The organism is Pseudomonas sp. IT-P176 (assembly GCF_949767245.1).
Classification (GTDB): Bacteria; Pseudomonadota; Gammaproteobacteria; order Pseudomonadales; family Pseudomonadaceae; genus Aquipseudomonas.
In genome coordinates this window covers 1-57061 of the sequence record NZ_CATKPN010000030.1, presented here as the reverse complement: position 1 = coordinate 57061, position 57061 = coordinate 1, and the positions used below count along the sequence as shown (strand labels likewise).

Here is a 57061-nt window from a genome sequence, read left to right as displayed (position 1 = left end):
GTCTCCGTGAATGGCGTGGTCACGCCGACTGTTGCCACCGTCACCCTGCCAACGGTTTCCACCGGCACATTGACCGTCGCAGGGGAAACCGCCGGCAGCACGGCCTTTAACATTCGCCTGAGTAACTGTGTCGGCGCCGCGAATGCCGTGGCGGCCTTCTTTGAATCGGGCAGCGGTGTTGATCCATTTAGTGGCCACCTGAATAACATTGCGGGCGTCGGCTCGGCCACCAACGTTCAGTTGCAACTGGTTGACTCCCTTTCTAACAACGTGATCTCGGCTGGTAACTCCAACCAAATTTTCTCGAACGCCTTGACTGCTCTTGTCAACGGCGAAGCCGACATGCCTTACGCCGTACGCTACTACGCCACTGGCGCAACTACTGCAGGTACTGTAGTGGGCTCCGTGACCTACTCGATCAACTACCAGTAAGTCTGTCTCCCCTTGCACGCTCGGCCCGCCGGGCCGGCGTGCACTACTGGCGAGGTGAATCATGTTTTGTATCAAAACAGTTCGACGCACCGTGGTGCTGACGCTTGCCGCGTTGGTGTGTTCCCAGGCAATGGCCGGAGTGGTGATCACCGGGACTCGACTGGTTTATCCAGCGAATCAGAAAGAAATCACCGTCAAATTGGACAACAACGGCACGCGTCCGGCCCTGGTGCAATCCTGGGTCGATACAGGTGATGTGAAATCGAGCCCCACCAGTTCGAAAGCACCTTTTGTGCTCTCGCCGCCGGTGGCCCGTATCGACCCCAGCAAAGGCCAGAGCCTGCGCCTGATGTTTACCGGTGCACAGTTGCCGGCAGACAAGGAGTCGGTGTTCTGGCTCAACGTTCTGGAGATCCCGCCCAAGGCAGAAGGGCCGGTGGATCTCAACGTCTTGCAGATGGCTTTCCGTTCGCGGATCAAGATTTTCTACCGTCCCGTCGACTTGCCGGGCACACCCTCCGATGCGCCTTCGCAAGTGAAGTGGAAGGTAGTCAAGGAAGGTCAAGGTTATGCCTTGCAGGCATCCAACCCGAGTGCATTTCATGTGTCTCAGGTTGAGCTGGCCCTGGTGGTGGGTAACCAACGTTACGAAAGTGAAAACGGCATGGTAATGCCGGGCGAGACCAGGCTATTTGCCCTGCCCACGCTCAAGTCGATGCCAGGTAACGGTGCCCAGGTCGAGTTCAACGCCATTAACGATTACGGTGCATTGGTGCCGACCAAGTATCCGCTGACTCCCTGACTTTTTCGCGAACGCTTTAACGGCCGAGTAACTTCTCATGTCGACTTACTTACACCGCAGGGTTCACTCTGCGGTACGCCCTCGCTTTGCCCGGAATGTGGCATTGGGGATTTGCCAAGTCGCTGTAATTGCCCCGTTACTGTCTGTGGCCCAGCCAACGTTTGCTGAAGATATTCAATTCAACGACGCTTTTTTGCCTGAAGATTCGCGCACCCTCGACCTGAGTCAGTATCAGCAGGGTAACCCGGTGTTGCCGGGTCAATACCGCGCTGACGTTGCAGTAAATGGCAGGTTGGTCAATCGCCAGGACATCCGTATTGATGCCGCTGCCGATGGCAGTCATCCAACCGTCTGTTTCAGCCGCGGCATGCTGGAACTGATCGGGGTCGACATGCACAAGTTGACGCCTGAAGCGACCCTGACTGTCGAGAGCAACCCGCCATGCCTGGACATCGCGAAGCTGATCGAGGCTTCCAGTGCGACGTTTTTACCTTCCACTCAGCAACTGGACATCAGCATTCCGCAGATCGCCCTGCGGCGTGACGCCCGTGGCACTGTCAGCCCTGAGTTGTGGGACCGCGGCGTGAGCGCCGGGATCCTCAGCTACTCGTTCAACAGCAACCACAACAGGACCGACAGCGGTAACGACGATACGGCGTACCTGGGGTTGAACGCCGGGTTGAACGTGGGTGACTGGCGTTTGCGGCATAACGGTTCGGCGTCCTGGCAGAAAGAAACCGGGCAGCAATACCAGGTGCTGAACACTTACGCTCAGCGGGACGTGACGTCGCTCAAAAGCCAACTGACCGTGGGCGAGGCCAATACCTCTGGCGAGATCTTCGACACATTGGCCTATAAAGGCGTGCAACTGGGTACCGATGACCGCATGTTGCCCCAGTCACAGCGCGGTTATGCCCCGGTGATCCGTGGCATCGCGCGTACCAGTGCGCGGGTGTCGGTGAGTCAGGCGGGGAATCTGTTGTACGAGACGACCGTAGCGCCGGGCGCCTTTGTGATCGACGACCTGTACTCCACCGGTTACGGCGGCGACTTGAGCGTTACCGTTCACGAAGCCGATGGTAGCGAGCAGAGTTTTGTCGTGCCGTACTCATCCACGGCTGAGTTGCTGCGTCCCGGTACGTCTCGTTTCAGCGTGACGTTGGGTGAAACCCGGGACAACTTCGTCGATCAACAATCCAAGCTGCTGCAAGGCACTTATCAGCGTGGCTTGAGTAACCTGTTCACCGGTTACGCCGGCACCCAGGCCAGTGACGATTACTTCTCTGCCCTGGCTGGGATGGCATTCAGTACGCCCGTCGGTGCGGTGGGTGTGGATATCACGCAAGCCCAGACCAACCTGAAAAGCGCTACCGCCAGCGGTCAGAGTGCGCGGATTACCTACAGTAAAAACATTGTCAGCACCGGCAGTAACTTCTCCGTCGCCGCCATGCGCTTTTCCACGGAAAACTACCTGAGCTTCAGCGACGCCATGCAGATTCTCGACGCCGAGCGCAGCGGGCTGGACACCAGTGAGTACGCCCGTGCCCGTAGTCGTCTGACCTTGACTGCCGACCAGAGCCTGGGCGAATGGGGGCAAGTGGCGTTCAGCGGTTACTTGCAAAACTATTGGAATCAGTCGGGCAGTGACCTGCAGTACCAGCTCAGCTACAACAAGCAGGTGCGTTCGGTGACCTATGGTCTGAGTGCCAACCGCAGTCGCATTGGCCAAGGTGATATGGACAGCAGTTTGCTCTTCACCCTCAGCATGCCGATAGAGTTTGGCTCCACGGTCAATCGTCCCCAACTGTCCGCACGGGTCATACGTGACACCAATAACCAATACAGCGAGCAGGCGACGTTGAGCGGTACTGCCGGTGAAGACCGCCAATACAGCTATGGCGTAACCGCCGGGCACGATGGCGGCAGTCGTTCCAACAGCACTTCGGTCACTGGTCAGTACACCAGTCCCAAGGCTTTGGTTGGCGGGTCTGTGAGTCGTGGCGAGGATTACGACAGTCTGTCGCTCAACGCCAGTGGCAGCGTAGTCGCCCATTCCAATGGCGTGACCCTGACCCCCTATCGTGGAGAAACGATGGCGGTGGTGACTGCTGAAGGCGCCGAAGGCGCGAAAGTGGTGGGTTTTCCCGGATTGAAATTGGATGGCTCCGGCAACGCGGTGGTGCCGTACCTGCGTCCTTATGAATTGAACGAAGTTGCCATTGATCCCATCGGCACTTCGATGGACATCGAGTTGACCGAGACCAGCCAACAGGTTGCCCCGCGCGCGGGTGCCGTCGTTGCGCTGAAGTACGGCACCAATAATGGCCAGGCGTTGTTGCTCAACGTCTCGCTCGCCGATGGCCAGCCGCTGCCGTTCGGAGCCAGTGTGGTCGATGACCGAGGCGTGTCGGTGGGCATGGTCGGGCAGGGCGGGCAGCTCTACGCCCGGGTCAAGGAAGGCGCACGCCGGTTGTTGATCAGTTGGGGCAACAAGGCCGAGCAGCAATGCACCTTATCGTTGCCGGCGGGTAAGAGCGACAAGCAACAACTGCTGCAGGTGGATGTGGTGTGTTCGCAGGCCCAATCAGCCAATAGCGTGGCTGCTGTAAGCAGTGCCGAGAGGATTCAGTGATGACGATGATGCGAATATTCAGGTTGGGTGCGGCGCTGATCGGGCTTGCGCTGGTGACTGGCGTGGCGATGGCTGACTGTAACTTCATCAACGGCTATGGGCCGGCGTTGGCAACGATGCCATTGCAGGCAGGCAACATTACCGTAGGGCGTGATGTGCCATTGGGTGCGGAAATCTATCGTCAGACTTTTAGCAACGCCAAAGCCGCCTATAGCGTCACCTGTGGGACTAATACGGGGGCGGTGAACGCCCAGTATGAGTTGGTCAGCAAACCCCTGCCGCTCTCTGCCTGGATGGGGGCGCCGTGGGGCGGCAATGTCTACCAGACGGGGGTCGCGGGCATTGGCGTGGTGGTCTTGACCTCAGGCGTAGGCACCTACCCGATGCCGTACACCGCTCAAGTGTTGAATTGCCCATTGGGTAACAACTGCACATGGAGCCCGGCGGCTTCCGGGGCCTTCATCCTCTCGTTCATCAAGATTGGGCCTGTCTCGGCAGGCACCATACAGGGCTCCCAATTGCCCACCATGAGCATGAACTGGAACTCTTCCAACGCCTTGTTTGTGCAGCGAGTCAACTTCAGCGGTAGCATCAACATTGTCTCGCGCACCTGCACGACCCCAAACGTGGTAGTGGAAATGGGCTCCCACAAAGTCGGTGAGTTCTCTGTCCCCGGCAGCGTAACGGGGTGGAAAGATTTTTCGATCAATTTGTACAACTGTCCGGCATTCCATGGCTTCTACAAAGCCAGCGGTCCCGGTTGGGGCACTGACGGTGTCGTCACCAACCTTAACAAGCGCCAGGCGAACGTCCTGCAGGTGCGTATCGACCCGACGCTGGGTGCATACAATCCGGCCCAGGGCATCCTCAGTCTCAATCCCAGTGCCCCGGGCGACAGTCCGGCGGCGACGGGAGTCGGTCTGCAAATCGGCACCGGCTCGGGTACGCCGTTCCCGCTGTCGGTCTTGCGTCCCAGCGGCATAACCCCTTCCGGGATTGAAGGAGGGTTCTATAGCATCCCGTTAAAGGCGCGGTACTTCCAGTTCGGGGGCAGTGTGACACCGGGGCCGGCCAATGCGACCGCCACGTTCACGCTGGATTATCAATAAGCAGTGGGGGGAGGCGCCGGTGCAGTGGTTGCACTGCGACTGAACCATTAACCCCCTTTAGCTTATTGATCATTGTGCTCAAATGAATTGGCGAGAATGCTGATCAGTTAAGCAATTTGCGCAGTCCTTGTAGCAGCTGCCGAGCCTGCGAGGCTGCGTTCGAGGACGCAGTCCTCGCCGGGTTGGTGTGAATTCCTTGGCGTCTGCTTCGCAGCCGAACGCAGCCTCGCAAGCTCGGCAGCTGCTACAGGTTCCTGTTGTCGCTTAACTGATCTGTATTAGCCCTAGTGGCGCCTTTTTTTGCAGTCAATTTGCCGCTTTCACCGGGCGAATCTTGAACCAGATTGAGTACATCGCTGGCAGGAACACCAGGGTCATGACGGTCCCCACGAGGGTGCCGCCAATCAAGGTGTAAGCCAGCGTGCCCCAGAACACTGAGTGCGTGAGCGGGATGAATGCCAGGATCGCCGCAACTGCTGTGAGCAATACCGGGCGAGCGCGCTGTACAGTCGCTTCGACCACCGCATTGAACGGCTCAAGCCCGTCCTTGACGTTGTGATCGATTTGCCCGATCAGGATCAACGTGTTGCGCATCAGGATCCCGGAAAGTGCGATCAGCCCGACAAGGGCGTTGATCCCGAATGGCTGGTTGAACAGCAGCAGGGTTGGCACTACTCCAATCAATCCCAGCGGTGCGGTGAAAAACACCATCACCATCGCCGACATCGAACGTACCTGAAGGATGATGATCAGCAAGGTGATTGCGATCATGATCGGAAACAGTGGTGCCAATGCCACAGTGGCCTTAGCCGACTCTTCAATAGATCCGGCCTGCTCGATGCGATAGCCATCTGGAAGGCTGGCGATGATCGGCAGCAGTTCTTTCATTATCTTGTTGGAAACATCCGGTGGTTGCAGATCCTCGGCAATGTCACCGCGTACGGTGATGGTCGGTGCCCGGTCTCGACGGCGCAGAATCGGGTCCTCCATACGTACCCTGACCTCACCTATCTGTGAAAGGGGAATGCGCTGGCCGGCGGCGCCCACCAGTGTGAAACCCTCGATCTTCGCAGGATCCAACCGAATATCACCCGCTGCTCGCCCCACCACCTGCACTGAACGAATGTCTTCGCGCACAGAAGTGATCGGGATACCTGAGAGCAGGAACTGTAATTGCTGGGCAACTGCGCTCGACGTCAGCCCGAACGCCTGCAATCGATCCTGATCCACAGAGAAATGCAGCGTGGGCGTTCGTGGCCCCCAATCGCTGTTGACGGTGCGCATCAGCGGACTCGCCTGCATGACGGTTTCAATTCGCCCAGCGATCTCTCGCAACGTGTCGGCATTCGGCCCCGTCACCCGATACGCAACCGGAAACGGTGAGTAAGGACCGAACACAAGTTGCGTAACTCGAACCCGAGCCTCAGGTGCGAGCCCTTGAGCAACAGCCTCACGAATCCGTAGCTTGAGAGACTCGCGTGCCTCCTGGCTTTGCGTCAGTACAACGATCTTGGCGAACGATGGGTCCGGTAGCTCTGGTGCCATTGCCAGATAAAAACGCGGCGAACCCTGGCCGATATAAGACGTGACGATCTTTGCTGCATCCTGCTGTTGCAGCCATGCCTCGATTTTAGCTGTCGTGGCGCTGGTCACCGCAATGGCGGTGCCATAGGGCATTTGCACTTCGATCAGTACTTCGGGACGATCCGATGTCGGGAAAAATTGTTTCTTAACCAATCCCATCCCGAGAATCGCCACCACAAACGCAGCGATCACCGCACCTGCCACCCACCATTTGCGGGCAATCACCTGAGCCAGCAGTCCTCGAAAACGGTTGTAGTGGGTGGTGTCATAAATAGCGGCATGTCCCCCTGCAACGGGCTTGATTGCAGGCAACAGCTTCACCCCCAGATAAGGCGTGAAGACCACTGCAACTACCCAGGAGGCAATCAACGCGATGCCGACAATCCAGAACATGTTGCTGGTGTACTCGCCAGCAGTCGACTGCGCAAAACCGTTGGGCATGAAGCCGACAGCGGTCACTAATGTACCGGCAAGCATCGGCGCTGCGGTGTGGCTCCAGGCGTAAGCGGATGCCTTGAAGCGGTCGTAACCTTCTTCCATCTTCACCACCATCATTTCGATGGCAATGATCGCGTCATCCACTAACAGGCCCAGCGCGAGGATTAATGACCCCAGGGTAATTCGGTCAAAGTTCTTGCCTGTGGCCGCCATCACCACGAAGACAATCGCCAGTGTCAGCGGCACGGCCGCGGCGACGACCACACCCACTCGCCAGCCCATACTGAGGAAGCAGACCAGCATCACCACCAGCAGCGCGACGAAGAATTTGATCATGAACTCATCAACGGCCGAACTGATGTTCACCGATTGATCAGTGACCTTCGCAAGCGTCATTCCCAACGGCATGCCTTGATTGATTTTGGCCGTTTCGGCATCCAGCGCTTTACCCAGGTCCAGGCCGTTCCAGCCGTCGCGCATCACGACGCCCAACAACAGGGCCGGTTCACCTTGGTTGCGCACCAGAAAAGTCGCGGGGTCTTCGTACCCACGCTCGACTGTCGCGACGTCTGATAGCTTCAGGGTTTTGCCCCGCGCCACAATGGGCGTGTTGCGGATTTTCCCCAGCGTGTCGAGGGCCCCATCCAGACGGAGAAACACCTGGGCCCCGCTGGTTTCGATCGAGCCGGCAGGGGTCAAAACGTTCTGGTTATTGAGTGCTGAAAAAATCTCCTGCACAGAGATACCCAGGGTGGCCAACCGCTCATGGGAGAACGATACGAAGATCCGCTCGGCTTGTTCACCGATGATATTGATCTTTTTCACACCCGGGACATGAAGCAAACGCTGGCGCAGCGATTCAGCATCGCGCACGAGTAAGCGTTGAGGTTCACCTTTAGCCTTTAGCGCAAAAAGGGCGAAGGTCACGTCCGAGAATTCATCATTGACCAGCGGGCCGATGACGCCCGCAGGTAAGCTTTTCGATGCATCATTGAGTTTTTTACGCGCTTGATAAAACTCCTCCTGCACTTGCGAAGGTGGGGTTTTATCCAAGAGTGAGACCATGGTGAAAGCCAGGCCTGGTCGGGTGTAGGTCTCGCTACGGTCATACCATTTCAATTCCTGCAGGCGCTTCTCAAGTGGTTCAGCGACCTGGTCCTGCATCTCTTGCGCGGTCGCACCTGGCCATACGGAAATCACGGTCATCTGTTTGACGGTGAATGGCGGGTCTTCTGCACGGCCCAGTTTGAAGAATGCAAGCGTTCCCGCCACGCCGATCAAAAAAATCAGGAACAGCGTGATGGACCGTTCGCGAACGGCCAGTGCAGAAAGGTTGAAACGGCCCCCGCTCATGGTCGCTCCCCTTTGATAGCGTGATCCGGTTGCTGGACCAGCACCTCCTCACCCTCGTGGAGCAGATGCGCTCCCAAGGCAACGATCTGTTGACCGGGCTTGAGGTCGCCACTGACCGCCGCCGACTCGTCGCTCAACCCCAGCAGTTGCACAGCGCGCCATGAGACGATTGCTGGCGTGCCCGTTACGATCCATACGCCCGGCCCCTTACCGGCGTCGTAGATGGCGGCCATTGGAACCGCAAGCGCAAGCTGGGCAGGCGTGTCGTCAGCGATGCGCAGCGTGACGGTAGATCCCAGCGGCGGGTTGGCGTTTGCGTCATCGAGCACATAGCGCGCTTCGAACGTACGCGTGAGCGGATCAGCTGCGTCGGACAGCAACCTCAGCTTCGCAGGGAGTGTCGTCGTACCATTGCCGTACAATTTGGCCTGAGCCTGGGCGCCAACAGCGGGGCGCAACGTTTCGGGCAAATGGACGATAGCCTCGCGTGGCCCGGCCTTCGCTAACCTGACAACGGGTTGACCTGCACTGACGACCTGCCCAGGCTCGGCCAACGTGTCAATCACTACACCATCGGCATCGGCGAGCAAAAGGGCGTACCCAGTGGCGTTGCGAGCGACATTGGCCTGGGCTTGCGCCGCGTTGAATTCTGCCTTTGCGGTGTCAGCCATGGATTTGATCCGGTCGTACGCCGAGGCAGAGATTGCACCGGCGGCGACCAGTTCGCGGTTACGCGCTTCGTCATCGGCTGTTTGTTTGGCCCGGGCAGCCGCGGCCGCAACGGCTTGCACCTGGGCTTGAGCCTGGAGACCAAGGTCAATGGGATCCAGGCGCATCAGGGGCTGGCCCCGTTTGACTGCCTGCCCGGTGTCAACCAAGCGCTCCAGCACCTTCCCCGATACACGAAAGCCCAAATCGCTTTGCACGCGAGCGACCACCACACCGGTAAACGAACGCGATGCGCCATCAGCGCTCACGACAGTAGCGGCTCTTACCAGGGGCGGTTGAGTTCGCGGATCACGCGCGCTCGACGATTCACCGCAGGCAGTCAAAACGAAAGGCAATAAGCAAACGGCAATGGTTGCAGATCTGGACCGAAGCATGGGATCCCTGACTCATATCAAGTGAACAGGGAATCGATTCTCTATTTAGTGACCAATATAGTCAATAGTCACAACCTCAAGGCGCCAGGCTACGCAGTATCAGGGCCGACAGGTGCACCGGGGCCGTCGTGACGATGTCCAGGTTGTACTGCAACTGCACTGGGCTGATGTAGGGGCGCATGACCAGATGAATCGCCTGGACGGCCTCATCCAGGGGAGTCTTGCGCTCGAACTCGCCCAACTGCCGCCCTTCGAGAACAATCTCCTGGACCAGCAGGCGCAGGCGCTCGTCGTGTGCCTTGGCAGAGGGCCACTGGTCTCGACCCGCGACAGCGGCGATGTCATAGAGCTTGCGGTCGTGAAAAAACAGGTCGCTGCCTGCCTCGACGAGCGCGCGGAACAAGCGCCGCAGCTTCTCGGAGGCCGTTGGCGCATCCGCGATCGCCGCCTCCACGATGGCCATGATCATTGCGAGTCTGTTGGCGCAAATCACCTCACCGATAGCCTGTTTGGAGTCAAAGAATTTGTAGATATAGGCTTTGGAGAAGCCAATGGCCTTGGCCAGATCGGAGACCGTGGTCTTCTCGTATCCGTAGTGTCCGAAGTGCTGGGTGGCCGCTTCCACGACCTGGTCACGCACGCTGTGGTCCGATGGACCGCGTGCCGGGGTCGTCTTCGATTGATTAGTCATATTTGCAGCTTAGCTCCACGAGCCCTGATTGACAACGAGTGACCATATTGTAATATCGTCACAACTTAAATCTGCTCAGGGGAAGTTCAATGCGCCCGCTCTCTACGTACGCACTGGTCATAAGTACCGGCCTACTGGCGAGTTGCGCCGTAGGTCCGGATTATCAGCGTCCAGATGCTCCAATCAATGATCGTTTTCTGACGCAACCGGGTAAAGAACCGAATATTACCGTGCGCTCAGCAAGCAATGTCGTTTGGTGGGAAGGTTTCGCAGATCCCATGCTCAGCGACTTTGTCTCACAGGCCCTGATCAAGAATCTCAACCTGGCCCAGGCCAATGCGCAACTCACCCAGGCACGGGCAGCACTGGGCATTGCAACGGCGGCACTTCTACCCTCGGGCAGCACCAGCGCCCAAGCGGCACGTGCCTATCAATCAGTTGAAACGCCACTCGGCCAAGTCCTTGACTCGACGCCCGGCTATGATCGCTACGGCAACGCCTACGAAGCTGACCTCAGCGCAAGCTGGGAATTGGATGTGTTCGGCGGTCTGCGCCGCGGCAGACAGGCTGCATTGGCTGAGTACGAGGCCTCTGAAGCAAGTGTCGTTGCAGCAAGGCTTGCAGTCGCCGCTCTGACGGCTGATACCTACATCACCATCCGGGGCCTGCAAACCCGATTGGCCATTGCCCAGCAACAGGTCAAAACGCAGGAGGATCTGCTGGACAAGGTTCAGCTGCTTTACGGCAAGGGGCTGGCTGCGCAATACCAGCTGCGTCAGACCGAGGGCGAGCTTGCGCAGGCCCAGGCGAGCGTACCGGTCTTGCGCACGGGACTTGATGCGGCCATGAATGCGCTGGACATAATGCTGGGCGTCCCCCCCGGCACCCATCGTCAAACCTTGGCGACAGTCAAAGGTATTCCGCAACCTGCGCAGCTGACGTCGACCGGTACACCTGCGGATCTGCTGCGCCGCAGGCCTGACCTCATCGTGGCTGAGCGTCGCCTCGCCGCCTCAAGCGCGCGCATTGGAATGGCGATGAGCGAGTATTACCCGAAGCTCTCCCTTAGTGCGTTGCTGGGCAGTGCGACAGCCGTTTCAAGCGCTAATCTGTTCAGCAGCGGAGCGAGCCAATCGGCAGCCGTACTAGGGCTGCGATGGAGGCTTTTCGATTTCGGCCGAGTAAACGCTCAGATCGAGCAGGCCAAGGGCAGCGAAGCGCAAGCCCTGGCCGCTTACCGCCAGTCAGTCCTGCAAGCCACTGCAGATGTTGAGAACGCCTTCTCCTCCTTGGCCAATCGCCAAGCCCAGGCTGCCACGCTGGGCAGAGGTGAAACCGCTCTTGCCTTAGCGAGACAATCCTCATTCATGGGATATCAAAAAGGCGCGATCAGCTTGATTGAGGTGCTACGTGCCGATGAAAAGCTCCTGCAGACATCCGACGCCCGGGCCCAGGCACAAACGGAATCGGCGCGCTCGGCGGTTGCTGCATTCAAAGCACTCGGTGGCGGATGGTAACCTCAAAACAACAGTAATCACCGATACTATCGTGGCTCGGTGACAGGCAGTTGCAGTAACTCATGGTTTGTTCCAGCTCATGTTCGTGCCGGCGGCGCGTGCGAAAGGTTTTCCAATCTGTCGAGAAACACTGTGCTCAGAAACGTTACGGACATGGATTTGCGGCTGCTGCGTATTTTTTCCATCGTGGTGAAATGCGGTGGGTTCACGGCTGCCCAGGCCGAATTGAACATGAGCCAGTCGAACATCAGTACGCACATTTCCGGCCTGGAAAAACGCCTGGGCTACCGGATTTGCGAGCGGGGAAAGGGCGGCTTTCGGTTGACCGAAAAAGGCCAGAGGATTCTCAAGGCGTCAGCGGCATTGTTCGGGGCGGTGGATGCGTTTCGCAACGAAGCCCAGGATCTTTCCGGGCGCCTGGTGGGGGACCTTTACCTGGGCCTGGCAGACAATATCGCGACCTTGCCGACAGCGCGGATTGATGCGGCCATCGCCCGGTTTTATCAGCGTGAGCACGACATGCACCTGCACATCTTCGTGAACTCGCCCACCGAACTCGAACGGGCGGTGATAGATGGGCAACTGGACGTCGCCATTTCCTATTTCAGCCGTCCATTACCGACCTTGAACTACCAGCCGCTGTACACGGAGGAAATCGGCATTTTCTGCGGTCAGGCTCACCCGCTGTTCGGTGTCGAGGCGCCAAGCCTGGAACAGCTCAAGGCCAGCGACTGGATCCGCCATGGCTTCCTGCCCACCGACCAGGTGTTGCCCATTGCACCTGATCGCGCTTCAGCCACGGCGCACCACATGGAAGCGGTCGCCCATGGCGTGTTGGCTGGGACCCACCTGGGTTATCTCCCGGCGCACTACGCCCGGCCCTGGCTGCTAGGCGGGCAAATGCGCGCCCTGCATCCAGCGACGCTGCGCTATGAGGTACAGCACAGTATGATCACGCATGTGGGGCACCCGCAAAGCGAAGCCGTTCGGGCCTTCATCGCCGACCTGTTGGCCGAGCATGGTTTGTGAACCAGGTATCAGCCAAGGCATCTGGTGACATGCTTGACCGATTGATAGGCTGACAGCCCCCATGGACCGAGTTCGCGACCGATGCCGCTGCCCTTGGTTCCCCCCCAGGACGTCTCCACGAATACCGCCTGGATCGAGTTGATCCAGACGTGGCCGACTTCCAATGCAAGGGCCACGCGTTCAGCGCGAACCAGGTCCGCGCTGATCACCGTGGCCACCAGTCCGAAACGGCTGTCGTTGGCCAGCGCCAGTGCCTGTTGCTCCGAACTGAAGCGATGAGTGCACAGCACCGGTGCAAAAATTTCCTCGGTCCACAGGCGGCTGGTCGTGGGCACATCGGCGTAGAGGGTCGGGCTGACGAACCATCCAGGATCGCGCAACGCCTCGCCACCGGCCACGCATTGCAGACCTTCGGCGCGGGCAATGGTGAAGTACTCGCACGCCTTGTCCCATTGCGCCTGACTGGCTAGGGGGCCCATATCGACTTCACCGTCAAGCGGGTTGCCCACTCGCAGCGTTTCGAAGGCCGTTTTCAAGCGCAGCATCAGGGCATCGGCAATGCTCTCCTGCACCAGCAGGCGCGAGGTGGCCGAGCACATCTGCCCCGCATTCCAACAAATTCCGGCGACGATCCATTCGACCGCCTGGTCGAGGTCGCAATCGTCGAATACCACAATGGCCGATTTGCCACCCAGCTCCAGGGTGACCGGTCGGCAATAGGCCGCGGCGCTGCGCATCACTTGAGTGCCCACGGCGTTGCTACCGGTGAATGACAACTTGTCGATACCGGCATGATTGCTCAACGCCGCACCAGTTTGGGCCTTGCCGCAGATGATGTTCAACACGCCTGCCGGCAAACCTAGAGCATCGGCGATCTCGCCATAGGTTTGTTCGATCAGTGGCGTGATTTCCGAAGGCTTGAGTACCACCGTACAGCCAGCAGCAAGGGCCGGGGCCAGTTTCCAGGCACTGGTGACCAAGGGGAAATTCCACGGCACGATCAGGCCGACAACCCCAAGGGGTTCCAGGTGCGTATGGGCGGTAAAGCCAGGGACAGCCAACGGCACCTCAGTGCTGGGCCGAGCCGCCAGCCCTTCGGCCAGGCCTGCATAATAGGTAAAGGTGGCCACGGCATCGTCGATATCCACGACCGCCTCATGACGGGGCTTGCCGTTGTTCTGCATCTGTAGGGTGATCAATGTTTCACGACGCTGTTCGATTTGCTCAGCGAAGCCTCTCAAGTAGCCCGCACGGATCGATGCGCTGGTGTTTCGCCAGGCTGGCAGGGCCTGGCGTGCCGCGGCGATGGCCTGGTCCACCTGGGCAGAGCTGGCGACCTTGAGTTCGGCGAACGGCTGGCCGAGGGACGGATCGTAGACAGTGATCTGCTCGGCGCCATCGCCCGTCAGCCAGGCTCCGTTGATGTACTGAGCCTTGCTCATGCTGACACTCCCGGCAGGACACCCTGCACGGCGTTGCGAAAAATCTGGCTGTATTCGGCCGCACTGAGGACACAGGCATTAGTGTCCGAAGAGGAGATATCGGCGAGCGCCTGCTCCCCGACCCATGCCGCAGCCTCTGCATCGAGGCCGATTTCACTCAGTGAATGAGCAATCCCCAGGCGTTGACGCAGTTGTAGCACCCAGTCGAGGAAACCGTCGAAATCGGCTTGTTTCAATTCCAGATAGCGCGCCAGCCGCGCGATGTCTTCACTGATCGCGTGCCGATTGGCGACCAGCACGTAGGGCAGGAGGATTGCATTCAACAGCCCGTGATGTTTGTGATAACGCGCGCCTAATGGATGGGCCAGGGCGTGCACGCCGCCCAGGCCTTTCTGAAACGCCACGGCGGCCATGGCGGACGCCACCAGCATGCCTTCGCGCGCAATCATGTCCTGGCCATCGCGATGGGCGTCGCACAGATGCTGCTGGATCAGGCGAATGCCTTCTACCGCGACACCGGAGGACATCGGGTGATACAGAGGAGAGCAAAAGGCTTCAATGTGATGGGTCAGCGCATCCATGCCGGTGGCGGCGGTCAGCGCGGGTGGCAGGCCACGGGTCAGGACCGGATCAAGGATCACGCATGCCGGCAGCAACTGCGGGTGGCTGATCACACGCTTTATGTTCTGTTCGCTGAGGGTCAGCACCGCTTCACGACCCAGCTCCGAACCCGTGCCCGCGGTGGTGGGCAAGGCGATCAGGCGGGGTAGGTCCAGGTGTGGAAAGTCCGCCAGGGTTGGGTAGTTTGCAATGACATTCGACCATTGGTATTGGTCGAGGCCTTGCTCGTCGACGGCGGCCAGGCTGATGCCTTTGGCGGCGTCCATCGCACTACCGCCACCCAGGGCGATCAGCGCATCGTGCTTGCCTGCCTTGAACGCGGCTACGCCCCTGGCGACATCCTCAAGGCTTGGGTTGCTGGCTATGTCGCTGAACACGGCGAACCTAATGTCGGCTTGCAGCAAATGTTCCTGGATCAGCGTCATCGGTTCCAGTGCCAGCATCCCAGGGTCGGTGACCAGCAAGGGGTTGCGCATGCCCAGCAATTTGCAGCGCTCAGCCAATACATCCAGCGCACCGGGCCCACAGAAGATCTCTGTGGGGTAGTTCCAATAGTGAAGTGAGGACATCAGAAACTCCAGATCGGCAAGGCCCATGATTCATGGACCTCACGCGACAATTTGATGGGGGTTAATCGGTACGCAGTTGAGGGTTGGCACGCAGGTAAGGCTTGGCTCGCAACATGTAGATCAGGCCCAGCACCGCGAGGGTCGAGAACACCAGGATGACTGCCCAGACCTGGAACCACGGCGCTCCGGGTGGTGCGAGGGACTCCCTTGGCCAAGCGACGTTGATGCTTTCGAACACCAGCCAGAAGAACGCGGCGATATTGACCGGCATGCCCCAGCGACCGAGACTGAAAGTCCCTGGTTCGGCTTTCCATTTGCCTTTGAGTCGAGCGAGCAGGGCACAAGTGATGACAATCAGAAACACCACGAAGAAGCCGCCGCTGCCAAAGGCGATCAGCGTGCCGACGGCCGTTGCATTCAACCCCAGCGCCAGGCCGAAGCTGGCGAACAGAGTGCAGAAGACCATCGCTGCGAAAGGAACTTTGCGTTTATCCACCCGGCGCAGCACCGCTGAGGCGGGCAGCATCGAATCGCGCGCCATGCCGAACACCGCGCGACCGATGTAGGTCTGTACAGAGACGACGCACGCAATAAACGCAATCAGAACAATGCCGACGAACGGACGCTCAGACCAAGCGCCAAATGCATCGACGACGGCAGGTGTAACCGGGTCGATGATTTGGCCCGAGACCATGCCGGCGGTATTGGTGTAGGACAGGGTCACGGCGAATGCGGTGAGCATTACGGTCAGGCCGACCAGAATCATCGAGCGCAAGATCGCGCGGGGTGTCGACGTCCGTGCATCGGCGGTTTCTTCGGAAACCTGCGAGCAAGCATCGAAACCGAGGAACGCCCAGCCACCGACTGCCATGGCCGTCAGGAACCCGCAAAGATAGGAACCCTCTGTACCTTGGGTGGACGCCAGTCCTTCGAACACCAGTGACAACGAATGGTTACGGAAGAACAGCAGCAGCAACACGCCAATACCGATCGAGGCAATCGCCTCGGCAATGATGCCCGCATTCACGAAGTACTTGAGCGGGTTGATGCCGAACAGGTTCACACCCAGGCCGAGCATCAACAGCACAGCGCCACTGAACACCTGCGCGTTTGCCGTCGGGGGCTCGCCGGTGAAAAACAGCCACAGCCAGAATCCGCCCAGATAGGACACTGTGGTCAGCGAGGCCAGCGCGGAGGCCAGGTACATGAACCCGGTGAACCAGGCCCAGCGGTCGCCTGCCAGGCGTTTGACCCATTGGTAACAGCCGCCGGCGAGCGGGTACTGTGAAGCCAGTTCGGCGTATACCAGCGCCACCAGCAGTTGCAGCGCGAGGCACAGCGGTACGATCCAGACCCAGGACGGACCGGCACTCATCGCGCCCAGCGACATCACCGAGTAAATACCCACCACTGGCGAGACGGTGGCGAAACCGACGGAAAACGAAGACCAGAGCGACAGGCCGCGATGCAGTTCCTGGGCATAGCCTTGACTGTGCAACAGCGATTCATCGGCGTTTTGCCGGGAAAGCGGGGAGGTCATTGCCGACCTCCAACACCAGTGCAAGCGCTGATCGGAGCGCAATGGCCGGCACGGCGGCGTGCGAGGGTAGGTGACATAGAAAATCCTTGGTCGGCAGACAGATTATTTTTAGGATCGCCTGGCGCAGGCGTACCGACGAAACGGTCTCCTGCAAGAGGAGTGCACGCAGCTTAAGGCAGCCAAACATCGATAAGAATTCATATGTTTGTAGGCTGACTTCTGGATTTTTATATGTTTGTGAATCGGCGGGTGGCGCTGCGATGGCGAGGATTGGTGTAATCGCCATGCAATAGCTACTTGGCTAGAAAGTATCGGCGAGCGTTGTACAAGGAGGTTTTAATGAAAAGCCTTCGCGTACCGCCTGGCACTGACTGGACACTGGGCATGACCCGATATTTCTGCGAAAGAACACGGTTGACGCTGTCATTAAGCGGCGGCCGTAGATAAAGCCGCCGCTCATTGCCTGCTTAACTAGTTTCCGGCGGGCATCGGCAAGTGAATGCCTTCTTTTTGCAGTTCCTCTCGAACCGACTGGAACTTTTGATATTTCGACAGCTCGATCGGTCCGTCGTAAGTCATGCTTTGCATCTTGCGAGGCGGGTATTGCACGTAGGTCTTCATCAAGTTGCTGATGGCAATGCTGATAGGAACCATCGACCAAGTGCGTTCGGTAAAGTTGTTCATGAAGATGTCATAGCGCTCCTGCGGGTCCTGCAGCAAGTCGAAGACCTGCGGTACGGTTGCCACGTACTTGCTGGCGCCTTTCCAGCCCTGATTGGAGTCGACCGCCAGGCCACCGGTCTGGGCGCCGTCATCGCCGCGCAGGTTGAAAACGGCCTTGAAGTTGCCGACACGGGCGGCACCGGGCGACAGTTCGTTTTCCGTGAAATAGAACCACTCCTTGCGGGGTGAGGGGCCGGTCCCCAGCAATACCGGGGTCATGTCGTAGCTGTCGAACATGATCGGCTGACCTTCGCGGTCTTTCTCCGGCAGTTTAATGCCGGCCACCGACGCGAATGTCGCCATCAGATCCAGGCCTCCGATGATGTCGTGGTTTTTCATCGCAGGTTTGATTTTTTCCGGCCATACCATGATTGCCGGTACTCGGTTGCCACCTTCGCGTACCGTGCCTTTGGTGCCGCGGAAGGGCGTATAGCCGGCATCCGGATAAACGTCCTGCCAAGCGCCGTTGTCGGTGGTGTAAACCACCAGGGTGTTCTTATCCATGCCCAGCGCTTTGAGCTTGTCCATGATGCGGCCAATGCGGGTGTCGAGTTCCACCACCGAGTCGGCGTACTTGGATTTGGAAATCGACTTATGTACGAATTCCGGTGCCGGCAAATTCGGCTGATGCACTTTCATGAAGTTGACGTTGATGAAAAACGGCTTGTCGGACTTGGCGGCGGTATCGAGAAACTCCATGGCGGCTTTCTCGACATATCCGTCAAAGTAGGGAATCCCGACCACACCGGGTTTTCCATCGATAACCGGCGTATCGACATACTCGCCGTTGATCTTGAATTCCTCGACCGGTTTTTCACCTGCCTTGCCGGACAGCGCGCCCTTGGTGACATTGGCGAACATGGCGCGGGTCTCGGGGTCCATGTCCGGGAACCATTCTGGATCGGCATAGGTGTAAGCGTTGAGGTGATAAAGGCCGACGTACTTCATGACGTCGTAGCCCTGGGCATTGGGCATGGCGTAATCGGCTTCGCCCAGGTGCCACTTGCCGGTGAAGTAAGTGTCGTAGCCACCGGTCTTGAGAACGGAGGCAAGGGTCCATTCGGCTGCCGGCAAACCGCCACCCTGGCCCTGAAATGCCACAGTGGTCATGCCGCTGCGGTTGGGAATGCGCCCGGTCTGCATGGCTGCCCGGCCGGGAGTGCAGCTGGGTTGGGCGTAGAACGAAAAGAAAGTGGTGCCTTGCGCCGCCAGTTCGTCGATGCTCGGTGTCGGCATGCCGCGACCTACACCGCCGCCATAAGGGCCGAGGTCACCGTAGCCGGTATCGTCGGAGACTATGAACAGGATATTGGGTTTTTCGGTCTGGGCTGCATGGGCAACGTTGAGGGCGATGAGCAATGAGCACGCAAGGTAGAACTTGGTACGATGTGAGAGCCGTTTCATAAGCGGTACCCTATCGAAGGTTGACCCTTTCAGTTGTTACGCACACATCAAGTACGCAACGATCAGGATCTCGGTGAGTAAATCCCCCTACGCCGTGCCAAAAGACAGTTCAAGGGGGCCAACCGACCCATCGAAAGAACTCCCGTTTAATTCAAAGCACCCAAAGAGCCTAGTAGGTTAATGGCATCTTGCGCGAAATCGGATTCACTGTTGAGGTCGTTCACCTTTACCGCCTCAATACCAAGCAGCTTCGAAGAGCATGGTTTGTGTTTTCTTGACTAGTATCTATTCGACTTGAGCGTGCGCGGTCGCACCAACTGTTACGCCCTGGAGTCGGGTGCGTGCGCTACGTTATTCGCACAATGGATAGTTGTGAGGTTAATCATGCCAACCAGAAGTAGTGTCATGCCCGCCTGCACACTCCTGGCACTGTGCTGCCAGCAAGCCTGGGCCGGCGGCATTCTGCTCTACGAAGTTGGCACCGATAATGCCGGCCTGGCCAACGCCGGTGCCGCTGCGCGCGCCCAGGGCCCATCGACCATCGCCAGTAACCCCGCGGGCATGAGTTACCTGTCAGGCACACAAATTACCGCTGGCCTGCAAGTGCTGTATGGCGACCTGAGCTTCGATCGCGACGCCGGTAGCAATGTCGCAGGAACCGGCAGCGGTAACGCTCTCGACCCGATTCCCGGTGGCAGTTTCTTTATCAGCCATGAACTCGACGACCACTGGAGCGTCGGCTTCGGCCAGTACGGTGACTTCGGCCTGGCGGTCAACTACGACAATGACTGGTACGGTCGCTACTTCGCGCAGAACTCCAGTCTGCTGGGTCTGTCCCTGGTACCCAGCGTTGCGTACCGATTTAATGAGCAATGGTCGGTGGGTGTTGGCGTCAAGGCCATGTACGGCATGATGCAGGCGCAAACCGCCATCGACCGCGCTCCCTTCGGCTTCACCGATCGTGCTGACGGTCAGTACAAATACAAGGACGGGGCCTGGGGTTATGGCGCCAATGTCGGGGTAATCTACGCCCCGCAATCCGGCACGCGTATTGGCCTGACCTACACCAGTAAAGTCGATCTGGACTTCGAAGACCGGCTGGATGTGAAAGGCGACGGGCGTCTGCTGGAGCGCATCAACGACACCGCCACCAAACTCGACACCAGCGTGCCGCAGACCGTGACCCTCAGCCTGTTCCAGCAATTGGACCGGCAATGGGCTTTGCTGGCCTCGGCTAATTGGCAGGATTGGTCGCAGTTCGGTGAGATCGGTGTACAGGTCGACACAACGGCGTTGGGCGCACAGTCGAAATCAGTCGATGCCGGGTTCAAGGACACTTGGCACCTGTCCCTAGGCGCGCAGTACCAGGCTACCGAGCAATGGCTGTGGAATGTTGGTATGGCCTACGACAGCAGCGCCGTCTCCGACAGCAAACGCAGCGTGATTGTACCCATGGGCGAATCCTGGCGCATCGCCACAGGCGCAACCTATGCGCTTAATCAAGACACCGACATCAACGTCAGTTGGGCCATGGTCTGGCTAGGCGATATGCCTGTGGACCAGACCAAGTCGATCTCGGGTCATCAAGTCTCCGGGGAGTACGGCGACGCCTGGATTCAAGCCCTCAGCGGCAACATGACCTGGCGATTCTGAGGTGTGAGCGTTTTCGCAAGTGGACGGAACCGATTGCGCTAACCATTACACCACCGACCCAAACCTAATGGAGTTTGGGTCGTCGTGACTCCTTTGCCGCCGATCTGCGAATTCCAACTAAAGGTCTATAGTTGTAATCGCCCTGCAATAACTACCTGGCTAGAAAGTACGCCTCCCACCGCCGCCAATGCGGTGTTCGCCAACGTGCTCGGGCACCCCTCAATCAGCAAATAGCCCGTCGTTGAGCTACGCTGCGATACGTACCCCTGACCTGAATTATGTCAAGTAAGGAACTGACGCATGCGGAGCAGGTTTCTCGCGCAATTGACTGCTGTTTTCTTGTTGTTTTGCTCAGTTTTCGCGTTCGCGCAGGACTCTCGCGCAACGGTAGAACCTGCTTCCGCGGAACTGAAAATCTACAACCGCAGCGTCATGGTTTTCCGCGCCGCGTTATACGGTGAAATACCGGAAATACGGGTCAAGCGTGCGAAAGCGGCGATCAGTGAGGCAATGGATGAGTCAGACGATCTGAATGTCACCCTCGACTCCATTCAGAACAGTTACATGGTGCTGCTGGGCTCCAGGCGCGCGTTTATTGTTTCTCCCCAGGATGTCGATGCCAGCCAATTTGAATCAGTGCGCCAGGCCGCAGAAAGCGCCGCCGACAAACTGCGCCAGGTGGTTAGCGAAACCCAGGAAGCCCGCAGCCTGCATTTCATTTTCAGGTCACTGGCAGCTGCAGCCCTTGCCACCGGTATTCTGATTGCCGCGCTCTGGGGCATGGCGTATCTGCGCCGCAGATTGCTGAGGAAACTGCCGGACTTGATGGATCGGCATACACAGGCGCTGAAAGTCGGACGTGTACAGGTAATAGATGCCAATTACCTGTACCCGCTGGTCAGTCGTTTACTCGGGTTACTGCGCTGGCTCGTCGTGCTGTTGCTCACGTATGAATGGCTTGGCTTTATTTTGTCGCGGTTTCCCTATACCCGGCCCTGGGGCGAAAGCCTCAACAACTATCTGTTGGACGTCGCGGGATATCTACTCCAAGGGATCGTCGGTGCAATTCCTGGTTTCGGCGTCGCAGTCGCAATCTTTTTCATTGCCCGTGGTATCTCAGCTTTCAGTCGCCGGATCTTGCGTCGCATGGCCGTCCCCGGCACCTTCAGTTGGCTGAATCAAGAAACCCTGCACCCGACCCAGCGCTTGACCTCCCTGGCTATCTGGCTGTTTGCCTTGGCCATGGCTTATCCCTATTTGCCCGGCGCCGGTACAGATGCCTTTAAAGGCTTGTCGGTACTGATCGGTTTGATGATTTCCCTCGGTGCCACCAGTGTGGTCGGGCAGGCGGCGGCCGGATTGATCCTCACGTACACCCGAACCTTGCGTCCCGGGGAGTTCGTGCGCATTGGCGACTATGAAGGCACCGTCACAGAGCTGGGCATGTTCACGACTAGCATCCGAACAGGTCTGGGGGAGGTGTTGACGCTGCCCAATTCGATGATTACCGCCACCGTTACCAAGAACTACTCCCGTACCGTGCAAGGTCCTGGGTATGTGGTCGACACGGTCGTGACCATCGGTTACGACACGCCGTGGCGGCAGGTCGAGGCGATGTTGCTGGAGGCCGCCAGGCGCACGCCCGGTGTTCTCGAAGACCCTCCGGCGCAGGTGTTCCAGACAGCGTTGTCGGACTTCTATCCCGAGTATCGACTGGTGGCCCAGGCAATTCCGAGTCAACCTCGACCGCGGGCGGTATTGCTCAGCCTGTTGCACGCCAATATTCAGGACGTATTCAACGAGTACTCAGTGCAAATTATGTCGCCGCACTATCTCGGTGACCCCAGCGAAGAGAAGCGTGTACCCAAGGACAAATGGTTTACCGCACCCGCGCAACAATCGAAGGAACTGTGAGCGCTATTGAAGGGCGCTCACAAATTGGCCCGGGTTAGCAGGGCTGGGCCGCCAGGCTATTGGTGATGTTCCGCCCCAGCACCAGCACCGTGACAAAACCGCAACCTACCAGCGCCGTGGCAAGACTCAGCAGCACCGAGCTGCCCAGGTGGTCGACGATCTGCCCGCCGAAAAACGAACCCAGCGCAATAATCACCTGGAACAAGGCGACAAACAGCGGCATCCCGCGTTCGACATCCTTGGGCGCTACGACAAACATCCAGATACTGGCGCAGGCCGGGAAGGCGCCAAAGGCGAAACCCCAGAGCGCGATCAGCATCGCCGCGCCGGTCATGCCGGTGGCGAAGTGGGGGAATAGGGCGGTGCTGGTGCCGATCATCAGCGCGACCAGCAATAGGGTATGGCGTACGCTGCGGTTGGCGGCGAAGCCGGCAAAAATATTACCCATGACCCCGGCCACGCCAAAGAGCAGCAGCAACGAGCCAATAGTCGGCCCATCGAAGCCGGCACTGTGTTTAAAGAAGGGGGCGACGTAGGTGTAGGCGGCAAAGTGCGCCAGGCCAATCAGCAATACCGCAATCAAGCCAACGCGCGCTTGTGGATTGACGAACAGGGCTGGCAGGTCACTGATGCGGATGGCCTTTTCCGGGGTCAGGCGGGGCAGGAGAAAGACCTGCGCCAGGAGCACCGGAATACCCATCAACGCGGTGATCAGGAACGTCATGCGCCAGCCCATCAGGCCGCTGAGCCAGGTGCCTACGGGCACGCCAAGGACGGTGGCCAAGGTCACGCCGACCATGATTATCGAGGTCGCCTGGGCGACGCCAACGCCCTTGGGTGCCAGCCTGCCGCTCAGCGCGATGGCCGTCGCCCAGAAGCCGCCGATACTGATGCCCAGCAGTACGCGCCCGAACAGCAGCAGGTTGAAGTCGCTGGCGAAGGCCACGACCGAGTTGGCGATGATCATGATCAACGTCAGGCCGATCAGTAGATAGCGACGGTCCATGGCGCCAATCCCGACAGACAGCAAGGGGGCGGCCAGGGCGGCCATGATGCCGGGCAGGGTCACCATCAGGCCGGCGTGGCCGGCACTGATGCCAAGGTCGCTGGCGACATCGTTGAGTACGCCCACCGGAAGAAACTCACTGGTGACCAGGGCGAATGCACCTACGGCGACGGAGAGAATCGCCAACCACTGCTGTTTGACACTTTGCTGGCTATGTTCGGGGATGTCGCGAGGGGCCTGGCTGGCGCTTGGCATGGTGTTGATTCCAGAGGGACAGGTCGCCTGCAGGCAGGCGGGGGGAAAAGGGAGGCGATTATAGGAATCAGTCCTGGATATTCAACAGGCGTGCCGCTCGATAGTAATCATCAGCGCAATCAATGCGAGGTTCTTGGCGGGGGGGAGGCCATACACGGCGGTGCCGGCGATGGCCTCTGTTGATTGCGCTCGCTGGGAGCGCGTTCAAGCTAGCGCAGGAAACCCAGGTCCAAGGGGTAGTCCAGGATGATCCGGGTTTGATCCAGGTCGTTGGCAATCGCGCCGTAATCGCCACCGGTCCGCATCGAGGCGAGCATCAAGCGCAGCGACAGGTTCTTCGCCGGTCCTGACTGCACCACGTATTTGACCCACAGGTCCCGCTCCCACTGCGAACCATCGCGCACCGCCTGGTAGCGGGAGTAGGCACCGCCGGCATCCCTGCCGTCGATGTCAGTGCCACGAATGTAGCGCGCGGTGAAGGTCAGGCCCGGCACGCCGAGCACGGCGGCATCCAGGTCATAGCGGGCACTCCAGGCCTTTTCGTTGGGGCTGTTGAAGTCACTGCCCTGGGAGGCCGCATCCAGTTCGATATCAAAACTGTTCCAGACATAGTCGAATGGCTGGTCGCCATCGATCTGCGTATAGGCCAGTTCAAACTTGTGGCCACCCAGCGCATACCCCGCACGCGCACTCCAGGCATCGTTGCGGATATCGCCCAGCAATGCCGCGCCGGTATTGCGGGTACGGTAATAGTTGACGCCGGTATTCACCACGCCGCCGACGGTCAATGGCAGGCGGTAGTCAAGCGAGGCGAACTGCTGATTCCAGATGTCATCGAGTTCGGAGCCAAATAGCTTGATCTTGAGGTTGTTGACTCCCGTGTAAATACCGCCGTAATAACTGACGAACTCGCTGTCGGCCTGGCGCCCGCTGTAGGCCGTGCCCAGATGCCCACCATGATTGGGTTGCGCGCGGTCGCTACTGGAGACAAAACGCCCGGCATTCAGGGTCAGGCCGTCGAGCGAGCGATCCGTGGCGTTGAAGCCCCTTAATGTTTGCGGCAACAGACGAATGTCGCCGTATTTGAGCACTGGCGAATCGGGAAACAGATCGCCGTAGGCCAACTCGGTATGGCCGACCCGCATCTTCACCGCGCCACCGGCCTTGGAGTAGCCACTTTTAGGCTCTCCTTGATTGTCCCGTGCAACGATGCCGCCATTGCCGATGCCATCCCCGACGCGTCCGTTGCCGCCGTCGAGTTTGAGCGCCCCCATGTAATGCAGATCCATGCCGAAGCCAATCAGCCCCTGGGTATAACCTGAGTTGAACTTGGCCAGAACCCCTTGCGCCCACTCCTGACGATAACTTTGGCGTTCGCCTTCGGGGTTGCGGTAGCTGCCGCTACGGTTGTCGGCATTCCAGTAAAAGTTACGCAAACCTACCGACGTCGTGCTGTCTTCAATAAAGCCGCTGGCCGACTCTGCCGCGCCCACTACGGTACTGCTCAGGCAGACGCTGGCGCCGGCCATCCCCAGGGTGAAAAGTTTGAACCACATGGTGCACTTCCTTTTTGCCAACGTTTAAGAGTGGCAGCGTGAATTTTTATTGTTCTGGACCAGGTGTGTTTGCTGCGGGCAAGGTCAAGCCCGACCGCTAACTTGCGCCGAGGCGTAAGTTGCACCCTTGTTGTTTTAGGTATTGCTCGGTAAGCCCAGGCTGCAACCCTTGGTGGGTTAACCAGCCCGGGCGATTGAGGCTCAGCGCGAGGCGGTCAAGCCGTCGAAGAACCGCGCAGCGTTTTCGTCGAGGGTGGCGATGTCGTAACCGCCTTCCTGCACCACCACGCATGGCAGGCCCAGCGCCTTGATTCGCTGGCCCAGCACCCGGAAACCTTCATGGGTTACGGCAACCTTGGACTGCGGGTCGTTTTCGTAGATATCAAAACCCAGTGACAGCACCAGTACGTCTGGGGCGAAGGCGCGCAAGGCGGCCTCGGCCTGGTCCATGCACGCGAAGAAATCCGCCTCGCTGGAGCCGTGGGCCATCGGCAGGTTCAGGTTAAAACCTTCACCGCGGCCAGTGCCGGTTTCGTCGTCGAAGCCGGCCACCACCGGGTAGAAGTTGGTGGGGTCGCCATGGATCGACACGTAGAGCACGTCGTCGCGGTCGTAGAAAATCTCCTGGATGCCCTGGCCGTGGTGCATGTCGGTATCCAGCACCGCGACCTTGGCGAACGTGCCCCGCAACGCCTGGGCAGCAATTGCGGCGTTATTCAGAAAGCAGAAGCCGCCAGCGCCTTCGGCACGGGCATGGTGTCCTGGTGGACGGCACAGGGCGTAGGCCGCCTCATCGCCCTGGATAATCGCCTGGGCGGCGGCCACCGCACTTTGCGCTGACCAGTAAGCGGCCTGCCAGGTGTGTTGGCCAATCGGGCAACTGCCGTCGGCCAGGTAGCGGGCGGTCTTGCCCAGGATCCCGCGCAGCGGATTGCCTTCGCGGATAAAAATGTTCGACATCACCTCATCGCCCCAGTCTTCCGGCACCTCGTGCCATTGCTGGTACGCGCTGCTCAGGTATTCCAGGTAGGCCGGGCTGTGCACCGCGGCGAGTGGCGCCTGACCGTAGTCGAGCGGTTCCTGCAGCGGGTAGCCGAGCTTCTTGACCACCGCCAGCAGTGGGTCGATACGCGCGGGCACCTCTTGCGGCTCGCGCATCTGCCCGCGCGACAGGTAGGAACGTGGATGGTGTAGACGCTGTGCCGGGTGGAAAAATGTTTTCATGGATGACCTCATGCCAAGACAATTCGGGTTGCATGTGCGTTGGCCGATAACGCGGCACACAACGCGCAGTGATTAATTCGTGGTCCGCTCAATATCCCTGTTCGGGATCGACCAGATTGTTCAATGCCAGTCCCGCGGCGAGCCGTGAAACGTTGTCGGCGACCTGCTGGGCGATGCATTGGTCCGAGGCGGCGGACGCCATGTGCGGCGTCACCCAGACCCCAGGGGTGCGCCACAGCGGCGAGTCCACAGGCAACGGTTCCTGCTCGAACACATCCAGCAAGGCGCCACGCAATTGCCCGCTCGCCAGGGCTTGTTGCAAGTCCGGATGATTGAGGTGCTGGCCACGCCCGCAATTGATCAAGGCACTGCCTCGCGCCATGTACTGGAACACCTCGCGGCCCAACACACCTTGAGTGGCGGCGGTCAGCGGCAGCAAGTTGACCAGTACATCCAACTCCGAAAGAAACCCCTGCAGTGCGCACGCTCCGCTGAAGGTGCTCACGCCATCGATTGCTCGCGGCGTGCGCGCCCAACCGCGCACGTCGTAGCCGGCCTCGGCCAGCCGCATGGCCACCGGTGCCCCGATCGCTCCCAGGCCCATCACCCCGACCCGGAACCCTTGCGCACGGCGCTGCAGCGGACGCTGCCAGCGTTGTGCAGCGTTGTCGGTTATCACCTGGTCGAAGCCGCGGTGAAAATGCAACACCCCCCAGTGCACGTACTCGCTCATACCCTGGGTGTGATCCGGGTCGACCACCCGGCATACCGGCAGCGCCGGATCACGCGAAGGATCCTGGGCCAGATGGTCGACCCCCGAGCCAATCGAGTACACCAGGCGCAAGTTCGGCAAGGCGCCGAGGCTGCCCGCTGGTGGGAACCAGCACACTGCAACCTGGGCCTGCTGTGCGCCTGAATCTTCAGGGCGCAGCACCTGCAAGTGCGGTGCATGGCTGGCAAACAGCGCGGCCAGCCAATCGGTCAGCGCAGGGTTCTGGCACAACAACACGAGACTGGCCATGGTCAACGGCACCAATCGGCGCGCTGCTCGTCGATCAGACTGAGCGCGGCCTGCCAGGCCAGATCAATGATCCCCTCGATACCCTCACGGCCAAACTGCGCGGCGGTGTGCCGGCACACGGCTTCGTCGGGGATGTTCAGCGCTACCCCGGCGGACATCGCCTGGATCTGCGCCTGGCAGGCGCGCTCCAGGAAGTAGATTTCGTGGAACGCCGCCGCCACGCTGTCACCGGCCGCAAGCAGGCCGTGGTTACGCAGGATCATCGCTTTGTGCGAGCCCAGGTCAGCCACCAGCCGCTCGCGCTCGTGCATCGACAACGCGATGCCTTCGTAGGTGTGATACGCCAGGTTGCCGTAGAACTTCAGCGCGTGCTGGGTCAGCGGCAACAACCCGTCGCGCTGGGCAGCCACCGCCATACCGGCAGCGGTGTGGGTGTGGATGATGCAGTGCAGATCCGGGCGAGCCTCATGAATTGCCGAATGGATGACGAACCCGGCCGCATTCACGTGCCCACCGTGCTGACCGTCGACCACGTTGCCCTCGAGGTCGATCAGGACCAGGTCACTGGCGCGCATTTTCTCGAACGCCACGCCGTAGCGATTGATCAGGAAGTGCCGCTGCGGCCCGGGCACACGCAGGGTGATGTGAGTGTCGATCAGGTCGGTCATGCGGTAGTAGGCGACCAGCCGATACAGCGCGGCCAACTCACAGCGTGACTGCCACTCGATGTGCGACATAGCGCTTGGCTTGCTCATTAAACAACTCCTTGGGAAAGGGGCAGCCCGACCGGCTTGGCGTTGACGCCGCGCAAATAAGCCAGGCCCAGCACACCGATCAACGACATCAGCGCCAGCCCGCTAAAGAAGACTGCCAGCGGCCACCATTGACCGGCGAAATGCCCCGCCAGGAAGGTGCCGATCAGTGGCGTCAGGCCACCACTCACGCCGCTGCCCAACTGATAGGCAATCGAGATGCCCGAGTAACGCACCCGCGCCTGGAAGGCTTCAGCCATGTAGCCGGCGATCACCGCGTACAGTGCTGCCAGCAGCAGTACCGCCAGGGCAATCCCCGCGGTCATGTAGAACAGGTTGCCGGTCTGCACCAGCAGGAACATCGGGTACGGCACCAGGATGCACAGCGACGCCACCCACTTGAGGAAGCGTCCCTCGCCCAGGCGTTCGGCCAACAGCGCAGAACAGGGTTGGGAGAGAAATTGCAGCACGGTGACCACGAACAGACAGTCGAGGATCGTGGTCTTGGCGATGCCCTGGTACTGCGTGACGTAGGTGATCATGAAGGTGTTGGTGAAGAAGAAACCGCCCGAGCCGATAGTCACTGCCAGGGCCGCGAACAGAATGCTCTTCCAGTCCTTGCGGATAACTTCCAGCACCGGGTTCTCGGCGGTCTGGCCGCTGTCCTGGACCGCGGCAAACTCCGGCGACTCAGGCACGCCGAAACGAATCGCCAGGCCGACCATCATCAGCACGCCGCTCATCAGGAACGGAATACGCCAGCCCCAGCTCATCAGTGCGTCCTGCTCCATTTCACTGATGCAGCGGAATGCGATCAGCGCCAACAGCAGGCCCGCCGGGCTGCCCCATTGGGCGAACGAGGCGAAGAACACCTTGCGGCCCTTGGGCGCGTGTTCACTGGCCATCAGCACCGCGCCACCCCATTCGCCACCGACCGAAATCCCTTGCAGTAAGCGCAGGACCACCAGGCCGATCGGGGCCCAGATACCCGCCTGGGCATAAGTGGGTAGCAAGCCGATGCAGGTGGTCGCCACCCCCATCAGCACGATGGTCACCAGCAACATTTTCTTGCGCCCCAGGCGGTCGCCCAGATGGCCGAAGACCATGCCGGCGAACGGGCGGGCGATAAAGCCGACCGCGAAGCTGCCGAACGCGGCCATGGTGCTGAGCATCGGGTTTTCACTGGGGAAGAACAGCTGGCCGAGAACCAGCGCTGCCGCGAAGGCATAGATGTAGAAGTCGTAGAATTCGATGGTGGTGCCGATAAAGGCCGCTGCCGCGGCACGTCGCGGACTTGAGGTAGTGCTCGTCATCTGTAGCTCCTGGACGTCATTGTTATAAGCAGGAGGAAATGTGTGTCATGCGCAGGCACGACGTTCGCACTCTGGCGGTGCGTTGCTGGATCTTGCGCCAGCCCCTATGCTAGGAAAAGCTTCTAATCTAAATACTCAAGTATAAGCACCAGGAATAATGATAATCCCTGCCGGCCCTTCGTTACGCGATCCCGACGCCAAGCGCTTCCTCAACGACCGCCTGGACTGGAATCTGTTGCGCACCTTCCTGGTGATCGGCCAGGAAGGCAGCATCAGCCGGGCCGCCGCGCGCCTGCACTTGAGCCAGCCGGCCATCAGCCAGGCCCTGCGGCGCCTGGAGGAGCAACTCGACAGCGCGCTGGTGGTGCGCCGTGGGCCGCGTATCAGCCTGTCCAAGGCCGGTGAAGAAGTCATGCAGATCGCCGCCGAACTGTACGGCACGGTCTCGCGCCTGGGCCCAGCCCTGGATTCACCCGCCGAGACGGTGGTGGGCAAGATCCGCATGCTGACCATCAGTCGTATTCAATCACGCTGCTACGATGAGTTCCTCGCGCAATTTCACCTTGAATACCCGCAGGTGGAGTTCGAGGTCGATGTGCTGCGCAGCTCGGATGTGGCCAGCGCACTGCTGCAAAAAACCGCCTCGTTCGGCCTGAGCCTGTGCCGCACCCCACAGCCCAAGCTTGAGCAACGGGTGTTGCTGCAGCAGCGCTATGCGTTTTTCTGCGGCAAGCGGCACCGGCTGTTCGGTCGCACGAACCTGACCCTGGCGGATTTGCAGAGTGAAAACTTCGTCAGTTTTACCAGCGACCAGATTGGCGGCAACCTGTCGCCGCTTACGGTGTTTCGTGATCAGCAAGGGTTCACTGGGCGCATTGTTGCTTCGTCTCCGAGCCTCGATGAAATCCGCCGGCTGGTGGGCGCCGGCTATGGCATCGGTTGCCTGCCGGAGCACATCGTCGCGGCTGATGTGCTGGCTGGAGAAGTCTGGCGCTTGCCGCCATGGGAGGGAGTGATTGACGTGAATGTCTACTTGCTGTGGAACCGTGAACAGAAACTGACTCAGGCTGAGTCGGTATTTCTCGAGAGGTTCCAGCAGATGCTCATGACCACGGATCTGGCTGAGCGGTTTTAGGTTCGGTACTGCGCGCCATCGTAGACGGTCATCGCGAGCAGGCTCGCGATGGTCGCCAACGATAACGCGCACAACCTGATGCACCGCGCCGTCCTTGCAACCATCGCTGGCAAGCCAGCTCCCACAGGTCCCTGCATACACCAGACCCTGTGGGGCTCGGCAAGCCAGCCCTCCCATAGATGACCCCACGTCATCCATCCATTGAAGAACCATCCTTTGTAAGCCCCCAGACCCCTGGCGCTTAATCGCCGCGGACCGCGATCCGCGCGGTCTCATGCGCTCACTACAATAACAAGGGGATGTCATGCACGAAGAGGCGGGTTTACTACTGATTTTGATGGCGGCTATCGGCTTGATTGTAGTGCTGGTGGTCAAGTTTCGCGTCCATTCCTTCCTGGCGTTGATGCTCGCCAGTTTTGTCGTCGGGGCGGGTGCGGGCATGCCGCTGTCGTCCATCGCCGACTCCTTTGAAAAGGGCATGGGCGGCACCCTGGGGTTTCTTGCGGCGGTGATTGGCCTGGGGAGCATCCTGGGTAAGATGCTGGAAGTGTCCGGTGGCGCCGAGCGTATCGCTCGCACGCTGCTCAGCACCTTGGGCGAGCAACGTGCCTCCTGGGCGATGATGCTGGTGGGCTTCATTGTCGGCATTCCGGTGTTCTTCGAGGTCGGCTTTGTGTTGCTGATTCCGCTGATCTATGTGGTCGCCCGGCAAACCCGCTTGAACATCCTGTATGTCGGCCTGCCCCTGGCGATTTCGTTGATGACCGTGCACTGCATGCTGCCGCCGCACCCGGCAGCCATGGCGATCACCCAACTGCTGGGCGCTGACGTCGGCAAGGTGATTATCTATGGGCTGATCGTCGGCCTGCCTACCGCCATCGTGGCGGGACCGGTGTGGGTCAAGCTGGTGTGCAAGCGCCACGAGCCGGCCAGCGGCCAGAGCTTCGCCGCGGCGCCCACCAGCCTGGCAGACACCCGCGTGATGCCAGGCCTGGGGCTGACGCTGTTGGTGATCCTGCTGCCGTTGTTGCTGATGGTCGGCAAGACCCTGGTGACCATGAGCCTGCCCCAGGGCAGTGGCTTCTATCAACTGATGAGCTTTCTCGGCAATCCGCTGACCGCGCTGGCCATTGCGGTGGTGTTCGCCTACGGTTCCCTGGGCCTGTATCGCGGGCTGGGCATGGCCGAGCTGCAGCGCCTGACTGAGCAGTCCTTTACGCCGTTGGCCAATATCCTGTTGATCATCGGTGCCGGCGGGGCCTTCAATGGCGTGCTGATCGACAGTGGCGTAGGCAAGGTCCTGGCCAGCACGCTGTCGCAATGGGACCTCAATCCGATTCTGCTGGCCTGGTTCGTCGCCGGCCTGATGCACCTGGCCGTGGGCTCGGCCACTGTGGCGATGATCAGTGCCGCGGGCATGGTCCTGCCGCTACTGGACGCGATGCCTGGGCAGAACCGCGAAATCGTGGTGATTGCGATCGGCGCCGGCGCCATTGGTTGGACCACGGTGACCGACTCGGCGTTCTGGGTGGTCAAGGAATACCTGGGGGTGTCCCTGGGCGAGGCGCTGAAAAAATTTACCGTTGGAACCTTGCTGGCCTCGGTCGTGGCCCTGGGTATGACGTTATTGGTATCGCAGTGGGTTTGAGCACACCCGCGATGCTGTCCACTGTCTGGAGTAGAACCATGATTCACAACAAATCCCTGGCTGACTGGTGCCAGAGCCATCCCCTGATTGGTCCGTTGACCCGGGTCGAGCCCGTCACCTGGTTCAACCCGGCCCTGGCGCCGACCGCGCAGGCCTTGAGTGATGTGCCCCTGGGCCTGGCCGACGTGGATGACGCCAGCGCCCGGCTCGAGCGGTTTGCCAGCTACATTCAGTCGGCGTTCCCCGAGACCCGGGCGAGCGCTGGCATCATCGAGTCGCCGCTGATTGCGCTGCCGCGCCTGCAGACCACCCTCTGCGCCGAGGCGCAACTGCCGGTGCAGGGCGCACTGTGGCTGAAGGCCGACAACCTGCTGCCGATTTCCGGGTCGATCAAGGCCCGGGGTGGCATCTATGAGGTGCTCAAGCACGCCGAGGACCTGGCGCTGGCCGGCGGCCTGATTCAGCCGGGCGCTTGCTACAGCAGCCTGGACAGCGATGCCGCCCGGGCCTTTTTTGGCCAGTACAGCATCGCCGTTGGCTCCACCGGCAACCTCGGCCTGTCCATCGGCATCATGAGTGCGCGCCTGGGGTTCAAGGCCACCGTGCACATGTCCGCCGATGCCCGGCAGTGGAAAAAAGACCGCCTGCGCGCCTGCGGAGTGACGGTGGTCGAGTATCAATCGGACTACAGCGTCGCCGTCGAGCAGGGCCGGCAGCAGGCCGAGAGCGATCCCAAGTGCCATTTCGTCGACGACGAGAACTCGATCAATCTGTTCCTCGGTTACGCGGTGGCGGCGCGTCGCTTGCAGCACCAACTGGTGTCCGCGGGGATTACGGTCGACGCGCAACACCCACTGTTTGTCTATCTGCCGTGCGGTGTCGGCGGCGGCCCTGGTGGCGTTGCCTTTGGCCTGAAGCAGATTTTCGGCGACGCGGTGCACTGCGTGTTCGCCGAGCCGACGCACTCGCCATGCATGTTGCTGGGGGTCTATACCGGGCTGCACGACGAGGTCAGCGTCTATGATTTTGGCATCGACAACCGCACCGCCGCCGACGGCCTGGCGGTGGGGCGACCGTCGGGGTTTGTCGGGCGTTCGATGCAACGCTTGCTCGACGGCTACTACACCCTCAGCGACGAGCAGATGTACCGCCTGCTGGCCCTGCTGCATGCCGAGGAAGGCCTGAAGCTGGAGCCCTCGGCGCTGGCTGGATTGCCCGGGTTCCTGCGGGTGCTGCAAGAGCAACAGGGCTATCGTCAACGCCTGGGTCTCGACGCACAGCGCCTGGCCAACGCCACGCACCTGGTGTGGGGCACGGGCGGCAGCATGGTGCCGGCGCAAGAAATGGACGCGTACCTGGAGCAGGGACGTACACTGTTGGCCGCACACTAGCCATTGCACCCGGGGCCGCGCGGCCCCGGGTTTCTCGCCCGCGGAAAAACGCCCCGATGCTGAACCTGCCTCCTCGATTGAGCTCCCGGCTCAACAGCTCACAGTTCGCCAACCTGCACACCTTTCTGGTCGCCGCCCGGCACCTGAGTTTTGCCTTGGCTGCCGAAGAATTGTGCGTCACGCCCAGCGCCGTCAGCCATCGCATCGCCCGCCTCGAACAAGCCCTGGACCTGCGCCTGTTCGAGCGCCTGACCCGTCGGGTGCGCCTGACGGGGGAGGGCGAGCGCGTGTTTGCGATCCTCGAAGGGGTGATGGAGCAGTTGTCCGAAGCCCTGCAACAGTCGCCCCAGGCCGAGCTGTGCGGGTCGGTGGCGCTGTATGCCCGTCCTTCGGCTGCGCAATGCTGGCTGGTGCCACGCCTGGCGGACTTTCACCAACGCTACCCGAACATTGCCCTGGACATCCGCGTCGGCAACGACGCCATCGATTTTCGCACGCAAAACGTCGACCTCGCGCTGCTCTACGCCAATGGCGAATTCCCTGGGCTGGCCAGTCATGCCTTGATGAGCGAGACCATCGCGCCGGTCTGCAGCCCGCTGTATGCCGAGCGCCATGGCCTGCTTGAGGCGCCGCACAACCTGCGTCACTGCACGCTGTTGCACGATGCCCTGGCCTGGGACAACGCGGTCTACGATGCCGAGTGGCAACTCTGGGCCCGGCAGCAGGGGCTGCTCGAGGTCTTGCCGCAACGCGGGCTGACCTTCGATCGCTCCGACTTGTGTGTGACAGCGGCCATCAACCACGCGGGCATCGCCATCGGCCGCCAGCGCCTGGTGCAGAGCCGCATCGACCAGGGCGAACTGATCCTGCCCTTTGGTGGATTTTCCCAGCCGGGGCGCTACGACTATTTTCTCGTCCACCCCCATCGCGATCCCATGCCCCCTCGGGTGCAGGTGCTGATCGACTGGCTCAAGGAAAAGGCCGGCGCAGGCATGGCGGATTGAGCCGCCAGCGGAACCGACCGCTCCCGGTTGACGGTGGATGGACGACACTCGTCAGCTGCGCTATCTTGCCGCCGCTGCCAAAACGGCGGTGCGTGCCTCCTGTCCAGGCATGAGAGTCAGCCCAAGGATTGTTCATGGAACGAGTCACAACGAGTCGCTGGTTTGCCGTACTGCTCGGCCTGGTATTTATCGCGTTCGACCAGTGGATCAAGGTGCTCGCGCTGCTGTCTCTGGCGGCGCAGAGCTTCAAGATCGGTGGCAGTTTCGCCTGGCTGGATATCGCCCTGAGCCTCAATCCGGGTGCGTTCCTGAGCCTGGGGGCCGGCCTGGCACCGGCGGTCAAACAACTGATTTTCATCGTCGGCGTGGGCGCTGTGGTGTGCTGGGCGATCGGCTGGGCCTTGTCGCGCTGGGCCAGTTCGCCAGGCAAGGCGCTGGCGGTGTACTGCATCGCACTGGGTGGGGCGTCGAACCTGATCGACCGGGTGCTGCGTGACGGGCACGTGGTGGATTACCTGGTGCTCAACCTGGGATCGCTGCATACCGGGGTGTTCAACCTGGCCGATATCGCCATCATGGCCGGAGCCGCGGCCTTGCTGGTGGCGGAGTTGCGTAAGCCGCGCCAGGCCCGAGGCTAGTCACAGGTCACGCTGACGGCCTTCGCCGCGCGCTGCAGTTCCTGTTTCACGTCCACGGTGATGCGCTGTTCCATGCGGCGCTGTTCGAGGAAGACCTGGTCGCCCCGGGTGTCCACCTGCGCATCGATCGCCGCCGCCTCGGCCTCGATGGCGGCAGCATGCGCGGCAATCACCGCATTCACCTCGGCCTCGTTGCTGGCGGCGTCGAGCGCCTGGATCAGCGCCGCCACTTTGGCTTCCTCCTCCTGGCTGTAAGCGTCCAGCGACAAACCGGCCGCCAACGCGCGCGCCCGAATCTGCACATCCTTGAGCGCCTGCCGGGCCTCGGTGCACTGCACCTCGCGCTTGTGCTGGTTGACCATCTGCCACTGGACCAGCACGTAACTGGTCACGCCGATAAGCGCCACGGTGAGGCCAGCCATCAGCCGACGGCTCATGGCCGCGTCCAGGCAGATGGGGAGAGGGGGATGCACCAATACATCGTATTAATCCATTCGGAGGAGTTCAAAGCGTAGCAGCAGAATCGATCCACTCCGTTTGCTGGCCGTCGGTGTTAGCGGGTTTTGCACTGGGCCAGCACCACTTTGCAGGTGCTCGGCGTGCCGCCGGATCGACCGGCGTAGCGTTGACAACTCACCATGGATTTTTGCCGCGCCGCACCCAAGGTCGAGCCCCAGGCCAGGCCGCCTTCCCCGGCGGTGGGCAGCGCCTTGGCATAGCAGTTGGAGCCCTGGCTGCTGCTCGCATAGGTGCTCCGGCTGGTTTTGCTGCTGCATCCCGCCATCAGCAGCAGTTGCAGGGCGAGCAGGCAGGTCGCCCATTTCCCCACGGTTGTCGCGTTCATCTGGCTTCCCCTGAATGGACTTTGGTTGCCGCCCAATACGTCCATGGTTCACATGGCGCTGGCATCGCTTTCGTGTTCGTCGGCGAAGGCCATCAGCACCTGCAGATCCAGCACCTCAAGCTTTATCCGCGAGATGAAGGCTGAAAACGCCAGATTCGCCGCCAGTCGCCGCAGATCACTGGCCCAGGCGGGCAGGTAGGTCGGTCCCTGGAGCCAGCCGGATTCGAACAGCGGTGCCAGGCGTACGGTATCACCGAGGGTCAGGCGCCCGGCAAATAAATGTCCGACCAGGTCCGGGCGGTTGTCGCGGATGGCGATGCGCAGCAGTGTATGCACACCGAGCAATCCGGTCAGGTAGGCCGCGTCCTTGGTGAACGCCGCGCCGCCACGCAGGTCGGCCCCGCGGAACACCCGTTGGGTTGAGCGGAACGATTCCTCCTGCGATTGGCCGGCCGCCAGGAACCCTTCGAATACCTGGATGAAATCGGCGCCATCCAGCGCCTGCTGGACCGCCAGCACTCGCAGGGCCAGGCGGCGCAAACGGTTGATGTCCATGCTGGCGGTGAATAGCTCGGCGAGGGTGGCAATGCCTTCCTGGGTCTGGGTGGTGCGTGGGGCACCGAGGCCGAGGCTTTTCAGATTGGTCTGGCGGGCGCCGTTCTGCGCCGTGGCGACATGTACGAAGGCCTCGTGTTGCAGCAACTGCTGTTTGTCCAGGTCCGAGAACAGCGCGCTGGCACGCAGGCGGATCCGGCTTGCGCCGGCAATCGCCTTGGCGGCCAGGCTCGGGTCGAGCACGACGCTGATCTGGCCGGCGCCGAAAAAGCTGTCCAGCTCCGGTTGCATCCAGGCGGCGAAAGCCTCGGCCGGGATGTCGGCCTGGCTTGGGGGAATCCGCGCGCCGCCCAGCAGCGCGTCGGTGGTCTTGAGGAAGAACTGGGCCGCGTCGAGCATGCTCAATTGCAGGTTCGTGTAATAGAAGTCCGGACGCCGGTACAGCGCCGAGGAGTAACGGGTGAAATCGGGAGTCCCGATGGCGCCCAGCATGCGCCCGGCCGTGGCGTAGCTGCGGGCGGTCATGGCCAGGTAATTGCCGGCCGGATGGCCCTCGTCACAGCGTCCGGCAAAGCTTTGCAGGGCGGCAATCTCGGCGCTGTGCTCACGCGCTTGTAACTCGACCCTGGGCAACGCCGCCTTGCCGGCGCGCCAATTGGCCAGGAACACCTGTTCAATCCCGACCGGCCAGGACAGCGCGTCCAACACACGGATCCTGCGGGCCAGACCAGGCAGGGCAGCATCGAGTTCTGACAGCGCAGCCGTGCTCATGGCAGTCACCTGGGCAGTGTCGGGTGTTCAATAAAAGCGTAGCAGCTGCCGAGCCCGCGAGGCTGCGTTCGAGGACGCAGTCCTCGCCGGGGGGGCGTGGGTCCTTAGCGTCTGCTACGCAGCCGAACGCAGCCTCGCGGGCTCGGCAGCTGCTACGGGGTAGTCAGCAGTTCGGCAATTTTGCGGCGCAGCTCACCGTGGGTTTCTTCGGCGTAGGGTGGGGCGGTTTTCCAGTCGTAGAACCAGGCGGGCATTTTGCGATGTTTTTCCGGTTCTGAGGCGTAGCGCGGGAATAGGTGGCAATGCAGTTCTGGCTCGGAATTGCCGAGGATCTCGTAATTCATCCGTAGCGCCCCGGTAGCCTGCAGAACGGCGTCGCCGATGCGGGCCATGTCGAGCAGGTAGGTGGCCCTGGCCTGGGCATCCAGATCGTTCAGGCTGGGCACCACAGGGTCGGGCAGCAACAAGCAGTATCCCGGCAGGAACTGCACGTCGCCCATCACCACCCAGCCAGATGCCAGGCGACAGATAACCTTGTCGTTGGCGCCGTTGCGCGCCATTTCTACTCGTTGCGAGATCAGAGCCATGTGCCTGTCCTTGGAGTGGGGGAGAAGAAGTACCGTCAATCCGTGCGCTATTCAAACATGCATCAGCAATCGTGCGCGTCCCTGCGCCCGGGCTATCTAGAAGCTGTATTTGGCGGTCAACATCATGTTGCGCGGAGCGCCGTAGGTGTCGCCACCGTAGCTGGTGGAGTTGGAGATGGACGAGTAGTACTCGCGGTCGAAGATATTGTTGGCGTTGAGTTGCAGGTCCAGGTTCTGGTTGACCCGGTAGCCGGCCATCAGGTCAGTAATGGCGTAGGCACCTTGCTCCAGGCGGTAGGTGCTGCCATCTGCCAGCGCGACGTCGTTGTACATGCGGCTCTGCCAGGAGATGTTGCCGCCGACCCGCAGTTTTTCCAGAGGGCCCTGGAAGCGGTAGCTGGTGGTCAGCTTGAACAGGTGCTCCGGGGTGTCCGTGTCGAAACGCTGGTTTTCGTTCTGCGGGTTGGCCGCATCCTTGAGGGTGTGCAGGCGTGCATAGGTGTAGCCGCCGCCTACCTGCCAGTTCTCGGTCAGTGCACCTTGCAGTTCGAAGTCGATACCCTGGCTGCGAATCTCACCGGAGGCCTCATAGCAGGTAGCTTGCGGGCAGTCCGGTACGTACACCTGCACAGCGCGGTTTTCCTGGTCGATGCGGAACACTGCCAGGCTCGCATTCAGCGCGCCGTCGAAGTATTCGCCCTTGATGCCGACCTCGTAGTTCTTGCCGACGATGGGCTTGAGCGGAGTACCGGAGGTGCCCTTGGAACTCTGCGGGGTGAAGATGTCGCTGTAGCTGACGTAGACCGAGTGATGCTGGTCCAGGTCGTAGATCAGGCCGGCGTAGCGGGTGACGTTGCGGGTGACCTTGTAGTCGCCGTCGCCATCGCGGTTGTCGTAGTCGTACCAGTCCAGGCGGCCGCCGAGGATCAGCTTCAACGGGTCGGCCAGGCTCAGGCGGGTGGTCATGTACAGACCGTCCTGGGTGGTCACTTCGCGGCTGTTGTCGGTGTGCACGAAGTCCGGTTTGCCGGCATTGATCGGCCAGTTGGTGTCGTACGGGGAGTAGTTGTGGGTGGTCATGTCGTAGATGCGTTTGCTGGCGCCCACGACCAATTCATGGCTGCGCCCGAGCGCTTCGAACGGACCACTGAGAAACGCATCCACGCCGGCCTGGTTTTCATCGTGGCCGGATTGGTAGACGGTACGGGCCAGGGTGTTGTTGACCCAGCGCGACTGGTAAGACCCGGTGAATATTGCATTCTGTTCGGCGTAGTTGGCGTTGAACTGCAGCTTCCAGTCATTGGCCAACTGCTGGCGGACTTCGGCGAACAGGGTGTTGATCTCCTGGTCCTTGTTCTCCCAGTCAGTCCCGGGGTTGTAGGAGCGCGGCAGGTCCAGATGATGACCATCCAGGCCGATCATCGAAGAGCCCCAGAAGTAGTTGGTCTTGTCCTTCTGATTGGAGAAACCTAAGGTCAGGGTGGTGTCTTCTCCAAGGTCTGCTTCGGTGACCGCGTAGAACAGGCCGTGCTGTTCATCGACATCATCGACGAAGCTGTTGGTGTCGCGGTAGGACGTCACGACCCGGCCGCGCAAGGTGCCGTTGTCGTTGAGCGGGCTGGAGGCGTCGACTTCGCCGCGGTAGTTGTCCCAGGTGCCGGCGGCGCCGGTGAGGGTGACTTGCTGCTCGGCCAGTGGCCGCTTGCGGACCATGTTGATGGCTGCCGAAGGGTTGCCGGCACCGGTCACCAGGCCGGTGGCCCCGCGTACCACCTCGACCCGATCGAACATCGCCAGGTTCGGCTGGGCGCCGACCACCGCGCCTTGATAGCCGCTCGGGATGCCGTCATACATCAGGTTGTCGATGTCAAAACCGCGTGCCGAATAGGACTGCCGGCCGGGGCCACCGGAGTAATCGAGGAACAATCCAGGGGTCGCATTGACCACATCGTTGATGCTGGTCATGGCCTGGTCGTCCATGCGCTGGCGGGTAATCACAGTGACGGCCTGGGGCGTTTCACGCATGGTCAGCGGCAGTTTGGTTGCAGTGGACATGGCGCCGGTGGTGTAGGAACTCGTGCCTTCGGTCGTGCTACCCAGTTGGGTGCTGGTAATTTCGGTAGCGCCCAGTTCCAGGGTGGTCGGCCTGGAGGTTTCTGGTATAGCGCTGCTGTCATCGGCAAAGGCTGGCGCCAGGGTAGCCATGCAGATGGCCATGGCCAGCAGATTTCGGGGCGCATTCAAATAACGCAGCGGGGTAACGCGCGGCATAAGGTAGGTTCCTGGTTGTTAATGATATAAATAGGGCTATTGAGAATCATTAACAAACATTCTCTCAGGTATTGCAGCGGCGAAGAAGCCTGCCATGAAAAAAATCTATGGGAGAGCTACAGCGTGGGGCAGGTCGCGGTACTCAGTTGTTGGCCGGCGTGTCCTGGTCGAGCAGGACCGCACCGCTGCCCAGTTGGCCCAGGCGATCACCGGGATTGCGCAGCGGGCAGTCGTCGATCGACAGGCAGCCGCAGCCGATACAGCCGTCGAGTTGATCGCGCAGTTGGGTGAGGCTGTGAATCCGCTCGCTGAGCATGTCGCGCCAGATCGTCGACAGGTGTTGCCAGTCGTGCGCGGTCAAGGCGCGCCCGGTCGGTAGTTGGTCGAGCGTCGCCTTGATGGTCGCAAGGGGGATGCCTGCGCGCTGGGCGATCTTGATAATGGCTACCCGGCGCAGCACTTCGCGCGCATAACGCCGCTGGTTGCCGGCACTGCGCTCGGCGTGGATCAAGCCCTTGGCCTCGTAGAAGTGCACGGTGGCAACCGTCACACCGCAGCGCCGGGACACTTCCCCTACCGATAGAGGCACGCGAACATCGATCGACATGGCAGCTTTCTCTTGACCTCATCTATGGATGAGGTTTTATAAGGAGGTCGGCTTGCCGTTGCAAGCGCCCATTCGCGGTGGCGAGTGGGATCACTGACTGGAGCTGACATGGACACGTGTGAAGGACCCACTGACGATCATCTGCAATCTGTGGCACCGGCAGGCACCGGCTGGGCCGACCTGCTATCGGGGGCCAATGGCGTGCGCTCGCTGGCACTCGCCGGTGGCGTGGTGCTCCATGCGATCAATGTCTATATCGCTACTACCATCCTGCCCTCGGTGGTCAAGGACATCGGCGGCCTGGACTACTACGCGTGGAACACCACGCTCTTCGTCGCGGCTTCGATCCTCGGCTCGGCGCTGTCGGCGCGCTGGCTGACTGGCATGGGACCTCGTGGCGCGTACATTGGTGCGACTCTGGTGTTTGCCTGTGGTGCGCTGATCTGCGCATTCGCCCCGTCAATGGCCGTGATGCTCACGGGCCGGCTTGTCCAGGGGCTGGGCGGCGGGTTGTTGTTCGCCTTGTCCTACGCGATGATCCGGCTGGTTTTCGCTCAAGCCTTATGGCCGCGGGCGATGGCCCTGGTCTCCGGCATGTGGGGGGTGGCCACCCTGGTCGGTCCCGCCGTCGGGGGGATCTTTGCGCAACTGGGCGTGTGGCGGGCGGCGTTCTGGTCGTTGATCCCGGTCGCCATTCTGTTCGCCCTGCTGGCGGCACGCATACTGCCCAAACGCAGCGCGGACCAACCGTCGCGCGTGCCATTGCCGTTGGTCCAACTGGTGCTGCTGACAGCGGCGGTACTCTGCGTGTCGGCGGGCAGCGTTGGGTCGATGCTGTCGTGGAATATCCTCGGTCTTGGCGCAGCCGCGATCCTGACAGCCCTATTGATCTGGAGCGAAAGTCGCGCCCGCCAGCGATTGCTTCCGGCCGGTGCATTTTCCATGACCTCGGCGCTCGGTGTGCTCTACGCAACGATGTCGTTGCTTGCGGTCGCGGTCACCAGTGGCGAGATCTTCGTGCCGTTGTTCCTCCAGGTCCTCCATCAGCAGTCGCCGCTGATGGCCGGTTACCTCGCGGCGCTCATGGCGGCGGGTTGGACGCTGGGATCGATTGGCAGTTCAGGCGCGAGCGCCAGGGCAGTGGGCCGGGTGATCCTCGCCGGTCCACTGCTCGGATTCACCGGCATGGCGGCGCTGGCCGTTCTGCTGCGCAGCGAAAGTGGCGGCGACTGGCAGGCACTCCTGCCAATCTGCCTGGCGCTGGTGATCATCGGCTTGGGCGTCGGCCTGGCCTGGCCCCATCTACTGACCCGGATATTCCAGGTGGCACCGGCGGGAGAGCAAGACCTGGCATCGGCGTCTATCACCACCGTGCAATTGTTCGCGACCGCGCTCGGTGCGGCGCTGGCGGGAATGGTGGCGAACCTCGCCGGCCTGACTGATCCCGGAGGTGTCGCTGGTACGGCGAATGCCGCAAGCTGGCTGTTTGGCGTGTTCGCTCTCGCACCGCTGCTGGGCATCCTGACGGCCCGGCGGGTGGCGCGGGGGATCGGCGCGAACTCGTAGCGCAGGTGCAGGACATCTCGTTGCCGACCGGTGTTTTTTCTGGTCCTCGGCCAGTCCAGCCTGTAGAAATGCCGAACTATCGTTGTACAAAGGAGCAATCCATGACATCCGGGCAATGCCTGTGCGGGGCGGTACGTTTTTCCCTGGAAGTTGAACCGCGCTATTTCTATCGCTGCCATTGCACCCTGTGCCGCAAGCAAACCGGGGTCGGCCATAACCTCGCGACGCTGGTCAAGGCGGCTGATTTTCGCTGGGTCGCAGGGCAGGAGCAGATCAGCAGTTGGCAAAAACCCAGCGGCTACCGCAACGACTTTTGCTCGTCATGTGGTTCCACGGTGCCGAATCCTCTGCGCCAGACCCCGTACTTCTGGATTCCTCTGGGGCTGCTGGAGGCTGAGCTGAACATCGCGTGCATCGGCGATTTTTGCACCGATGACGCCATGCCCTGGGACCAGCACCGCTCGCCGAACAATCACCGTGCGGCCCCGGAATCACTCGGGTTTATCCTGCAGGCCCTGCAGGTCGACGCTGATTGATTGCGGCGTTGCCGGCAAGCTGTCGACAAAGGCGCGGATCTGCCGCGAACTGCGCAAGTGCAGGGTAGGGATGTGGGGCCCGATGGCCTGGCGCACCATCTCGATGCCTGGACGGTAGCCACGGTCGAAGTTCCACACGAAGTTCAGGAAGGTCAGGAACGCCCGGTCGATCTTCTCGCTGCAGCCTGCGGGAAGGTCGGGGCGAGGGCGGTTCATGACGCTGCGCCGGATCACTCGGGTGAAGCAGGTGAGCCGCGGTGTATCGAGCCAGATAATCAGGTCGGCACCGGGCAGGCGCAGGTCGAAGGTGCGCCGGGCATAGTTGCCTTCACAGACCCAGGCCTTTGGCGCAATCGCGGCCTTGACCCGGGCGCGGAATTGCTCGGCGTCTGGCTCGACCCAGCCAGGCTCCCAGAACAGCCTGTCCAAATGCACCACGGGCAGGCCAAGGCGGCTGCCGAGGACGCGGGCCAGGGTAGATTTGCCGCTACCGGCGTTGCCGAGAATTACAATCCGTTGCATGAGCGCACTGCCTGTCGCGAAAAAAGCCGGCGATTGTGCCTAATGCCGATCAGTTAAGCGACAACAGGAACCTGTAGCAGCTGCCGAAGGCTGCGTTGGGTGGCGCAGCGACCCCTGCAATACCAAGTCAAACGAACGTCCTGTGGACCTTGACGCAGCCTGAGTGGTACGGGCTTGAGCTTGCAGGTATCTTGCGCTCCATCAGGAATGGTTCAGCAGAACCCCCAACCAAGGAAGACCATGAACAACAGTACGGTGCGCTTTGCACCTTGGGTCGGCTCGCACTATGAGCGAGGATGTGGCGGGTTACGCATTCTCCTGGTGTGCGAGTCTCACTATGGCGCCAAGCAGCACGAGCGCCCCACCGTTACACCCGAAATCATCAAGGCACTTGCCCTAGGCCAGAGGCACCCTAAAGCCACCGGTAAACTTCGGCGCCATCCCCATTTCACGAAAATCATGACGGCGGTGCAGAACGTCAGGCAGGCCTTCACCGGCGCGCAAAAAGCAGACTTCTGGAGCAGTGTTGCCTATTACAACTTTCTGCAGGAGTTCCTGCCAGACAGTCGAGTTCCGCCGCCGCAAGGCGCTTGGCAGCGGGGTGAGCGAGCATTCAGCGAAGTCTTGGCGGTGTTGGCACCGGATCTGATTGTCTGCTTCAGCGTACGTAACGGTAAGTTGATTCGCTCGCTTGCCGGTGATGTGCCGGTGGCCGTGGTGAACCATCCCTCTTCGCGGTTTACCTATGCCAAAGTCAATCCAGTAATCGCTGAGCAAAAAGACAAAGCCTTGGTGCGCAAGACCCAAGGCCCCGCGTTCGTTGCCACTGCGGCCTTCGACCGCTGGAGCGAGGCCACCGCTTGTGCCTTGCCGACCCCCGGCCAACATCTTTGCGCGCAGGACAAAGCCGCACTCATTGCGCAGCGCAGGGAAGCAATGGCAGCACTTGATCAATCTTCAATGGCCTGGACCCAATGACAACCAACATCGCTAAACATACGCAAGCAGAGCAGAAACAGAGAGCCATCAAACGACTTGCACAAATATTCCGCGATCATTGGGAAGAGGGCAGGGTTGGTAGTACGCGGATTTTTGAGCACGTCGTTCCTGATGCGTGGCTGATATGCGCAAGGTCATCCAGCGGCGGCAGGTATAGAGAACACATCGTGCCCTGTGTCCTGATCCGCGACCAAAGCATGAAGATGTATCAGGCCGGCGAGTTGGTCGAAGCTGTGGCAAAGATGATTGAGCGCCATCTGGCGATTGTTCTGATCTCGGAAGAAGAAAAAAACCGAATGGATAAACAGCGTGGCTGGAAAACCACCATGCCTGAAGGTTGGGAGTTCGGCTCGGGAGATCCCTTTGCGCGACTCACCTCCTGTGGCATTGAGTTCTCCTGATCAAACGCCTGGATGGCTGCGTTCACCCGCAGCCTTTTAGGCGCACTCGAGCTAATCCCGCAAAAAACCGGATGAACCGTTGGGCGCTTGCTCCCGAAGATGATTTTTATCATCAGGCGATGAAACATTCGGTAGCATACCCGCCATTCTCAAGGAGGCTGGAACCATGGACCCGAACACAATGTTGGCTTTTACCCTGGTCGCTGCGATTGCCATCGCCAGCCCGGGTCCTGCGACCTTGATGGCGATCAACAACAGCCTGACCCATGGTCAACGCAGCGCAATCTGGTCGTCGCTGGGCAATGCCAGTGGGCTGTTCTGCCTGTCGGCGGCCGCGATGCTGGGGTTGGGCGCGCTGCTTGCCAGTTCGGAATGGATGTTCAATATGGTCAAGATCGCTGGCGCCGGGTATTTGTTCTACCTGGGGGTCAAGCAGTTGCTCAACAAGACGCCATTGCTGGCTGAGGGGATTGAGCAGGGGCAGAACGTTCGCCCCAGCCCCTTTAAACTGTACCGGTCAGCGGTGGTAACCGCGCTCGCCAACCCCAAGGCGACGCTGTTCTTTACCGCGTTGTTCCCGCAGTTTATCGATCAAGGCGCAGCCCTGTTTCCACAATTCCTGATCCTGACCGGGATATTCATGGCGCTTTCGTTGCTGTCGTTGAGCCTGTATGCCGCGCTCGCCTCGCGCGCCAAGGGCATGCTGGCGCGACCTGAGTGGTCGCGCTGGGTCAGCCGCGTGGTGGGGGTAACTTTCATCGGGTTTGGTGCGGCGATTCTCGCGATGCGCCGGCAAACCGCCTGATCGTCTGGCGTTGGCACAAAGGCTCACCACACCAGCGCCCAGCTGAACCAGCCGCTGAGCAACGCGGCCGCCAACGCCACCAGCACCGTATTGAGGCAAGCGAGGGCGAAGCCGAACCTGATCAGTTCGCCTTCTTCCTTCGCCTGGGTTTTTGCCAGCCCCACGATCAGCATGACAATCGATATCGAGCCGAGTGCGGCATGCCCTGCCGAACTGTTCTGCACCGCGGCCAACAATAGGCGGGCGGATTCGGGCAGCAGGGCGATGGCCGGCATGAAGATCGCGTTGCCGCCCACGTTCGAGCCGGTCATGTAGCCCGAGAGTGCACCGAACATCGTCACCAACGGCATCGCGGCGGTGGGTGAAAGGCCGGCCAGCAGTTGCATCAATCCCGCCAGGAAGCCGGCCTTGACCATGATCTGCGACATCGCCAGGAAGAAAAAAATCGTCAGCAACGGCCGCTTCGCCCGCGCCATCAGTGCCACCGGCAGACTGCCGTCCGACCCCACCTTGTGTGGTGTGGCCCGCGCATGCAGCCACACGCCGACCAGCACCAGCAGCAGGGCTACGCCAGGGGAGGCCAGGGGTTTCCAGGTGACCTGGGCACCAGACACCAGCCATTGATCCTGCCAGGAAGTCAGGGTCAGGATCAGCTTCAAGGAGACGATGCAGACAATCAGCACCAGGTACGGCCATGCCTGACGCGGCCAGTGCACGGCAATGCGCGGACTGGCGCTGCGTCGCACGCGCCACACTCCGCCAGCCAGCACCGCCAGGGCCGTCACCAGGGCCGCGGCAACACCGGCCACTTCCGGGCCCAGCCAGCGACTGGCGCTGTACAGCGCCGCCATAAACAACAGCCAGTAAATCCCCAGCGCCGCCCATGCCCGCAACTCACGCACACCCGCCAGATACAGCGCCAATCCACTGAGCAGCAAAAACACCGGCGCGCTGGTCAGTGCCGAGGTCGATGACAGTGCCCGGGCATCCAGGTGCGCCAGCGAAGCGCCTATCACCGAGGCCAGGCCGAGCGTGCCCCACGGCATGATCGCCATGCCCACCAGCGCAATGCGCAGCGCGACCCGGCGCTCGAAGAGGCTCAGCAGCAAGGGCACCGTGGCGATCAAGGACACGCCGAACCCGGTCATGGCTTCCAGTAGCGGCGCCAGGCCGAGCACGATGAACACCACCTGATCGCCGCTGCCCAGGCCCAATGAGCGCACCCATTGGCTCAGCGCCAGGTTGACTCCCAGGCGTTCGATCACGATCACGAAGGCCAGGCCCGGTACAATCACGAAGGCGGTACTGGCAAACAGCACCGCCGTGTCCTTGAGGGCGGCCACCATGCTGCCCAGGTGCCAGGCATCGGCTGCACCGGCGAGCCACAGCAGCAGTACCAGCAGAGTGCCGGCGACGGCGGCCTGAACAGGTGGCCGCCGCAGCACGACGAGCATGGCGGTGACCAACAGGAACGGGGACAGATGAAACAGCGCGACCATGCCAATAATATCCTGTGTGGGTGCCCGGACAGCCGCGGGTGCGGTGTGTGGCCAAGATAATATTTCGCGGCAGTAGATAAAGGGTCGCGGTTTTCTGCTAGTTTTCGAGAAAATTTCTCGCGAGCCAGCATGATAAAAACCACTGCAACAAGCCAAGCCCTGGACAAATTCGACCGTGCGATCCTCGACCTGGTCCAGTGCGACAACACCATGGCGCTGCGCTTGATCGCCGAGCAGGTCAACCTCTCGACCGCCGCCGTCCAGCGACGCCTCAAGCGCATGGAGGAGGGTGGCGTGATCACCGGCAACGTCGCCATCGTCGACCCAACCGCCGTTGGCCGACCGATTACCATCATTGTCGAAGTGATGGCCGAGCGCACCAGCCTGGAGGCACTGGAAGCCATGAAGGCCCACTTCGCAGTGCCCGAGGTGCAGCAGTGCTACTACGTCACCGGGGAAGTGGACTTTGTCCTGGTGCTGACCGTCGCCAGCATGCAGGAGTACCAGGCCCTGGCAAGGCGCCTGTTTGCGCAGAACACCAACGTCACCTGGTTCAAGACGATTGTGGCGCTGGATCGGGTGAAGGTTGGGCTGGATGTGCCGAGTGGGGGTGGGTAATGGGTGGTTTGGTTTCTGGCGGCCTGTTGCTCATTGCGCTGGGCTGCTATCGGCCAGAAACCGAGGTTCTCTGTTCTAGAGCCAACGTCTGACCTGGCTGCAGTATTGCGTGAACTCACTCCCGAAAAGCCTGGCAAGGGCCCGCTCCTCCGGCCCGATCTGGAAGCGGTTCATGTACATCACGAAGCCCAGCACGCCGAGGAGCGCAGGCGGCCAGGCGAGAAAGATTGACCAGGCTATCAGGACTGTGGCGAAGCCTAAGTACATCGGGTTGCGTGTGTATCTGTAGACGCCCGAGCTGACCAGGGCCGAAGCGGTTTCCGGCTTCAGCGGGTTGACCGTGGTGCGGGCACGGCGAAAGGACAGTACGCCGGCTAGACAAATGGCTACGCCTGCCAGCGCCACCACCAGCGCCAGGGCAATGCGCCACTCGATAGTCAGCTCCAGGGTGCCCGGTGAGTGTCGAGCTGCGAACCACATCAACAGACCGAACAGGGCAGCAACCAGCGGCGGAGGGATGCGGTTGTCCATGAGCAATTCCTATTTGAGACGAACTGGCTACTAGCGTGAGGGTTATAGCCGCTATAGGGTCAAGCCCCTTGAGCACGATGGAGACTGCGGGGCGTACTGCACGTTGCCTCAGAAGAGCATCCACTACGCTCGTAAAAACCGATCGGGCCGGCATGGGCCAAGGGCACTGGACGCTTTGTCGTCGATGATCTCCTCGCTGGCAAGACGTCCCACTATCGCCGCCAAAGTAACTCCGGGGTGCATTGCACACACATAGACGCCGCTGACTTTTGGTAGATAACCGATGATGGGGATGCCATCGGCGGGCATGGGCCTGAGCCCGACACAAGCCCATTGCGGCTCTATGGAAACAACTCCATGGAGTTCGTTGCGGATGGTCTTGGCAGTGCGGAGCGCTATCGCTGCTGGCTGATTCTCCATGGTGTTGTCCAGGTAATCTTCTGCCGCCAGCAACGCACCATCCGAACTTTGCCTCACTTCCATTTCAGGGCTGGAGATGAGGGTGTGCACGAGGTCGGGTTGGACCTTGTAACGGATGAAAATGGCAGGCGAGGCCTCTATTGGAAGGGGCACTTCAAGCCTATCTGTCAGCTTCGTGATACCTGTCCCAGCGGCCAATACCACAACATCGGCATCGATGATGCCCTGTGTTGTTTCGACTCCGGTTACCTTTGCACGCTGGGTTACGAAACCAAGAACTCGCGTCTGAGTGAGAATCTTCGCCCCAAACGCCTTGGCACCGGCGATCAACGCATGGGTAGCTGCCACTGCATCCAGCGCCCCTTCTTCAGCCGCATACAAAGCAGACTGAGGGGGACTTTTTAGATTGGGTTCAAGGTCGAGAATCTGCGATCGAGACACCTGGTTAGCTGAAGCCGGCAGCGCTCCACTCGGCATCGCGCTATAAGACAAAGCGCCTGTCCACCGTATCTCGAGATCCGGCAGCTGCGTTTCGAGGCGGCGGTACTCCTTGATTGCAGCACCGCGCAGTTGCGCAATGGGGTCAGGTTCACCGTGTGAGGTGTTGATCCATGCGAATGAACTTCCCGTCACTCCCGACGCTATACCCTCAGCCTCGACCACGGTGACATTCGCGCCTTTACTCGCGAGGTGGTACGCCAGTGATGCGCCCACGATACCTGCACCAACGACTACGACTCTTTTGCCCTGAGCATTGCCCATATCAACCTCCATTCTGTCGACGCGCCGATGGTACGCCAGCTGGATGAATTCATGACATGCATAAATGGGGACGGATTTATTTTATCGTCCAGTGCGAAAGAGGGAAAAATAGATCCGTCCCCGTTCGAGTTACCATTCGAGTTCCGGGCTCACGGGAAGTTAAAGAGTCCGAGTGGAGCAGCGATCATGAAATACGACGAAAGCTTGATTGAAGAAGCCGTTCTCGCCCTGTTGGTAACCTTCAGTGCGGATAACGGAAATACTTGGAAAGGGTACGATTTCGAGATCACGAACCGATTGCAAGAGCATGGATTCATCCGTGATCCGGTAAACAAGAGCAAATCCATCTGGTTGACGCCGGAAGGGATGGAACGAGGCCGCCAAATAGCCGATCGGCTCTTTGGGGTGAGAACTCAAGCGGAGCATGCCTCCAGCTCGGGTACCTGATTCCATATCCAAGGCATGCAGTAGGTGGGGTTTATGGAACGCAGGCCTTCGCCAAGGTCCGCTTGCGCCCCACATGCACCCGGCCTCGCCAATAGATTGCGTGGGTGCAGGCGTTGCGCAATCGGACACCGAAGTGTTTGTGCACCTGGCGAAGGCTGCCTCGTTGCCCTACGGGATCACCAGTCGTAGGTCAATTCCACCGACGCCACTCGCTCCTGACCGTAGTAGCAGCCGAACGAATAGTTACAGTCCGAGACGTACTCTCGGTCGAAGACGTTCTGCACGTTGAGGCTGGTGCGCACGCCGCGCAGGCCGGCGTCTAGCTTGCCCAGGTCATAGCTGACCGTGGTGTCGTAGACCACGAAGGCCGGCACGTCGAAGGAGTTGGCCGAGTCACCCGGCTTGCGTCCGGTGTAACGGGCGCCAGCACCGAAGGTCAAGCCATCGATGGTCGCCTGGGTGAAATGATAATCCACCCACAGCGAGGCCGAGACCGGTGCCGTGGCTTCGCTGCGGTTGCCCTGATCGCCATAGGTGCTTTTGGTGTAGAAGGAGTCGATGTAGGTGGCCGCGGCCATGACGTCGACATTATCGAGACTGGACTTGGCTTCCAGTTCGATGCCACGAGAGCGCACTTCGCCATTCTGCGCCGAGTATTGCGGGTACTCGGTGTCGCCCGTCAGCACGTTTTTCTGTTTGACCTGGAACACCGAGGCAGTGATCAGCGTCTTGTCGTACGGCTGATATTTCACCCCCACTTCGTACTGCTCGCCTTCGGTTGGATCAAAGGCTTTGCCACCGCGCTCGGGTGCGGCAGTGCCCAGGGTTGGCAGGAAGGACTCGGAATAACTGACATAGGGCGCCAGGCCGAAATCGGTGACGTAGGTCAGGCCCACTCGCCCCGTGAACTGGTTGTCCCGTTGTGACGTGACGGTATGGGCCAGCAGGTCCTTGTTGTCGATTTCCGCCCAGTCCTGGCGGCCGCCGATGGTGAGGATCCACTTGTCCAGCCTGATCTGGTCCTGCAGGTACGCACCCGTCTGGCGAATGGTGTTGTCCCACTTGGTATCGAGCACCGGGGTTACGCTTGCGGTGTCGTAGTTGTTCTTGCCGTAAAGGTCGACCGGCAACACGTTGTAGGCGTTGTAGCCGTCGTACTTGCGGCTGAAGTGACGATAGTCGACCCCGGCCAGTGTGGTGTGCTCCAGGGCGCCGGTGTTGAATTTGTATTCCAGGTTGTTATCGACGGTGTAGGCGATGTTGTGCTGGCGCCAGTCCAGCTTGACGCGATTGGCCTGGGTCTGATCAACCACACCGGCATCATCGGTGACGAAGCTGCGCAGGTAGAAGCCTTTATACTGGTCACGTACGTCGGTGTAGCGCGCAGTGGACCGGTACGTCAGGTCTTCGCTGAGGTTGTGGCTGAAGTCATAGCCCAAAATGTATTGGTCGCGCTTGTAGTCGTTGTAGCGCGAATCCCCGGAGAAAAAATCCCGTTTGATTTTCTGGCCAGTCGGACCGCGATCCAGGGAGCCAACCCGCGGCAGCGCCTGATAATCGGCCAGGCCATCGTCGCGCTGGATTTGCGCCAGCAGGGTCAACGACGTGTCGTCAGTGGGCGTCCAGGTCAGGCTGGGCGCCAGCAGCATGCGTTCGGTATTGGTGTGCGCGACCTGCTCATTGCCTTTCTTCGCCAGGCCCACCACGCGATAGGTGAATGCCTTCTGGTCGTCGAGCGGGCCGCTGGTGTCGAATGCACCATTGACCCGGTTGTAACTGCCCGCGCCGAGCTTGACCTGGCTGCGCTGTTCGCTGGTGGGGCGCTTGGACACCAGGTTGATAAGGCCGCCCGGCTGGTTCTGCCCGAACAGCACGGAGGAGGGGCCCTTGAGCACCTCAATGCGCTCCAGGGTGTAGGGGTCGATTTGCGGAGCCCCGCCCAGGCTGCCGGCATAAGGCACGTAGGCGCCATCGAAGTACAACGGGGTCGGGGCAAAACCTCGGCTGGTGATCTCGTCGGCGATAACATTGCGGTCGGTGAAACCGCCGGTGCTCAAGCCCGGCGTATAGCGCAGGGCCTGGGTCAGGTTGCGTGCGCCCTGCACGGCGACCTGATCGGCCGTCACCACGTTGATCGCCTGGGGGATTTCCAGGATCGGCGTATCGGTCTTGGTCGCGGTGGCGCTGCGGGTGGCGACATAACCGTCGACCGGTCCATAGGCCGACTCGATGGCCTGGCCGGAAATAGTGGTTGCACCTAACTGCAGCGCAGCGCCCGGCACCCTTGGCAGCAGCGAGTAGCTGCCGCTCGGCAGGAGAACCGCTTGCAAGCTGCTACCGGCCAGCAGCTTCTGCAGGCCGGCATCGGTGGTGTAGCGGCCGCGCAGCCCGGCGGTCTTCTGCCCGCTGGCGTGGGCCGGATCGAACGAGACCGTCACGCCAGCAGTCGCGGCGAACTGGGTGAGTGCCGAACCCAGGGCTCCGGCCGGAATATCAAAGCTGGTTTCAATGTTGGTCTGTGCCCAGGCAGGCTGTGCAATCAGTACCGTACCCAGTGGCAAGGCGAGCGCCATTCCCAGCAGCGCGATATGCACCGCGCGGTTCAGGGGTTTGACGGCAGACTTGCTGAGGACTTTGCGCGGCTGGGGGGTGCGGGGGATCATGCGGTTTCCTTTCGCCCGATGGCAGTAAATGGCGGCGTCTATTTGCGCCTCTATCTACAAAGTCGAACGAGAATCAAAATCAACAACCCCCTTCGATAAATTTTCTGCAAAAACCCTCAAATGGCTTCGACGCGCGTCCAATAACGGCTGAAACGCCGCAGCCGCACGGGCAGGGTCGAGGTCAGGTTATCGAGGATGGCGTCGCTGCTACCGAGGTGAAATGCGCCGGAAATCCGCAGGTCGGCGACCGCTGGAGCGCAGCCCAGATGACCTGGACGGTAACGCTGCAATTCGATGATGAAATCTTCCAGGCGCCAGTCATCGATCACCAGCATGTCGCGGGTCCAGGCGTCGACCTGGGGACTGGAGCGCTGCGCCGTGCCGGTATCATTGCTGTCGAAGTCGAGCTGCTGCCCGGCATCCACTCGCACGGCCGGACCGAGATTATTTGCGCTGCGCACCTCGACCGCATGTTCCTGCACGCTGACCCGCGTGCGCTGCGCGTCGTAGCGCACCACGAAGCGGGTACCCAGGGCGCGAATGCTGCCCGATGGGGTATGCACGATAAAGGGCCGTGCCTGTTGGTCTGGCGCAGTCTCGATCTGGATCTCACCGCTGAGCAGGTGGATTTCGCGCAAGCTCGCGCTGTAGCGAATGTCCACTGCGGTCGCGGTATTGAGTCGCACCAGGCTGCCGTCATCCAGGCGCACCCGACGCCGTTCGCCGGTGGCGGTCCGCTGGTCGGCCATCAGGGTTGGCAAGGGTGTTGTGTTCCAGGCCAGCGAACCAGCCCCGCCGGCCGCCAAGACAATCGACAGGACCTTGAGCACGTCACGGCGTTTGGCCCGGGCACTGGTCAGTGTCGGCCGGGCGATACCTGGTGCGACCTGGCCAAGTTTGTCTTGCAGGCGGTTCAGGCGCTCCCATGCCTGGACATGGCGAGGGTCACACTCCAGCCAGCGTCGGTGTGCTTCTCGGATGGCGGCGTCGGGCACTTCTGTACGCAAGTCGACGTACCAGCGCGCTGCGGCTTCGAGTGTCGCGTGATCCAAGGCGAGCGGGCGCACTTCAGTCGTCTGCCAACAGCAGGCAATGCGTGAGGGCGCGCACCGCGTGTTTCTTGACCGTGTTCACCGAGACGTTCAGGCGTCGGCCGATCTCCACGTAGCTCAGCCCGTCGAGCTGTGCCAACAGGAAAATCTCACGGGTGCGCCCACCCAGGCCATCGAGCAGGCGGTCGATTTCCATCAGGGTTTCGATGATCAGGGTGCGGGTTTCAGGCGAGATGTCGATCGGTTCGGGGCTGAGCGCGAGGGTCTCCAGGTACGCCTGTTCCAGGGACCGACGGCGAAACATATCGATCATCAAGCTGCGCGCAATGGTGCTCAAGTAGGCGCGAGGCTCACGCAATTCAGGCGCCTTGCGTTGCGTCAGTACCCGGATGAACGTGTCCTGGGCCAGGTCCGCCGCGTTGTCGACACAGCCAAGCCGCTGGCGTAACCAGCCACAGAGCCACTGATGGTGATTCTCGTAGAGCGTCTGCACGGCATGTTGTTGAGAGTGGTCGACAGAGGACATGGGGGTGGCCCGGAACGAAGATATTTGATAATGACTCTCATTTTCTTCTAAGGTTTGCTGACTTGGCAATACCCTGACGCAATGAGTGCCTGTCGCAGCCAAATCCCACCTTTATCCGGATACTCCGCGGCCGTTGACTTTTTTCGTCGTCAAGGACAGTCGTAAGCATAGGTATTCGTTAGTTTTTTTTGATTTCGTGGTTGACGCCACGGTGGTAAAAAACGTTTAATTGCGCCGCGGCCCAGATAGCTCAGTCGGTAGAGCAGGGGATTGAAAATCCCCGTGTCGGCGGTTCGATTCCGTCTCTGGGCACCACCTTTTGTTTTCAGGTGCTTGCAATACCACCTGAAACAACCAAAAAACCCGCCTAGTGCGGGTTTTTTGTTGTCTGCGGTTTCCTACCGTAGCCTTGCAAGCCACTGAATTATGGCCGGCATTAGCCATGTTCAGGCTGTGGGCGTGTTCAACGTATTGAAGCGTTTGAGAATATTTTCGTACATCTTTGTGCGTCGGTGATGCTGACCATAACCACCGCCGGCAGCGACCGTTCCCGCCTGGATGTGGTCCAGATACTTGAAGATTTTTCGCGGTGAAAGAAACACAACCTTGTAGCCGATATCGATCAGCCCGTCCTGCAATGCATAGCCAGGTACTCGCTCATCGAGCTGAAAATGCAAGCCGTGCTGCTTGATGATTTTGCTGTTCCAAAGCGTACAAAAGCTCTTCAGGTGGGTTTCCCTGTAAGGTTTCGGATCTCTGGAGCGCAAACCTAGCGACAGCTTCAGGCGCCTGAAATGATGTTTCGCCAGGCGCGAAGTGAATCGCCAAAGTGTCCTGGGCACTCCTCGATCGAGTTGCTCAGTACAACCGACGGCGACGACTGTCGGATTTTGACGACAGTGCTCCAGCATCATCGTAAATACCTGTGGATCGAAAACGAATGTATCTGTGTGCAGCAGAAACACGTAATCGGTATCAACCTTTTCCAGTGCCATATCCAGGGCGTTGCCATGGGCAATGTGGCCTGGCTCAGGGGTGAGCGACGTGCGTTCAATCAAGTTGATCCAATCGAGTGAGCGCAAATACTCAGTGCTGGTATCCGCAGATCCGTTATCGACAACCCATACCGGGATCCCGGCTTTTTGTGCATGTGCAGATAAAAGATCCAGGCAGACCTTGGTCAAATCCAGGGTCTTGTAATTCACCAGAACGATACTGAAAAGGGGTTTCGACTCCGCGTTAAAGGTGCCCATGCTCGAAATGCTCAGATCCAAAAAATCAAAAGATAAGGTTCCTACCTTATTTCAAGCTTAATTTTCTCCGAGTGCGGGTTGGCCAACGCTAGCCAGCGACCTTCCTTTACCTGCTCTATTTCTGGTCTGCAGTTTCCCAGCAGCACTCAACATGTCCTGAAACTTTGGACATTCAATATGCCGCGGAGCAGGGCAGGATGCTGCACGACGAAGCTCGTCGCGTATGGCGCTAAGGCGTTCGATGGTGCGGTCCAGTTCGTCGGCCTTTTGTGCCAGGCGCTGGTGATCAATGGCGGGCTGGCCGTCGGCGTCCAGCATGGTGGCGATGTCGTCCAGGGAAAACGCCGCTGATTGCCCGAGGGCGATCAATGACAACTGCTGGAGTACATCCGCGCCAAACACGCGGCTCAAGCCACGGCGACCGATCGAGCGGATCAGGCCTTTTTCTTCGTAGTAGCGCAGGGTTGAAGCCGGCAGGCCGGAACGACGTGCCACTTCACCGATTTCCATCTCTTTCATGCTTGACCTCAAGTCGACTTGAACTTGCAGACTGCCCGGATCAAATCGCTAAAACAGACTGAAGGCAAGGGGAGATGACATGGGAGTAGGGGAGGCGCTACTGCGCATTCTGTTGGTTGGCATGGGGGCGACGTTGATCATGGACTTGTCGGCGTTTATCCAGGCGCGGTTGTTGGGCTTGGCGTCGCTGGATTACGGGCTCGTCGGGCGGTGGTTGGGGCACATGGTGCGAGGCCGGTTTTGGCACGCCTCGATTGTGACGGCGCCCCGAGTCAGGCATGAACGCCTGCTGGGCTGGGTGTTTCACTACCTCACCGGGTGTTTCTTCGCCATGTTGTTAGTCGGTGTCCAAGGGCTCTCCTGGCTCCACAACCCCACGCTGTTGCCTGCACTGGTGGCGGGCCTGGTCAGTGTGATTGCGCCGTTTTTCATCCTGCAGCCCGCATTCGGCCTGGGCATCGCCGCTTCGCGAACCGCGGCGCCGAACGTGGCGAGGCGCAGGAGTGTTATCGCGCACCTGACGTTCGGCGTCGGGCTTTTTGTGGCGGGGTGGTTGTTGCTGCTGGGGTTTCCTGCGGGGTACTAGTGCGGGGTGAGCGAGTAGTTCGTGGATCAGTGATTGATTGCGTCTGCTCAAGGATCCCGAGCCTTTCCTATGTGCGAACCTGCTCGCGAAGAATGTGAAAACGGTGCCCGGCTCATACCCACTTTAGATACAAATGTAGGTCCGGTCTGTGGCTTGCGTAGGATCGGTCTTGATCAGCCTTGGAGGGCTGGTTTTGCTATGTGGGATGGAACTAGGGTTCGG

At 60.4% G+C, this 57061-nt stretch carries 50 protein-coding genes and 1 tRNA gene (1 of these 51 cut by a window edge); 22 read left to right on the top strand and 29 right to left on the bottom strand.

The features are described from left to right. The 4 genes from ACM6IP_RS03955 to ACM6IP_RS03940 form a co-directional block, all read left to right on the top strand. Positions 1-432, top strand: the 3' portion of a protein-coding gene (locus ACM6IP_RS03955; RefSeq protein ID WP_414860994.1) for a fimbrial protein. The gene continues 117 nt to the left of window position 1, outside the view; the window shows 432 of its 549 coding nt (coding positions 118-549); its start codon lies beyond the left edge, outside the window; its stop codon occupies positions 430-432. A 61-nt stretch (positions 433-493) separates the two neighbouring features. Continuing rightward, a complete protein-coding gene (locus ACM6IP_RS03950) occupies positions 494-1234 on the top strand; it encodes a fimbria/pilus periplasmic chaperone (protein ID WP_095168570.1) in 741 nt (246 codons plus the stop codon). A gap of 37 nt (positions 1235-1271) precedes the next feature. After that, entirely contained in the window at positions 1272-3866 is a 2595-nt protein-coding gene (locus ACM6IP_RS03945; protein WP_414860993.1) for a fimbria/pilus outer membrane usher protein, read from the top strand. Then, complete coding sequence (locus ACM6IP_RS03940) at positions 3866-4975, top strand: fimbrial protein (RefSeq protein ID WP_414860992.1); 1110 nt, start codon at positions 3866-3868, stop codon at positions 4973-4975. Before ACM6IP_RS03945 ends, ACM6IP_RS03940 begins: the two co-directional genes overlap by 1 nt. 306 nt (positions 4976-5281) lie before the next feature. Here the strand turns inward: ACM6IP_RS03940 and ACM6IP_RS03935 are convergent, their stop codons facing one another. From ACM6IP_RS03935 to ACM6IP_RS03925, 3 genes are all read right to left on the bottom strand, one after another. Beyond that, the gene (locus ACM6IP_RS03935) at positions 5282-8350 is read right to left on the bottom strand and encodes an efflux RND transporter permease subunit (RefSeq protein WP_414860991.1); all 3069 of its coding nucleotides are present in this window, start codon (positions 8348-8350) and stop codon (positions 5282-5284) included. After that, positions 8347-9453: an efflux RND transporter periplasmic adaptor subunit gene (locus ACM6IP_RS03930; protein WP_414860990.1), complete on the bottom strand. Its 1107-nt coding sequence runs from the start codon at positions 9451-9453 to the stop codon at positions 8347-8349. Before ACM6IP_RS03930 ends, ACM6IP_RS03935 begins: the two co-directional genes overlap by 4 nt. Positions 9454-9529: 76 nt before the next feature. Next, the gene (locus ACM6IP_RS03925; RefSeq protein WP_095168605.1) at positions 9530-10144 is read right to left on the bottom strand and encodes a TetR/AcrR family transcriptional regulator; all 615 of its coding nucleotides are present in this window, start codon (positions 10142-10144) and stop codon (positions 9530-9532) included. Between the two features lie 89 nt (positions 10145-10233). On the opposite strand from ACM6IP_RS03925, the gene ACM6IP_RS03920 reads away from it, so the two are divergent. Then, positions 10234-11661: an efflux transporter outer membrane subunit gene (locus ACM6IP_RS03920; RefSeq protein WP_414860989.1), complete on the top strand. Its 1428-nt coding sequence runs from the start codon at positions 10234-10236 to the stop codon at positions 11659-11661. 132 nt (positions 11662-11793) lie between these two features. Beyond that, the gene (locus ACM6IP_RS03915) at positions 11794-12690 is read left to right on the top strand and encodes a LysR family transcriptional regulator (RefSeq protein ID WP_095168608.1); all 897 of its coding nucleotides are present in this window, start codon (positions 11794-11796) and stop codon (positions 12688-12690) included. Between the two features lie 8 nt (positions 12691-12698). Here the strand turns inward: ACM6IP_RS03915 and ACM6IP_RS03910 are convergent, their stop codons facing one another. From ACM6IP_RS03910 to ACM6IP_RS03890, 5 genes are all read right to left on the bottom strand, one after another. Continuing rightward, positions 12699-14132, bottom strand: coding sequence for an aldehyde dehydrogenase family protein (locus ACM6IP_RS03910; RefSeq protein WP_414860988.1), 1434 nt, complete (start codon positions 14130-14132; stop codon positions 12699-12701). Further along, positions 14129-15322 (bottom strand): iron-containing alcohol dehydrogenase, encoded by a 1194-nt coding sequence (locus ACM6IP_RS03905; protein ID WP_414860987.1) that lies wholly within the window; start codon positions 15320-15322, stop codon positions 14129-14131. Before ACM6IP_RS03905 ends, ACM6IP_RS03910 begins: the two co-directional genes overlap by 4 nt. A gap of 61 nt (positions 15323-15383) precedes the next feature. Beyond that, positions 15384-16862, bottom strand: a complete 1479-nt coding sequence (locus tag ACM6IP_RS03900; RefSeq protein WP_414860986.1) for an APC family permease — start codon at positions 16860-16862, stop codon at positions 15384-15386. Next, positions 16828-17148 carry a hypothetical protein gene (locus ACM6IP_RS03895; protein ID WP_414860985.1) on the bottom strand — a complete coding sequence of 107 codons (321 nt, stop codon included), beginning with the start codon at positions 17146-17148 and terminating at the stop codon, positions 16828-16830. The genes ACM6IP_RS03900 and ACM6IP_RS03895 overlap by 35 nt, the downstream gene beginning before the upstream one ends. A gap of 185 nt (positions 17149-17333) precedes the next feature. Then, positions 17334-18989, bottom strand: coding sequence for an arylsulfatase (locus tag ACM6IP_RS03890; RefSeq protein ID WP_095168613.1), 1656 nt, complete (start codon positions 18987-18989; stop codon positions 17334-17336). 405 nt (positions 18990-19394) lie between these two features. Between ACM6IP_RS03890 and ACM6IP_RS03885 the strand changes: the two genes are divergently transcribed. After that, positions 19395-20642 (top strand): OmpP1/FadL family transporter, encoded by a 1248-nt coding sequence (locus tag ACM6IP_RS03885; protein ID WP_414860984.1) that lies wholly within the window; start codon positions 19395-19397, stop codon positions 20640-20642. Positions 20643-20942: 300 nt separating this feature from the next. Further along, positions 20943-22556, top strand: coding sequence for a mechanosensitive ion channel family protein (locus tag ACM6IP_RS03880; protein ID WP_414860983.1), 1614 nt, complete (start codon positions 20943-20945; stop codon positions 22554-22556). A gap of 34 nt (positions 22557-22590) precedes the next feature. Here the strand turns inward: ACM6IP_RS03880 and ACM6IP_RS03875 are convergent, their stop codons facing one another. From ACM6IP_RS03875 to ACM6IP_RS03850, 6 genes are all read right to left on the bottom strand, one after another. Further along, on the bottom strand, positions 22591-23817 hold the full coding sequence (locus tag ACM6IP_RS03875; protein ID WP_095168620.1) for an MFS transporter: 1227 nt from the start codon (positions 23815-23817) through the stop codon (positions 22591-22593). A 209-nt stretch (positions 23818-24026) separates the two neighbouring features. Then, positions 24027-25373, bottom strand: a complete 1347-nt coding sequence (locus tag ACM6IP_RS03870; RefSeq protein ID WP_095168622.1) for an OprD family porin — start codon at positions 25371-25373, stop codon at positions 24027-24029. 201 nt (positions 25374-25574) lie between these two features. After that, positions 25575-26597, bottom strand: coding sequence for a histone deacetylase family protein (locus tag ACM6IP_RS03865; protein WP_414860982.1), 1023 nt, complete (start codon positions 26595-26597; stop codon positions 25575-25577). 88 nt (positions 26598-26685) lie between these two features. Then, on the bottom strand, positions 26686-27618 hold the full coding sequence (locus tag ACM6IP_RS03860) for a 2-hydroxyacid dehydrogenase (RefSeq protein ID WP_414860981.1): 933 nt from the start codon (positions 27616-27618) through the stop codon (positions 26686-26688). Positions 27619-27620: 2 nt separating this feature from the next. Then, on the bottom strand, positions 27621-28373 hold the full coding sequence (locus ACM6IP_RS03855) for a class II aldolase/adducin family protein (protein WP_095168627.1): 753 nt from the start codon (positions 28371-28373) through the stop codon (positions 27621-27623). Beyond that, complete coding sequence (locus tag ACM6IP_RS03850) at positions 28373-29683, bottom strand: MFS transporter (RefSeq protein WP_095168628.1); 1311 nt, start codon at positions 29681-29683, stop codon at positions 28373-28375. The genes ACM6IP_RS03855 and ACM6IP_RS03850 overlap by 1 nt, the downstream gene beginning before the upstream one ends. Positions 29684-29840: 157 nt before the next feature. Here ACM6IP_RS03850 and ACM6IP_RS03845 point away from each other — a divergent pair, with 157 nt between their 5' ends. The 5 genes from ACM6IP_RS03845 to ACM6IP_RS03825 all read left to right on the top strand — a co-directional run bounded on the left by ACM6IP_RS03845 (position 29841) and on the right by ACM6IP_RS03825 (position 35499). Then, complete coding sequence (locus tag ACM6IP_RS03845) at positions 29841-30818, top strand: LysR family transcriptional regulator (protein WP_414860980.1); 978 nt, start codon at positions 29841-29843, stop codon at positions 30816-30818. Between the two features lie 304 nt (positions 30819-31122). After that, the gene (locus tag ACM6IP_RS03840) at positions 31123-32466 is read left to right on the top strand and encodes a gluconate:H+ symporter (RefSeq protein WP_095168634.1); all 1344 of its coding nucleotides are present in this window, start codon (positions 31123-31125) and stop codon (positions 32464-32466) included. Between the two features lie 38 nt (positions 32467-32504). Next, on the top strand, positions 32505-33857 hold the full coding sequence (locus ACM6IP_RS03835) for a D-serine ammonia-lyase (protein ID WP_414860979.1): 1353 nt from the start codon (positions 32505-32507) through the stop codon (positions 33855-33857). A gap of 56 nt (positions 33858-33913) precedes the next feature. Beyond that, complete coding sequence (gene dsdC / locus ACM6IP_RS03830) at positions 33914-34861, top strand: DNA-binding transcriptional regulator DsdC (protein WP_095168638.1); 948 nt, start codon at positions 33914-33916, stop codon at positions 34859-34861. A 134-nt stretch (positions 34862-34995) separates the two neighbouring features. After that, a complete protein-coding gene (locus ACM6IP_RS03825; protein ID WP_159996327.1) occupies positions 34996-35499 on the top strand; it encodes a signal peptidase II in 504 nt (167 codons plus the stop codon). On the opposite strand, the gene ACM6IP_RS03820 is transcribed toward ACM6IP_RS03825, so the two are convergent. The 6 genes from ACM6IP_RS03820 to soxR form a co-directional block, all read right to left on the bottom strand. After that, positions 35496-35936, bottom strand: coding sequence for a hypothetical protein (locus tag ACM6IP_RS03820; RefSeq protein WP_414860978.1), 441 nt, complete (start codon positions 35934-35936; stop codon positions 35496-35498). The genes ACM6IP_RS03825 and ACM6IP_RS03820 overlap by 4 nt on opposite strands. Before the next feature lie 116 nt (positions 35937-36052). Then, positions 36053-36343 (bottom strand): hypothetical protein, encoded by a 291-nt coding sequence (locus ACM6IP_RS03815; RefSeq protein WP_414860977.1) that lies wholly within the window; start codon positions 36341-36343, stop codon positions 36053-36055. Positions 36344-36391: 48 nt separating this feature from the next. Beyond that, a complete protein-coding gene (locus ACM6IP_RS03810) occupies positions 36392-37669 on the bottom strand; it encodes a flavohemoglobin expression-modulating QEGLA motif protein (protein WP_414860976.1) in 1278 nt (425 codons plus the stop codon). A gap of 152 nt (positions 37670-37821) precedes the next feature. After that, positions 37822-38256, bottom strand: coding sequence for an HIT family protein (locus ACM6IP_RS03805; RefSeq protein WP_095168648.1), 435 nt, complete (start codon positions 38254-38256; stop codon positions 37822-37824). Positions 38257-38352: 96 nt separating this feature from the next. Next, entirely contained in the window at positions 38353-40527 is a 2175-nt protein-coding gene (locus tag ACM6IP_RS03800) for a TonB-dependent siderophore receptor (protein ID WP_414860975.1), read from the bottom strand. A gap of 142 nt (positions 40528-40669) precedes the next feature. Beyond that, the gene (gene soxR, locus ACM6IP_RS03795) at positions 40670-41134 is read right to left on the bottom strand and encodes a redox-sensitive transcriptional activator SoxR (protein ID WP_095168650.1); all 465 of its coding nucleotides are present in this window, start codon (positions 41132-41134) and stop codon (positions 40670-40672) included. A gap of 108 nt (positions 41135-41242) precedes the next feature. Between soxR and ACM6IP_RS03790 the strand changes: the two genes are divergently transcribed. After that, positions 41243-42700 carry an MFS transporter gene (locus ACM6IP_RS03790; protein WP_414860974.1) on the top strand — a complete coding sequence of 486 codons (1458 nt, stop codon included), beginning with the start codon at positions 41243-41245 and terminating at the stop codon, positions 42698-42700. A 101-nt stretch (positions 42701-42801) separates the two neighbouring features. Beyond that, the gene (locus ACM6IP_RS03785; RefSeq protein WP_414860973.1) at positions 42802-43236 is read left to right on the top strand and encodes a GFA family protein; all 435 of its coding nucleotides are present in this window, start codon (positions 42802-42804) and stop codon (positions 43234-43236) included. On the opposite strand, the gene ACM6IP_RS03780 is transcribed toward ACM6IP_RS03785, so the two are convergent. Beyond that, positions 43192-43758, bottom strand: a complete 567-nt coding sequence (locus tag ACM6IP_RS03780; RefSeq protein ID WP_414860972.1) for an AAA family ATPase — start codon at positions 43756-43758, stop codon at positions 43192-43194. The genes ACM6IP_RS03785 and ACM6IP_RS03780 overlap by 45 nt on opposite strands. A gap of 240 nt (positions 43759-43998) precedes the next feature. Here ACM6IP_RS03780 and ACM6IP_RS03775 point away from each other — a divergent pair, with 240 nt between their 5' ends. The 3 genes from ACM6IP_RS03775 to ACM6IP_RS03765 all read left to right on the top strand — a co-directional run bounded on the left by ACM6IP_RS03775 (position 43999) and on the right by ACM6IP_RS03765 (position 45963). After that, positions 43999-44736, top strand: coding sequence for a hypothetical protein (locus ACM6IP_RS03775; RefSeq protein WP_414860971.1), 738 nt, complete (start codon positions 43999-44001; stop codon positions 44734-44736). Then, positions 44733-45158, top strand: a complete 426-nt coding sequence (locus ACM6IP_RS03770; protein ID WP_414860970.1) for a hypothetical protein — start codon at positions 44733-44735, stop codon at positions 45156-45158. Before ACM6IP_RS03775 ends, ACM6IP_RS03770 begins: the two co-directional genes overlap by 4 nt. A 166-nt stretch (positions 45159-45324) precedes the next feature. Continuing rightward, a complete protein-coding gene (locus ACM6IP_RS03765; protein WP_320332350.1) occupies positions 45325-45963 on the top strand; it encodes a LysE family translocator in 639 nt (212 codons plus the stop codon). 23 nt (positions 45964-45986) lie between these two features. Here the strand turns inward: ACM6IP_RS03765 and ACM6IP_RS03760 are convergent, their stop codons facing one another. After that, positions 45987-47462: an L-lactate permease gene (locus ACM6IP_RS03760; RefSeq protein ID WP_414860969.1), complete on the bottom strand. Its 1476-nt coding sequence runs from the start codon at positions 47460-47462 to the stop codon at positions 45987-45989. Between the two features lie 129 nt (positions 47463-47591). Here ACM6IP_RS03760 and ACM6IP_RS03755 point away from each other — a divergent pair, with 129 nt between their 5' ends. Continuing rightward, a complete protein-coding gene (locus tag ACM6IP_RS03755) occupies positions 47592-48080 on the top strand; it encodes an Lrp/AsnC family transcriptional regulator (protein ID WP_414860968.1) in 489 nt (162 codons plus the stop codon). Positions 48081-48155: 75 nt separating this feature from the next. Here ACM6IP_RS03755 and ACM6IP_RS03750 read toward each other — a convergent pair whose 3' ends face one another. Then, positions 48156-48611 (bottom strand): methyltransferase, encoded by a 456-nt coding sequence (locus ACM6IP_RS03750; protein ID WP_414860967.1) that lies wholly within the window; start codon positions 48609-48611, stop codon positions 48156-48158. A 123-nt stretch (positions 48612-48734) separates the two neighbouring features. Next, positions 48735-49832 carry an NAD(P)/FAD-dependent oxidoreductase gene (locus ACM6IP_RS03745; protein ID WP_414861025.1) on the bottom strand — a complete coding sequence of 366 codons (1098 nt, stop codon included), beginning with the start codon at positions 49830-49832 and terminating at the stop codon, positions 48735-48737. A 147-nt stretch (positions 49833-49979) separates the two neighbouring features. Between ACM6IP_RS03745 and ACM6IP_RS03740 the strand changes: the two genes are divergently transcribed. Next, complete coding sequence (locus ACM6IP_RS03740; protein WP_320332347.1) at positions 49980-50240, top strand: DUF6429 family protein; 261 nt, start codon at positions 49980-49982, stop codon at positions 50238-50240. A gap of 176 nt (positions 50241-50416) precedes the next feature. On the opposite strand, the gene ACM6IP_RS03735 is transcribed toward ACM6IP_RS03740, so the two are convergent. From ACM6IP_RS03735 to ACM6IP_RS03725, 3 genes are all read right to left on the bottom strand, one after another. Continuing rightward, on the bottom strand, positions 50417-52903 hold the full coding sequence (locus ACM6IP_RS03735; protein WP_414860966.1) for a TonB-dependent siderophore receptor: 2487 nt from the start codon (positions 52901-52903) through the stop codon (positions 50417-50419). Positions 52904-53019: 116 nt separating this feature from the next. Then, on the bottom strand, positions 53020-53970 hold the full coding sequence (locus ACM6IP_RS03730; protein ID WP_414860965.1) for a FecR domain-containing protein: 951 nt from the start codon (positions 53968-53970) through the stop codon (positions 53020-53022). A 1-nt stretch (position 53971) separates the two neighbouring features. Next, positions 53972-54481, bottom strand: a complete 510-nt coding sequence (locus ACM6IP_RS03725; RefSeq protein WP_159996301.1) for a sigma-70 family RNA polymerase sigma factor — start codon at positions 54479-54481, stop codon at positions 53972-53974. Positions 54482-54720: 239 nt separating this feature from the next. Between ACM6IP_RS03725 and ACM6IP_RS03720 the strand changes: the two genes are divergently transcribed. Next, positions 54721-54796 (top strand) — tRNA-Phe (locus tag ACM6IP_RS03720). A 131-nt stretch (positions 54797-54927) separates the two neighbouring features. On the opposite strand, the gene ACM6IP_RS03715 is transcribed toward ACM6IP_RS03720, so the two are convergent. After that, a complete protein-coding gene (locus ACM6IP_RS03715; protein WP_414860964.1) occupies positions 54928-55734 on the bottom strand; it encodes a glycosyltransferase in 807 nt (268 codons plus the stop codon). A 57-nt stretch (positions 55735-55791) separates the two neighbouring features. Continuing rightward, complete coding sequence (locus tag ACM6IP_RS03710; RefSeq protein ID WP_414860963.1) at positions 55792-56253, bottom strand: helix-turn-helix domain-containing protein; 462 nt, start codon at positions 56251-56253, stop codon at positions 55792-55794. Positions 56254-56332: 79 nt separating this feature from the next. Between ACM6IP_RS03710 and ACM6IP_RS03705 the strand changes: the two genes are divergently transcribed. After that, complete coding sequence (locus ACM6IP_RS03705) at positions 56333-56839, top strand: DUF2938 domain-containing protein (RefSeq protein ID WP_414860962.1); 507 nt, start codon at positions 56333-56335, stop codon at positions 56837-56839. Positions 56840-57061: the final 222 nt, after the last annotated feature.

What these genes read in the sequence shown, in the direction of transcription:
- ACM6IP_RS03950 (WP_095168570.1), top strand. Translation starts at nt 494, where the DNA reads ATGTTTTGTATCAAAACAGTTCGACGCACCGTGGTGCTGACGCTTGCC.
- ACM6IP_RS03945 (WP_414860993.1), top strand. Translation starts at nt 1,272, where the DNA reads ATGTCGACTTACTTACACCGCAGGGTTCACTCTGCGGTACGCCCTCGC.
- ACM6IP_RS03940 (WP_414860992.1), top strand. Translation starts at nt 3,866, where the DNA reads ATGACGATGATGCGAATATTCAGGTTGGGTGCGGCGCTGATCGGGCTT.
- ACM6IP_RS03935 (WP_414860991.1), bottom strand. Translation starts at nt 8,350, where the DNA reads ATGAGCGGGGGCCGTTTCAACCTTTCTGCACTGGCCGTTCGCGAACGG.
- ACM6IP_RS03930 (WP_414860990.1), bottom strand. Translation starts at nt 9,453, where the DNA reads ATGCTTCGGTCCAGATCTGCAACCATTGCCGTTTGCTTATTGCCTTTC.
- ACM6IP_RS03925 (WP_095168605.1), bottom strand. Translation starts at nt 10,144, where the DNA reads ATGACTAATCAATCGAAGACGACCCCGGCACGCGGTCCATCGGACCAC.
- ACM6IP_RS03920 (WP_414860989.1), top strand. Translation starts at nt 10,234, where the DNA reads ATGCGCCCGCTCTCTACGTACGCACTGGTCATAAGTACCGGCCTACTG.
- ACM6IP_RS03910 (WP_414860988.1), bottom strand. Translation starts at nt 14,132, where the DNA reads ATGAGCAAGGCTCAGTACATCAACGGAGCCTGGCTGACGGGCGATGGC.
- ACM6IP_RS03905 (WP_414860987.1), bottom strand. Translation starts at nt 15,322, where the DNA reads ATGTCCTCACTTCACTATTGGAACTACCCCACAGAGATCTTCTGTGGG.
- ACM6IP_RS03900 (WP_414860986.1), bottom strand. Translation starts at nt 16,862, where the DNA reads ATGACCTCCCCGCTTTCCCGGCAAAACGCCGATGAATCGCTGTTGCAC.
- ACM6IP_RS03895 (WP_414860985.1), bottom strand. Translation starts at nt 17,148, where the DNA reads ATGGCGATTACACCAATCCTCGCCATCGCAGCGCCACCCGCCGATTCA.
- ACM6IP_RS03890 (WP_095168613.1), bottom strand. Translation starts at nt 18,989, where the DNA reads ATGAAACGGCTCTCACATCGTACCAAGTTCTACCTTGCGTGCTCATTG.
- ACM6IP_RS03885 (WP_414860984.1), top strand. Translation starts at nt 19,395, where the DNA reads ATGCCCGCCTGCACACTCCTGGCACTGTGCTGCCAGCAAGCCTGGGCC.
- ACM6IP_RS03880 (WP_414860983.1), top strand. Translation starts at nt 20,943, where the DNA reads ATGCGGAGCAGGTTTCTCGCGCAATTGACTGCTGTTTTCTTGTTGTTT.
- ACM6IP_RS03875 (WP_095168620.1), bottom strand. Translation starts at nt 23,817, where the DNA reads ATGCCAAGCGCCAGCCAGGCCCCTCGCGACATCCCCGAACATAGCCAG.
- ACM6IP_RS03870 (WP_095168622.1), bottom strand. Translation starts at nt 25,373, where the DNA reads ATGTGGTTCAAACTTTTCACCCTGGGGATGGCCGGCGCCAGCGTCTGC.
- ACM6IP_RS03865 (WP_414860982.1), bottom strand. Translation starts at nt 26,597, where the DNA reads ATGAAAACATTTTTCCACCCGGCACAGCGTCTACACCATCCACGTTCC.
- ACM6IP_RS03860 (WP_414860981.1), bottom strand. Translation starts at nt 27,618, where the DNA reads ATGGCCAGTCTCGTGTTGTTGTGCCAGAACCCTGCGCTGACCGATTGG.
- ACM6IP_RS03855 (WP_095168627.1), bottom strand. Translation starts at nt 28,373, where the DNA reads ATGAGCAAGCCAAGCGCTATGTCGCACATCGAGTGGCAGTCACGCTGT.
- ACM6IP_RS03850 (WP_095168628.1), bottom strand. Translation starts at nt 29,683, where the DNA reads ATGACGAGCACTACCTCAAGTCCGCGACGTGCCGCGGCAGCGGCCTTT.
- ACM6IP_RS03845 (WP_414860980.1), top strand. Translation starts at nt 29,841, where the DNA reads ATGATAATCCCTGCCGGCCCTTCGTTACGCGATCCCGACGCCAAGCGC.
- ACM6IP_RS03840 (WP_095168634.1), top strand. Translation starts at nt 31,123, where the DNA reads ATGCACGAAGAGGCGGGTTTACTACTGATTTTGATGGCGGCTATCGGC.
- ACM6IP_RS03835 (WP_414860979.1), top strand. Translation starts at nt 32,505, where the DNA reads ATGATTCACAACAAATCCCTGGCTGACTGGTGCCAGAGCCATCCCCTG.
- dsdC (WP_095168638.1), top strand. Translation starts at nt 33,914, where the DNA reads ATGCTGAACCTGCCTCCTCGATTGAGCTCCCGGCTCAACAGCTCACAG.
- ACM6IP_RS03825 (WP_159996327.1), top strand. Translation starts at nt 34,996, where the DNA reads ATGGAACGAGTCACAACGAGTCGCTGGTTTGCCGTACTGCTCGGCCTG.
- ACM6IP_RS03820 (WP_414860978.1), bottom strand. Translation starts at nt 35,936, where the DNA reads ATGAGCCGTCGGCTGATGGCTGGCCTCACCGTGGCGCTTATCGGCGTG.
- ACM6IP_RS03815 (WP_414860977.1), bottom strand. Translation starts at nt 36,343, where the DNA reads ATGAACGCGACAACCGTGGGGAAATGGGCGACCTGCCTGCTCGCCCTG.
- ACM6IP_RS03810 (WP_414860976.1), bottom strand. Translation starts at nt 37,669, where the DNA reads ATGAGCACGGCTGCGCTGTCAGAACTCGATGCTGCCCTGCCTGGTCTG.
- ACM6IP_RS03805 (WP_095168648.1), bottom strand. Translation starts at nt 38,256, where the DNA reads ATGGCTCTGATCTCGCAACGAGTAGAAATGGCGCGCAACGGCGCCAAC.
- ACM6IP_RS03800 (WP_414860975.1), bottom strand. Translation starts at nt 40,527, where the DNA reads ATGCCGCGCGTTACCCCGCTGCGTTATTTGAATGCGCCCCGAAATCTG.
- soxR (WP_095168650.1), bottom strand. Translation starts at nt 41,134, where the DNA reads ATGTCGATCGATGTTCGCGTGCCTCTATCGGTAGGGGAAGTGTCCCGG.
- ACM6IP_RS03790 (WP_414860974.1), top strand. Translation starts at nt 41,243, where the DNA reads ATGGACACGTGTGAAGGACCCACTGACGATCATCTGCAATCTGTGGCA.
- ACM6IP_RS03785 (WP_414860973.1), top strand. Translation starts at nt 42,802, where the DNA reads ATGACATCCGGGCAATGCCTGTGCGGGGCGGTACGTTTTTCCCTGGAA.
- ACM6IP_RS03780 (WP_414860972.1), bottom strand. Translation starts at nt 43,758, where the DNA reads ATGCAACGGATTGTAATTCTCGGCAACGCCGGTAGCGGCAAATCTACC.
- ACM6IP_RS03775 (WP_414860971.1), top strand. Translation starts at nt 43,999, where the DNA reads ATGAACAACAGTACGGTGCGCTTTGCACCTTGGGTCGGCTCGCACTAT.
- ACM6IP_RS03770 (WP_414860970.1), top strand. Translation starts at nt 44,733, where the DNA reads ATGACAACCAACATCGCTAAACATACGCAAGCAGAGCAGAAACAGAGA.
- ACM6IP_RS03765 (WP_320332350.1), top strand. Translation starts at nt 45,325, where the DNA reads ATGGACCCGAACACAATGTTGGCTTTTACCCTGGTCGCTGCGATTGCC.
- ACM6IP_RS03760 (WP_414860969.1), bottom strand. Translation starts at nt 47,462, where the DNA reads ATGGTCGCGCTGTTTCATCTGTCCCCGTTCCTGTTGGTCACCGCCATG.
- ACM6IP_RS03755 (WP_414860968.1), top strand. Translation starts at nt 47,592, where the DNA reads ATGATAAAAACCACTGCAACAAGCCAAGCCCTGGACAAATTCGACCGT.
- ACM6IP_RS03750 (WP_414860967.1), bottom strand. Translation starts at nt 48,611, where the DNA reads ATGGACAACCGCATCCCTCCGCCGCTGGTTGCTGCCCTGTTCGGTCTG.
- ACM6IP_RS03740 (WP_320332347.1), top strand. Translation starts at nt 49,980, where the DNA reads ATGAAATACGACGAAAGCTTGATTGAAGAAGCCGTTCTCGCCCTGTTG.
- ACM6IP_RS03735 (WP_414860966.1), bottom strand. Translation starts at nt 52,903, where the DNA reads ATGATCCCCCGCACCCCCCAGCCGCGCAAAGTCCTCAGCAAGTCTGCC.
- ACM6IP_RS03725 (WP_159996301.1), bottom strand. Translation starts at nt 54,481, where the DNA reads ATGTCCTCTGTCGACCACTCTCAACAACATGCCGTGCAGACGCTCTAC.
- ACM6IP_RS03715 (WP_414860964.1), bottom strand. Translation starts at nt 55,734, where the DNA reads ATGGGCACCTTTAACGCGGAGTCGAAACCCCTTTTCAGTATCGTTCTG.
- ACM6IP_RS03710 (WP_414860963.1), bottom strand. Translation starts at nt 56,253, where the DNA reads ATGAAAGAGATGGAAATCGGTGAAGTGGCACGTCGTTCCGGCCTGCCG.
- ACM6IP_RS03705 (WP_414860962.1), top strand. Translation starts at nt 56,333, where the DNA reads ATGGGAGTAGGGGAGGCGCTACTGCGCATTCTGTTGGTTGGCATGGGG.